The organism is Streptomyces sp. NPDC059092 (assembly GCF_042756365.1).
GTDB lineage: Bacteria > Actinomycetota > Actinomycetes > Streptomycetales > Streptomycetaceae > Streptomyces.
Map to the genome: position 1 here is coordinate 57,672 of NZ_JBHZEJ010000014.1, position 57,671 is coordinate 115,342.

The 57,671-nt window shown below is 71.3% G+C and carries 43 protein-coding genes and 7 pseudogenes (1 of these 50 only partly in view); 15 read left to right on the forward strand and 35 right to left on the reverse strand.

Annotated elements, in window-relative coordinates; translation table 11 throughout:
* Both ACFXPL_RS11465 and ACFXPL_RS11470 read right to left on the reverse strand, forming a co-directional pair.
* Nucleotides 1–189, reverse strand: partial view of a hypothetical protein gene (locus ACFXPL_RS11465; protein WP_384916213.1) — the 5' portion only. The gene continues 15 nt to the left of window position 1, outside the view; 189 of the gene's 204 nt are visible here — the first part of the coding sequence; it begins with the start codon at nucleotides 187–189; the stop codon falls past the left edge of the window.
* 244 nt (nucleotides 190–433) lie between these two features.
* Complete coding sequence (locus tag ACFXPL_RS11470) at nucleotides 434–3,145, reverse strand: AAA family ATPase (protein ID WP_384916216.1); 2,712 nt, start codon at nucleotides 3,143–3,145, stop codon at nucleotides 434–436.
* 329 nt (nucleotides 3,146–3,474) lie between these two features.
* Between ACFXPL_RS11470 and ACFXPL_RS11475 the strand changes: the two are divergent.
* Nucleotides 3,475–3,786: pseudogene (locus ACFXPL_RS11475) on the forward strand (ABC transporter ATP-binding protein); the annotation flags it as partial.
* A 254-nt stretch (nucleotides 3,787–4,040) separates the two neighbouring features.
* Here ACFXPL_RS11475 and ACFXPL_RS11480 read toward each other — a convergent pair.
* A complete protein-coding gene (locus ACFXPL_RS11480) occupies nucleotides 4,041–4,913 on the reverse strand; it encodes a helix-turn-helix transcriptional regulator (protein ID WP_384916220.1) in 873 nt (290 codons plus the stop codon).
* Nucleotides 4,914–5,014: 101 nt separating this feature from the next.
* On the opposite strand from ACFXPL_RS11480, the gene ACFXPL_RS11485 reads away from it, so the two are divergent.
* Entirely contained in the window at nucleotides 5,015–5,824 is an 810-nt protein-coding gene (locus ACFXPL_RS11485; RefSeq protein ID WP_384916223.1) for an SDR family oxidoreductase, read from the forward strand.
* 694 nt (nucleotides 5,825–6,518) lie between these two features.
* Here ACFXPL_RS11485 and ACFXPL_RS11490 read toward each other — a convergent pair.
* On the reverse strand, nucleotides 6,519–6,893 hold the full coding sequence (locus ACFXPL_RS11490; protein WP_384916226.1) for a peptidase inhibitor family I36 protein: 375 nt from the start codon (nucleotides 6,891–6,893) through the stop codon (nucleotides 6,519–6,521).
* A 473-nt stretch (nucleotides 6,894–7,366) separates the two neighbouring features.
* Here ACFXPL_RS11490 and ACFXPL_RS11495 point away from each other — a divergent pair, with 473 nt between their 5' ends.
* Entirely contained in the window at nucleotides 7,367–8,176 is an 810-nt protein-coding gene (locus tag ACFXPL_RS11495; RefSeq protein WP_384916228.1) for an aminoglycoside phosphotransferase, read from the forward strand.
* A gap of 191 nt (nucleotides 8,177–8,367) precedes the next feature.
* On the opposite strand, the gene ACFXPL_RS11500 is transcribed toward ACFXPL_RS11495, so the two are convergent.
* From ACFXPL_RS11500 to ACFXPL_RS11530, 7 genes and pseudogenes are all read right to left on the reverse strand, one after another.
* Nucleotides 8,368–9,294 (reverse strand): hypothetical protein, encoded by a 927-nt coding sequence (locus ACFXPL_RS11500; RefSeq protein ID WP_384916231.1) that lies wholly within the window; start codon nucleotides 9,292–9,294, stop codon nucleotides 8,368–8,370.
* 1,130 nt (nucleotides 9,295–10,424) lie between these two features.
* Nucleotides 10,425–11,002: pseudogene (locus ACFXPL_RS11505) on the reverse strand (transposase family protein); the annotation flags it as partial.
* Nucleotides 10,905–11,492 (reverse strand): hypothetical protein, encoded by a 588-nt coding sequence (locus tag ACFXPL_RS11510; RefSeq protein WP_384916234.1) that lies wholly within the window; start codon nucleotides 11,490–11,492, stop codon nucleotides 10,905–10,907. The gene ACFXPL_RS11510 and the pseudogene ACFXPL_RS11505, both read right to left, overlap by 98 nt.
* A gap of 344 nt (nucleotides 11,493–11,836) precedes the next feature.
* A pseudogene (locus ACFXPL_RS11515) lies at nucleotides 11,837–12,460 on the reverse strand (ADP-ribosyltransferase); the annotation flags it as partial.
* A gap of 296 nt (nucleotides 12,461–12,756) precedes the next feature.
* Entirely contained in the window at nucleotides 12,757–12,984 is a 228-nt protein-coding gene (locus tag ACFXPL_RS11520) for a hypothetical protein (protein ID WP_384916236.1), read from the reverse strand.
* Nucleotides 12,985–13,658: 674 nt separating this feature from the next.
* Complete coding sequence (locus tag ACFXPL_RS11525) at nucleotides 13,659–14,624, reverse strand: glycoside hydrolase family 6 protein (protein WP_384916239.1); 966 nt, start codon at nucleotides 14,622–14,624, stop codon at nucleotides 13,659–13,661.
* Nucleotides 14,625–14,722: 98 nt separating this feature from the next.
* A pseudogene (locus ACFXPL_RS11530) lies at nucleotides 14,723–14,984 on the reverse strand (non-reducing end alpha-L-arabinofuranosidase family hydrolase); the annotation flags it as partial.
* A 930-nt stretch (nucleotides 14,985–15,914) separates the two neighbouring features.
* Between ACFXPL_RS11530 and ACFXPL_RS11535 the strand changes: the two are divergent.
* Together ACFXPL_RS11535 and ACFXPL_RS11540 are read left to right on the forward strand one after the other, a co-directional pair.
* Nucleotides 15,915–15,992, forward strand: coding sequence for a hypothetical protein (locus ACFXPL_RS11535; RefSeq protein WP_384916384.1), 78 nt, complete (start codon nucleotides 15,915–15,917; stop codon nucleotides 15,990–15,992).
* 67 nt (nucleotides 15,993–16,059) lie between these two features.
* On the forward strand, nucleotides 16,060–16,506 hold the full coding sequence (locus tag ACFXPL_RS11540) for a hypothetical protein (protein WP_384916242.1): 447 nt from the start codon (nucleotides 16,060–16,062) through the stop codon (nucleotides 16,504–16,506).
* 260 nt (nucleotides 16,507–16,766) lie between these two features.
* Here ACFXPL_RS11540 and ACFXPL_RS11545 read toward each other — a convergent pair whose 3' ends face one another.
* Together ACFXPL_RS11545 and ACFXPL_RS11550 are read right to left on the reverse strand one after the other, a co-directional pair.
* The gene (locus tag ACFXPL_RS11545) at nucleotides 16,767–17,420 is read right to left on the reverse strand and encodes a hypothetical protein (protein ID WP_384916245.1); all 654 of its coding nucleotides are present in this window, start codon (nucleotides 17,418–17,420) and stop codon (nucleotides 16,767–16,769) included.
* 9 nt (nucleotides 17,421–17,429) lie between these two features.
* The gene (locus ACFXPL_RS11550; protein ID WP_384916248.1) at nucleotides 17,430–18,029 is read right to left on the reverse strand and encodes a hypothetical protein; all 600 of its coding nucleotides are present in this window, start codon (nucleotides 18,027–18,029) and stop codon (nucleotides 17,430–17,432) included.
* Nucleotides 18,030–18,428: 399 nt separating this feature from the next.
* Here ACFXPL_RS11550 and ACFXPL_RS11555 point away from each other — a divergent pair, with 399 nt between their 5' ends.
* The gene (locus ACFXPL_RS11555; protein WP_384916251.1) at nucleotides 18,429–19,130 is read left to right on the forward strand and encodes a hypothetical protein; all 702 of its coding nucleotides are present in this window, start codon (nucleotides 18,429–18,431) and stop codon (nucleotides 19,128–19,130) included.
* 287 nt (nucleotides 19,131–19,417) lie between these two features.
* Here the strand turns inward: ACFXPL_RS11555 and ACFXPL_RS11560 are convergent, their stop codons facing one another.
* Nucleotides 19,418–20,434, reverse strand: a complete 1,017-nt coding sequence (locus ACFXPL_RS11560) for a LuxR C-terminal-related transcriptional regulator (protein ID WP_384916254.1) — start codon at nucleotides 20,432–20,434, stop codon at nucleotides 19,418–19,420.
* 80 nt (nucleotides 20,435–20,514) lie between these two features.
* Nucleotides 20,515–24,192, reverse strand: coding sequence for a S8 family serine peptidase (locus ACFXPL_RS11565; protein ID WP_384916257.1), 3,678 nt, complete (start codon nucleotides 24,190–24,192; stop codon nucleotides 20,515–20,517).
* A 164-nt stretch (nucleotides 24,193–24,356) separates the two neighbouring features.
* Between ACFXPL_RS11565 and ACFXPL_RS11570 the strand changes: the two genes are divergently transcribed.
* The 3 genes and pseudogenes from ACFXPL_RS11570 to ACFXPL_RS11580 all read left to right on the forward strand — a co-directional run.
* Nucleotides 24,357–24,536 (forward strand): hypothetical protein, encoded by a 180-nt coding sequence (locus ACFXPL_RS11570; protein ID WP_384916260.1) that lies wholly within the window; start codon nucleotides 24,357–24,359, stop codon nucleotides 24,534–24,536.
* Nucleotides 24,537–24,851: 315 nt separating this feature from the next.
* On the forward strand, nucleotides 24,852–25,721 hold the full coding sequence (locus ACFXPL_RS11575) for an LLM class F420-dependent oxidoreductase (RefSeq protein ID WP_384916262.1): 870 nt from the start codon (nucleotides 24,852–24,854) through the stop codon (nucleotides 25,719–25,721).
* A 1,054-nt stretch (nucleotides 25,722–26,775) separates the two neighbouring features.
* A pseudogene (locus ACFXPL_RS11580) lies at nucleotides 26,776–27,101 on the forward strand (transposase); the annotation flags it as partial.
* 247 nt (nucleotides 27,102–27,348) lie between these two features.
* On the opposite strand, the gene ACFXPL_RS11585 reads toward ACFXPL_RS11580, so the two are convergent.
* The 10 genes and pseudogenes from ACFXPL_RS11585 to ACFXPL_RS11630 form a co-directional block, all read right to left on the reverse strand.
* Nucleotides 27,349–28,134, reverse strand: a complete 786-nt coding sequence (locus ACFXPL_RS11585; protein WP_384916265.1) for a putative adhesin — start codon at nucleotides 28,132–28,134, stop codon at nucleotides 27,349–27,351.
* A 399-nt stretch (nucleotides 28,135–28,533) separates the two neighbouring features.
* Nucleotides 28,534–29,222: pseudogene (locus tag ACFXPL_RS11590) on the reverse strand (transposase); the annotation flags it as partial.
* 51 nt (nucleotides 29,223–29,273) lie between these two features.
* Nucleotides 29,274–29,378: pseudogene (locus ACFXPL_RS11595) on the reverse strand (transposase); the annotation flags it as partial.
* A gap of 322 nt (nucleotides 29,379–29,700) precedes the next feature.
* Nucleotides 29,701–31,224 carry an aldehyde dehydrogenase family protein gene (locus ACFXPL_RS11600; protein ID WP_384916269.1) on the reverse strand — a complete coding sequence of 508 codons (1,524 nt, stop codon included), beginning with the start codon at nucleotides 31,222–31,224 and terminating at the stop codon, nucleotides 29,701–29,703.
* 100 nt (nucleotides 31,225–31,324) lie between these two features.
* The gene (locus ACFXPL_RS11605) at nucleotides 31,325–32,902 is read right to left on the reverse strand and encodes a GMC family oxidoreductase (protein ID WP_384916272.1); all 1,578 of its coding nucleotides are present in this window, start codon (nucleotides 32,900–32,902) and stop codon (nucleotides 31,325–31,327) included.
* 34 nt (nucleotides 32,903–32,936) lie between these two features.
* Nucleotides 32,937–34,508 carry an APC family permease gene (locus ACFXPL_RS11610; protein WP_384916275.1) on the reverse strand — a complete coding sequence of 524 codons (1,572 nt, stop codon included), beginning with the start codon at nucleotides 34,506–34,508 and terminating at the stop codon, nucleotides 32,937–32,939.
* A complete protein-coding gene (locus tag ACFXPL_RS11615) occupies nucleotides 34,505–35,974 on the reverse strand; it encodes an aldehyde dehydrogenase family protein (RefSeq protein WP_384916278.1) in 1,470 nt (489 codons plus the stop codon). The genes ACFXPL_RS11610 and ACFXPL_RS11615 overlap by 4 nt, the downstream gene beginning before the upstream one ends.
* Nucleotides 35,975–36,119: 145 nt before the next feature.
* Nucleotides 36,120–37,373, reverse strand: coding sequence for a GAF domain-containing protein (locus ACFXPL_RS11620; RefSeq protein ID WP_384916281.1), 1,254 nt, complete (start codon nucleotides 37,371–37,373; stop codon nucleotides 36,120–36,122).
* A gap of 83 nt (nucleotides 37,374–37,456) precedes the next feature.
* On the reverse strand, nucleotides 37,457–38,833 hold the full coding sequence (locus ACFXPL_RS11625; protein WP_384916284.1) for an SWF or SNF family helicase: 1,377 nt from the start codon (nucleotides 38,831–38,833) through the stop codon (nucleotides 37,457–37,459).
* Nucleotides 38,830–41,802, reverse strand: coding sequence for a DEAD/DEAH box helicase (locus ACFXPL_RS11630; RefSeq protein WP_384916287.1), 2,973 nt, complete (start codon nucleotides 41,800–41,802; stop codon nucleotides 38,830–38,832). Before ACFXPL_RS11630 ends, ACFXPL_RS11625 begins: the two co-directional genes overlap by 4 nt.
* Before the next feature lie 341 nt (nucleotides 41,803–42,143).
* Between ACFXPL_RS11630 and ACFXPL_RS11635 the strand changes: the two genes are divergently transcribed.
* The 3 genes from ACFXPL_RS11635 (at nucleotide 42,144) to ACFXPL_RS11645 (ending at nucleotide 44,087) form a co-directional block, all read left to right on the forward strand.
* Entirely contained in the window at nucleotides 42,144–43,220 is a 1,077-nt protein-coding gene (locus tag ACFXPL_RS11635) for an acyl-CoA desaturase (RefSeq protein ID WP_384916290.1), read from the forward strand.
* Nucleotides 43,221–43,288: 68 nt separating this feature from the next.
* Nucleotides 43,289–43,471, forward strand: coding sequence for a hypothetical protein (locus tag ACFXPL_RS11640; protein WP_329822718.1), 183 nt, complete (start codon nucleotides 43,289–43,291; stop codon nucleotides 43,469–43,471).
* Between the two features lie 145 nt (nucleotides 43,472–43,616).
* Entirely contained in the window at nucleotides 43,617–44,087 is a 471-nt protein-coding gene (locus ACFXPL_RS11645) for a GNAT family N-acetyltransferase (protein ID WP_384916294.1), read from the forward strand.
* 49 nt (nucleotides 44,088–44,136) lie between these two features.
* On the opposite strand, the gene ACFXPL_RS11650 is transcribed toward ACFXPL_RS11645, so the two are convergent.
* The 4 genes from ACFXPL_RS11650 to ACFXPL_RS11665 form a co-directional block, all read right to left on the reverse strand.
* Entirely contained in the window at nucleotides 44,137–45,027 is an 891-nt protein-coding gene (locus ACFXPL_RS11650; RefSeq protein WP_384916297.1) for a hypothetical protein, read from the reverse strand.
* 83 nt (nucleotides 45,028–45,110) lie between these two features.
* Nucleotides 45,111–45,401, reverse strand: coding sequence for a hypothetical protein (locus ACFXPL_RS11655; RefSeq protein ID WP_384916300.1), 291 nt, complete (start codon nucleotides 45,399–45,401; stop codon nucleotides 45,111–45,113).
* A gap of 169 nt (nucleotides 45,402–45,570) precedes the next feature.
* Nucleotides 45,571–46,170 (reverse strand): class I SAM-dependent methyltransferase, encoded by a 600-nt coding sequence (locus ACFXPL_RS11660; protein ID WP_384916303.1) that lies wholly within the window; start codon nucleotides 46,168–46,170, stop codon nucleotides 45,571–45,573.
* Nucleotides 46,171–46,225: 55 nt separating this feature from the next.
* A complete protein-coding gene (locus ACFXPL_RS11665) occupies nucleotides 46,226–46,654 on the reverse strand; it encodes a PPOX class F420-dependent oxidoreductase (RefSeq protein ID WP_384916306.1) in 429 nt (142 codons plus the stop codon).
* Between the two features lie 147 nt (nucleotides 46,655–46,801).
* Between ACFXPL_RS11665 and ACFXPL_RS11670 the strand changes: the two genes are divergently transcribed.
* Nucleotides 46,802–47,215: a roadblock/LC7 domain-containing protein gene (locus ACFXPL_RS11670; RefSeq protein ID WP_329822723.1), complete on the forward strand. Its 414-nt coding sequence runs from the start codon at nucleotides 46,802–46,804 to the stop codon at nucleotides 47,213–47,215.
* Between the two features lie 109 nt (nucleotides 47,216–47,324).
* Nucleotides 47,325–48,371, forward strand: a complete 1,047-nt coding sequence (locus ACFXPL_RS11675; RefSeq protein WP_384916310.1) for a DUF6397 family protein — start codon at nucleotides 47,325–47,327, stop codon at nucleotides 48,369–48,371.
* On the opposite strand, the gene ACFXPL_RS11680 is transcribed toward ACFXPL_RS11675, so the two are convergent.
* Nucleotides 48,362–49,363: a fibronectin type III domain-containing protein gene (locus ACFXPL_RS11680; RefSeq protein WP_384916313.1), complete on the reverse strand. Its 1,002-nt coding sequence runs from the start codon at nucleotides 49,361–49,363 to the stop codon at nucleotides 48,362–48,364. The genes ACFXPL_RS11675 and ACFXPL_RS11680 overlap by 10 nt on opposite strands.
* A 236-nt stretch (nucleotides 49,364–49,599) precedes the next feature.
* Nucleotides 49,600–50,346, reverse strand: coding sequence for a carbonic anhydrase (locus tag ACFXPL_RS11685; RefSeq protein ID WP_384916316.1), 747 nt, complete (start codon nucleotides 50,344–50,346; stop codon nucleotides 49,600–49,602).
* 261 nt (nucleotides 50,347–50,607) lie between these two features.
* Between ACFXPL_RS11685 and ACFXPL_RS11690 the strand changes: the two genes are divergently transcribed.
* Entirely contained in the window at nucleotides 50,608–51,099 is a 492-nt protein-coding gene (locus tag ACFXPL_RS11690) for a GNAT family N-acetyltransferase (RefSeq protein ID WP_384916320.1), read from the forward strand.
* A 165-nt stretch (nucleotides 51,100–51,264) separates the two neighbouring features.
* On the opposite strand, the gene ACFXPL_RS11695 is transcribed toward ACFXPL_RS11690, so the two are convergent.
* The 4 genes from ACFXPL_RS11695 to rhaI form a co-directional block, all read right to left on the reverse strand.
* Nucleotides 51,265–52,293, reverse strand: coding sequence for a LacI family DNA-binding transcriptional regulator (locus ACFXPL_RS11695; RefSeq protein ID WP_384916323.1), 1,029 nt, complete (start codon nucleotides 52,291–52,293; stop codon nucleotides 51,265–51,267).
* Nucleotides 52,294–52,434: 141 nt separating this feature from the next.
* The gene (locus ACFXPL_RS11700; RefSeq protein ID WP_384916326.1) at nucleotides 52,435–53,952 is read right to left on the reverse strand and encodes a rhamnulokinase family protein; all 1,518 of its coding nucleotides are present in this window, start codon (nucleotides 53,950–53,952) and stop codon (nucleotides 52,435–52,437) included.
* Nucleotides 53,953–54,275: 323 nt separating this feature from the next.
* Nucleotides 54,276–56,327 carry a bifunctional aldolase/short-chain dehydrogenase gene (locus tag ACFXPL_RS11705; RefSeq protein ID WP_384916329.1) on the reverse strand — a complete coding sequence of 684 codons (2,052 nt, stop codon included), beginning with the start codon at nucleotides 56,325–56,327 and terminating at the stop codon, nucleotides 54,276–54,278.
* Nucleotides 56,328–56,446: 119 nt separating this feature from the next.
* Nucleotides 56,447–57,616 (reverse strand): L-rhamnose isomerase, encoded by a 1,170-nt coding sequence (gene rhaI / locus ACFXPL_RS11710; RefSeq protein ID WP_384916332.1) that lies wholly within the window; start codon nucleotides 57,614–57,616, stop codon nucleotides 56,447–56,449.
* Nucleotides 57,617–57,671 lie beyond the last annotated feature (55 nt).

The following is a 57,671-nucleotide window of genomic DNA, read 5'->3' on the forward strand; positions in this document are numbered from 1 at the left end:
CGGCCGTACGGTGCTGAGCACCGACGGACCGGCCTGGACGAATTCGCCGGCCGGATCGTCACCCGCCTGCCGGCCCCGGTGGGGATCTCGGCCGATGACGGTGATGGCATCGCCGGCGTCGGCCAGGCCATGGGCTGTTTCCAGGGCCACACCTTCCGACGGTGACGACCATGTGTCCTTCGAGGTCATGAGCCGACTATGAACTGGCCTGGTGTCTCGTCACATCAGCATGAGTTGCCTATCCGACGGCGACGGCGCATAGGCACACACCCGCCGGCGAAGGCGCGGACCCTGGACATCCACGACGGCCATGTCCGACTCGCCCGCGTCCTGGTCCGTGGGCGCCGACATCAACCGGACCGCGAGGAGACCGCGCAGTCAGGCCGGGTTCGGGGATGGTCTGTTCCCGCTCATGAACGCTGAGGGAGCCCTCTCACCGGCTGTCGAGCCTGTCCCGGACAGCGAGGTCGGGATGATCTTTGAGCTGCCTGCGTGAGTTGATGCCGAGCTTGCGGAAGATGTTGCGCAGGTGAGCGTCAACGGTGCGTTTGCTGATGTAGAGCTGGACGCCGACCTCGTTCGAGGTGGCGCCCGAGGCCACCAGGTGGGCGACGGCGATCTCCTGCATGGTCAGCTTCTCGTACCTTTGCCCGGACCGGGCCTGGACCTTCTCGCCGGTGGCGCGCAGCTCGCGGGCGGCCCGCCGGGCAAAGGCATCCGCCCCGGCCCTGGACAGCAGCTCGTGGGCGGTGCGCAGGTGCTCGCGGCAGTCACGCCGACGGCCTTCGCGCCGCAGCCATTCGCCGTACAAGAGGTGCGCCCGGGCCAGGTAGGGGAGCAGCGGGCTCTCGGCGAGCAGGTCGATGGCTTCCCGGTAGTGATCCTCGATGCCGGTCACAAGTCCTCGTGAGTAGGCCGCGACTCCCAGGCCGGCGACAGTTCCGCCGGCCTGTGTGCGCTCGGTGAGGGAGTCCACTGCCCGCGCTGCGGTGATGTGGTCGTCACAACGGACCGCGGCTTCGACCAGTTCCGGCAGGGCCGCCCCGGTGAGGAACAGATCACCGTGCTCGACGGCCTTGCGAGCCGCGGCCAGCGCGGCCGGGTAGTCGGCCAGCCCGTTGTTGAGCATGGCTGTTGTCCAGTGCAGGTTCGTGACCTGTCCCGGACCTCCGGCGGCCGGTGCCGCGGTGGCTGCCTCGCACAAGTGGAGAACCTCTTCGCGGCGGCCGCGCAGCGCGGCGAGATGCAGCCGGTGATGGAGCAGCGGGGACGCGCCGGTTGCGTCGGCGATCGCTGCCTCCTCCGCGCTGTTGGCGATCGCCTGCCCGATGTCACCGATCATGGTCGCGTCGACCGTCTTCTGCGCGAGGCCGAGTCTGAGCAGCAGCGGCGAGCCCGAAGCACGGCCCGCCTTCACCAGCCATGCGGCGATGGCGGCATGGGTGTCCAGGTCCCACAGCTCGACGGCGATCATCGTGGCGAGCGCCGGACGCCGCGTCCAGAACGGGTTGCCGATGTCGTAGAGGGCGTGGCGAAGCAGCGGAACGGCGGCTTCGTACCCGTCAGTGGCCAGCACCGTCAAGGCGTCAAGGGCGTCCGGCGAGCTCGGTGCAGGAGCCGTGGACCGGGCTGCGGCGAGAACCCGATCGATGACGACACCGCCGCGGCCGACAAACAGGCTCATCTCGACGGCATCGAGGAAACAGTCACGTGCCCGGTCCGGATCCAGACTCGCCAGCCGTTGGGCGGCGCGCACCATCAGCATCGGACCGGAGCCGTCGCCCTGCAGGGTAAAGGCGATGCGGCCCTGCAACAGGTCGACATCAGCGTGCTGGAACTCGTCCAGCGTGGTGGTCTCCAAGGTCGCGAGCAGGTTGGCCGCCTTGCCCGACGACCCCGCGTCGAAGCCGGCCCTGGCGGCGTGCAGAGTTCGTTCGATCCGGCGTGCGGGATCCAGCGACAGCGCCACCGAGCGCTCAAGGAAGGCTGCCGCGGCTGCCACGCCCCCGCGTGCCTGGGCACGCGTCGCGCAGCGCTCCAACTCGTCGGCGATGTCGTCGTCGGGGCCAGGGCTGGCTTGGGCGCGGTGCCAGGCCCGGCGGTCCGGCGCCATGACCGGGTCGGTAACGGCCGCCAGAGCCGCGTGCGCCGCGCGGCGTTGTCCGGCGTCGGCGGCTCGGTAGACCGCCGAACGTGCCAACGGGTGGCAGAAACGGATGCGGGTACCGAACTCGACCAGTCCCGTCGCGTCCGCCTCCGCACCGGCCGGTGTCACATCGAGGTCCAGTTGACGCGCGGCCGGCCAGAGCAGGCCGGGGTCGCCGGTCGGGTCGGCGCTCGCCACGATCAGCAGAAGCCTGGCCTCGGCGGACAGACCGGCCAGCCTGGCTCGGAAGCCGTGCTCGATCCGGGTCGGCACCGAGGTCATGTCAGGCGGGACGAAGCCACCTGCACGGGGAAGTTCCAGCAGCGCCAACGGGTTCCCCTGGGCCTCGGCGACGAGACGCTCCCGGACCTGGTCATCAAGGGGGAACGGGCTTCGCCTCGTCAGCAGAATCTTGGCGTCCTCGTCGCTCAGACCGCGGACGGCCAGCTTCGGCAGCTCGCCGAGTCCGGTCGCCGTGCACGTCGACCGCGCTGCGAAGACCATCGCTATCGGGTCGGCGGCGACCCGGCGAGCCAGGAAGGCCATCGCCCTCGCGGACGCGGTATCAACCCACTGTGCGTCATCGATCAAGCACAGCAGGGGCCGCTCCCTGGCCGCTGCCGTCAGCAGTCCCAGCGCCGCCAGACCGATGAGAAACGGGTCGGGTGTGCCCTCGGCCAATCCGAAGGCCACCTGCAGGGCGTCACGATGCCGGCCCGGCAGCTCGGTGAGGTGCTCCAGCATCGGCACACACAGTTGGTGCAGCGCGGAGTACGGCAGTTCCTGCTCGAACTCCGACCCGGACGCCCGGACCGCCCGGAACCCGGGCGCCGCGTCGAGGGCGTGGTCCAGCAGGGCACTCTTGCCGATGCCCGCCTCGCCTTCCAGCACCAGCGCACCGCCCTGTCCCGTAAGCGCAGCGCCGGTCAGCTCGTCGACGCCTCGCTGTAACTCGCGTCTGCCAACGAGCAGATCGGTCAGGGGCAAAGAAGTCCGCATGACACAAACGGTAAGTGCTCGCCGCCTACCGGACACAGGCCCCCCTCAGGAATGCAACCAACGTCTCGCCGCGTCGAACGGCATAGGCACACCGGACCGGGTTGGGCAAGCCGGGCAAGAGCCCGCCCCAGCCCACCTGTTCCAGCCGCTTCGCGCGCTTGTGGCCGGCGCAACAAGCCCCGCCCGACAAGCCGGTCCAGCACGGTCTGGCGAAGGCCGGTGCCGATCTCCTCGACCAGCACCGCGCCGCCCAGGACGCAGTTCAGGGTGCCGGTCGCCACGATCGCCCCCGACGAGTCGTCGGACATCAGCAGCATCCGAGCTTCGGCGACCTGGTGGATGCCGGGCGGATCGCCGACCGGATCGCCATGGTGGCCGGCGGCCGGATCCGGGCCTGCGGCACGCCCGCGGAACTGGCCCGGCGGGCCGAGGTCCGCTGGACAGCCGGCGACGGGACGTCCAGCCGCGACCGCACCGAGGACCCTTCACGGCTGGTCCGGGAACTCCACCGGCACGCGGACGGTCCGATCGCCGGCCTGGAAGTCCGCCGTCCGACGCGGGAGGACACCTACCCGCACACGGTGCACCGGCAGACTGACAGCACGGACGGGAACGCGAACGAGGAGACACAGGCCGCATGAAGGGGACACCCACGACGAACGGCCGGCGTGCCGGGCTCCAGCGCGGCGGCATCGAACCGCGGCACACGCTGCGCGATCCCGAGGAGAGGCCCGGCCCTCTGACCAATGTGGTCGTCGCGCTGCTCATCGTCGCCGCCCGCGGCGGCCGCCGGCAGCTGCCACCTCCTGGCTTCGGCCGGCCTGTCCGTGCGCCCTCGAACGGGCGCTCCCCTCTCTGTGCTTCTCGTGGCGATGCCGCACCCCCAGCAGTGACCTCAACGGTCCTCAATACGGTCACTGAGTGTCACGGTTGGCAGGGCGGGCAGGTCGGCGGCCATCGTGCCGAGTAGTGCGAGGGCCTGCTGGGAAGCGCTGCCGGGCTCGGCCTGGTACACGATGAGCTGCTGGTGCGTCGCGCTGTCGACGGTGAACGAGTCGTAGGTCAGGGTCAGCTCGCCGACCTGGTGGTGGTTGAAGGACTTGGCCTCATGAGACTTGCCCCGAACATCATGCCGAGCCCACAGACTGCGGAACTCCGCGCTCCGCAGGGACAGTTCGCCGACCAGTTCGGTGAGCCGGGGATCGTTCATCAGGTCGCCGCTGCCCACGCGCAGGGCCGCGAGCCCGGACCTGGCGACCCGCTCCCAGTCGGGATAGAAGTCCCGGGCGTCCGGGTTCAGGAAGGTGAACCGGACCAGGTTGGTCTCGCCCTGTTCCAGCATTCCGGCGAAGAGGGCGACTCCGAGGCGGTTGCCGGCCAGCACATCCAGCCGTCGGTCGAGGACCAGCGCGGGTGTGTGCAGCCAGCCGTCCATCAAGCGCAGCAGCCTCGGCCCGACGGGAGCACCGCCACCTCGCCGGACGGGGCCACGGGCGGTTCGTGCCAGTTGGTGCAGGTGCGCCGTTTCCTCAGGACCCAGTCCGAGGGCGCGGGCCAGGGCGTGCACCACCTGTGCGGAAGGGTGCTTCTCTCGTCCCTGTTCCAGCCGGGCGTAGTAGTCGGTGCTGACTCCGGACGACTGGGCGACCTCCTCCCGGCGCAGGCCCGGTGTCCTGCGCCGGCCCGACCAGGGCTGCCCGGCCTGGGACGGGCTGGTCATCTCTCGCCGGGCGCGGAGGAACTCCCCCAGTGGGTTGCCACTGTCCATGCCGCAACGATAGGCGCGCACGCGATCGGCTGCCTGGGTGTGGCGCACCCTGGACAAGACCGCCCTGGCTGACCTCCGGCCCGCCGCACATGATCGGCCTCATGACAGAGAACGCTTCAAACAACTTCTCCCTGCCCGTTGCCGGTGTGCCCGCGGGTCTGCTTGCCGGCCGGGTCGCGGTGATCACCGGGGCCGGCGCCGGGATCGGCGCCGCGACCGCACACCGTTTTGCCGCTGCCGGAGCGAAGGTGGCTCTGCTCGGCCGGCGACCCAAGCTGCTGGACGACCTCGCCGCGACGCTGCGGGAGGAACACTCCGCCGAAGTCCTGCCGATCGCGGTCGATGTCACCGACCCCGCCGCGTTGACCGCCGCCGCGTCGACGATCCGCGCCACCCTGGGCCGGCCCGACCTGGTCGTCGCCAATGCGGGGGTGATGCTCGGAGCGCCGTTCGACGAGGCGGACACGGCCGAGTGGGACCGGATGATCGACGTGAACCTGCGAGGTCTGCTGGCGACAGGCCGGGCGTTCATCGTGGACCTGCTCGACGCGGCCGAAGCCGGACGGGCCGCGGACCTGGTGAACCTCGGCTCCACCGCGGCGGAGGTGATCTTCGTCGACTACCCCGTCTACGGCGCGACCAAGGCGGCGGTCACCCAGCTGACCCGCAACCTGCGCGCCTCTCTCGGGCCGCGCGGCGTACGGGTGCGGTCCGTCGACCCGGCCTTCGCCGTCACCGACCTCGGCGCCGACATGAGACACGAGGCCACTCGGGCCGGGCTGGACGAGATGCGCGCGGCCATCACGACCATCACCGCGGAAGACGTGGCCGACGCCATCACGTACTCGGTGGCGGTGCCGGCCCGGGTCAACATCGCCGAGCTGACAGTAGTTCCCACCGAACTCGGCTGAGAACGGTGTGCGAGCGCCCACCGCGGTGGGGGCGGTAGGCGCTCGTCCCGATTTGGAGGTCGCGCGGACAGGCGGGGCGGCGGAGCGGGGCGATGGGCGGCGCCGCGATGACGACGGCTGGGGCCCCTGACGAGCGTCGGACACATCATCACCGAGCAGCGCTCCGACTTCGACTCCCGCACCTACGGCTGCACCAAGCTCGGTGACCTTCTCGCCGCCACCGCTCCACCGAGGTCCGTGCGCCGTCGGCCGCGTACTCGGCGAGGGCTCCACCGAGGGTTCCGCCGAGGAGGAGGGATTCGTCGTCGGGATGTGCGAACACACCGAGCAGGGACGGCGGGGGAGGGGGTGTCGTCACGAGAAGTGGACCTCCTTCTCCTGTTGGACCGGTCGGACAGGCGGGCGGGCCGAGCTCCGGGGGCGGGCCGGTTCTCCCCTTCAACTGGGCCACCTGGACCGTGACCGGACCTCCACTCCAGCCAGCCGCCGTCATCGGCCCGTTTCCGGGTGACACATCGTCCATGGCCCCGTCGACGCTCAGGGCGCGGGCCGCGCCTGCGCCCTGAGCGTGGATGCCCGGTCTCTCATCGCCTGACCCTGACCCTGACCCTGACCCTGACGCGCCGTCCGGAACGGCGAACGGCCCGCCGGATGGGAGCAGCGGGCCGTCGTGCGAGGTGGAGCTGTGTGCGGGTCAGACCTTGAAGGAGCGGATCGAATAGTTCCCCTGGAGATTGCCGCGTGTTCCGGCCTTGGAGGAGCCGATCTTGTTCTTGTAGTTCGTGTTCTTGTAGAATTTGATTGTTTTGCCAGTTTCGTTCGCGACTGATTTGACCACCGCGCCCCGCTGGATGAAGGGACAGCCGCTGGCCGTGTTCGGCTGGTCGGGTACCCACTGACAGCTGCTTCCGCCGCCGTCCCAGCCGCTGTAGATGCAGAACTTCCCGTGTACGCAGGTCGTCCAGGCAGCGGCGGACGGGGCGTTGCCGGCGGCTGTCGCGGTGGAGCTGATGCCGAGGGCGCCTGTCAGGAGGATCGTGGCGGCGGCGAACGCGGTGATGCGTTTCATCTGAGAATTCCCTTTGCCGTTGTAGTGGGGGGAAGCCTGGCCGCGAGCTGAATCCCGGCGGCCGACTCATTGATCGTCAGCCTGCCAGGACGACAGCACGCATGGGCAGAGGTGCAAGAGGGGCGCGCGAGGCTCGTCCGCGCCCGCTCAACGCCCGTCCGCCCCCGGGGTGATCCGCAGTCCCCCGGGCACGAGCCTGGTGGTAGCGGCCCGGCTTCACGAGCTCGCCGCGCAGCACTGAGACCGTCTCTCTTGGGTGCCGACGCGGCCGTCACCTTCGGGATTGCGAGTTCGGGCCCTTTTGGCGAGGGGCGGCCGATACGGTCCCGTTCATGAGTGTCGAAGCGCGGAGGCCTCCTGCCCGTCCGCCGAGCGGCCCGCCGCCGGGGCGCCCGCCGAGCAGCCCGGGGCCGGACAAGAACCCGCCCTTTCCGCCGGACCCTCCCCGGCCGAAGCCGGGGAGCTGAGAGAGCGTGCGCGTCAGCCGGCTCCCGTACGAGCAGCTCCCCGAAGCCACACGCCGGGCCCTGGCCGACCGGATCGGGGAAGGCTGTGCGAGGGTCGACATGGCCACCGGGGACTCTTCCGCGCTGGCCTCGCTGTTCACGCTCCGGGACGGCGGGAAGGTCTTCGTCAAGGGGCTGCCCGCCGACCATGAGCGGGTCGGGGAGCTGGCGGTCGAGGCGAAGATCAATCCGTTCCTGCCCGCCTTCGCCCCGAAGCTGCTGTGGCGGGAGTCGGCGGGCGGGTGGACGCTCCTCGGGTTCGAGGGGCTCACCGTGCCCCCCTGGGCCGACTTCACGGCCGGCAGCGGACACCTGGAACCGGCGGCGGCCGTGGTGCGGGAGTTGAGCACCCGGCCGTGCCCGGACATCGGGCTGATGACCGTGTGGGACCGGTGGGGCTCCTACTGCGCCCCCGATGATGAACCGCTCCTGACGGGCGACGCGCTTGTGCACGCGGACCCGGCGGCGACGAACTTCCTGATCGGGGAGGGCCGGGCGTGGCTGGTCGACTGGGCGTGGGCAGCCCGAGGACCGGCATGGGCCGATGCGGTCCTGTGGGGGTTCCGGCTGGTCCTGGACGGCAGGCAGACCCCGGAACAGGCCGCCGGGTGGGCAGCGACCGTTCCCGCGTTCGCACACGCGCCCCGCCGCGGTGTGCGGGTCCTCTCCGAGGCCGAGGCACGGTCGTGGGAGGACTGGAAGGAGTACGGGACGGCCGGGCTGGAAGGCGCGGTGACAGCGGCCCGTGCGTGGGCGGACTTCTGGGCGGCCCGCTGACCGGTGACCTGGCCGGGCCGGGCCCGTGGTGGGGGTGCACGGTGTACGGGCCAGGACGGGTGAAGAGGAAAGGGGGTGGCGGCGTCCACGCGCACGACGCCGATGCGGTGGGCGAAGGACCGTACGCAGGGCAGGGCCTGGCTGTGGCGGAGCAGGCCGGCCGTCATGGCTGACGGATCCGGCCAGGCGTGTTACAGCAGCCCTCCCAGCGGCAGGACGCGTTCGGCGAGCTGTCCGCGGAGCTTTCCTCCGGCGGTGTCGGCTTCCGCGAGCCAGTTGGCGGTGATCAGCAGTTCGGCGTGTTCGGCGATTTCCTCGGGTGGCAGGTTGCAGAACGCGGCCGTCTTGTCGAGGTGGAGTCCGCCGTCCTCGGCGCGTCCGAGGCGGCCGTCGTGGCGGGTGTGGGCGGCGGTGTACAGGGCCAGAAGCCGGGTGCTTGCGCCCAGCTTCTTCTTGCGGATCTTCCGGTCGCCCACGGCGTTCTGGGCCCAGCCGGAGAGCCGAGAGCGGTTGGCCTTGCCGAGAGTGAACGGCCGGACTTGGGGGAGCAGTGTGGGAACAGTGAACGCGGTGTGGTCCTCGGGCGGGGCGTCCATCACTTCGGCGACGGTGCCGGGCAGGTGCAGCCAGCCGGCCGTGACCAGATGCTGAAGCACCTGCCCGGCGTGGTCCTGGAGCCAGCCGGAGACGTCCTGGCCGGTGATGTTCCCCGTGCCGGCGCGCGCGGCCCGCAGGGTGAGCATGAGCACCGCGAGGCGCACCTCGGCCTCCGGAGCGGGGGCGTGGGCGGCGACGTAGTCCAGCATGGCGCGGGCGTGGACGGCCTGGGGCCGGGTCAGTAGCCGTTCCACCTCCGGCCCGTCGCCGTCGGGCCGGCCGCCGCGGTTCTCGTGCATCTCAAGGGCGGTCTGCGCCGCCTTCTCAGCGCGTTCCGCCTCGTGGCGCAGGGCCCCGTTGCCGCTCACGTCGGCCCACAGCCGGAAGGCGCGGGACTTGCGCTCGTGGAGCTCGGCGAGGAGGACGAGGTGGGGCTCGGTACGCCGCGAGTAGACGCGGAACGCGTCCCCGAGCTCGATGAGCTCCACCCGCAGGTCCTCGGGTTCAAGGTCGTACGGCACGATCCACCGCGCGATCTTCCCCCACTGCTTCGCCCGACGGGACCCTGTACCCGGTGCGGCGGAGCGGGCTGAGGGGACCGAGGCTGGTGCGGCGGCCGGAAAGGACGAAGAAACGGCCGCGGGGGCGGGGCTGTTGTCGGAGAAAAGCGCCGTCACACCAGTGCCCGTCGTGACGCTCGTGGGATCCCGCTCCACGGTCGGTTCCCTCTCCGGCTGGTCGGCTGCGGACGGGGCTGTACGAGGCGGCGGTGCGGCGGTGGCCAGGACACGGCAGTCGGGTGTGGCGGCCGAGCACCGCGCGCACATCTCCGCGATCCGCCACAGCCTTCCAGCACGGTCCGCATACACCGTCAGGAGCACCGGACCGCCGCACATTCGCGGCACCGCGACCGGTCGTCCTCCGTCGCGCCGTGCGGTGGGGTCGGGGTTGTGCCACGCGCAGTCGGCGGCGCGGCAGGCGCACCACGCCCCGGCGCGAGGACCGCCTCCCGCGCGGATGCCGGCCAGGTGCTGGTTGACGTGGTCGACAGCGGCCTTGCGTCCTGTGGCAGTACCGCTGGGAAAGTGCTGATCGGCGCAGACCGGGCGGGAGCAGGAGAGCTTCACCGCCCCGGCGGATGGGCGGCCGTAGGGGTCCAGGCGCACCGTCCACGTCCGTCCCGCGACGCGCTCCGCGCCGGCCTCCACCGTCATGTTCGTACTCCAAGGGGTTGCTTGATCCGTTGACCGAGTGGTCCCATCATCCGGGATACCGGCCGGTCTGCCCCGGGAACCGAAGATTCAGCCCACGAGACCGTGTTGACCGCGCGCGGAAGGCGGCGCGCACGGTGCCCGCTCCGTCCGGAGGCGGACAGGGCCGTGGTGTCACGGGGGGCCTCCGGTATGGGCGGAGGCGGGGCGCGCGTTGCGGGAACCGGTGCGTCCGCCCGGGTAGTGAGCCGCTACCGGGTGTCCTGGGCGATGAAAGTGTTCTGGTGCAGGCGGCTTCGGAGGGGGACATCAGTTCGTGGTGTGTCTTCTGCGGTCGCCTTGCCTCGACCGAGGACGTAGACGCGTTCCATCTCGGTGCATCGGGTGTCCCAACATTCTTTGAGCCTTTTCCAACCTCACGCTGACGTGTGGTGAAGGATGAGGGCGGCCCTGGTCTGCTCGCCGAGGCAGCGGATCTTGGCGTGGGTGGTGTGGTGGGGGCGCTTCCATCTCCTGAGGCGTCGGCCCCGGAACGGGACCCGGACGGTTCCGCCGGTGCCTTGATACGCCTTGTCCGCCCAGCACCGGGGTCCGGCATCGGCGAGGGCTTCGATGCTGGCGTGCTGGCGTGCGGCGGTCAGGTCGTGAGGCGGGCCGGGCAGAGCCGGTGAGGCCCAGAGCAGTCGTCCGAACGGATCGGTGAGGACCTGGACGTTCATCCCGTGGCGTTTGTGCTTCCCGGAGTGGTACGGGGTGTCGGCTGCGATGCGGTCGACCGGCGGCAGGGTGCCGTCGAGGTTGACGAACGCCTTCGTGCGGATCGTCCTCATCGCCTCGGCCAGGGCCTCGACTGCTTCACTTGTGCAGCGGTGGACGATCGCGATCCCGATGCCGACCCGGCGGCGAGCTGGGTGCAGGTATCACCGCATCGCAGGTGGGCCAGAACGAGCGGGGCTTGACGTGCCGCGGGAAGGCGCCGCCGGCGTGTCCCGATCTCCCTCCGCCTGGCGGTGAGCTGGTCGGTGCGTGCCGGACAGGGTGCCGCTGTTGTGGAGACAGAAGTCCAGCGGGTCCCGGTCGTTTCGTCTTTCCTCGTGTTCTTTGCCGGCCCAGATGGCGTTGCCGTCCGTCACGATGGGCGCCGGGACCAGATCCCGCTCGATACGGACGATGAGCACGACCTTGTCGCTGTCGCGCAGCGGGACTTCGATGACCACCGGCGTCCACAGCGGGTCGTAGCCGGTGGCCATCTGGTTGACGAGGCGTTCCTTCTCCTTGCGGCTGACGCCGACGACGCGGGTCGGGACACCGCGGGCCCCGGAGCCCTCGGCCATACCGATGTGGTCGACGTCGAGCTGCGAGGCAGCGGTGAGCCTTCTGTTGTCGTAGGGGCTCAGCCAGGTTCCCGTGACGGCGCGACTCCGCGTCCCGTACGACGTTCTCGCCGTCGCGGGCCAGGACGATCTCGCGGGTGTCGCGGCGCTCGCCCTGTTGGGCCCAGTGCGCACTGACGCGCGGTCAACCTTCTCTATCTCGCGCGGGAGCTGGTGAAGAGGAGCGGGAGCCGTACGACGCGGAGCTCGCGGACGGTCGGGGCGGACCAGGCGTGGCCAGCCGTCGGGGCGGCGGGCCAGGGGGCGAGAAGCCCCTCGGTGGTGGCCGGCCCCGGGTGTGCCGTGACGACCGCGGCAGCCGCTCTTCTCAGCTACCTGGAACCCGTGAGAGCCGGTACGGCGACGGGTCGTTGGGCCGGTGCGGCAAGGGGGACCGGGGCCGCCTCGGGCACGGACTTGGACGCGGCGGTCAACGGCTGTCGGGGCTGCTCCACGCTCGCGGCCGGGTACCCGGCGCGCCACGGCACGTAGTGCGGGTTGTCCCGGCAGTCATTCATGATCTCGATCTTCTGCTCCTTGTCCACCGGGCAGACGCCGACGATGAACTGCCGGGCGACCCCGCCGGGGAAAGCGACCTCGACCTGGTCGGCGTACTTGTGGGTGTCGCCGATGGTCTTGTTCACGTCTACCCCGCCGGGTGCGTCGATGTAGTAGTTCCAGCCGTTCTTCCACGACTTGTACAGATCGTGGTTGTAGCTGGTGGAGACGTAGGGGGAGGCCTGGTTGACCAGGACGTACTTTTCGATGTCGTACTGGCCGTTGAGGGGGGCCTTGGGGTGGAAGCCCTCCTCGAAGACGATCTCGGGGCCGCGGCCGTCGGTGCGGTAGAGCTGGGAGCAGTTGGCGCGCCATGAGGGGGCGGGAGTGATCCGGTTGATGTCGACGCGCCGGTCAGGAGCGGCGTAGAGGCGGTCCTCGACGATGGGACATGAGCGGGGCGCTGAGGCCCGGGCGGCCGTGGTGGCCTGGAGCGTCGCCGCGGAGGCGTTGGCGGAGGTTGTGCTGGCGGCGCTGGGAAGGAGAACGGCAGAGACGGCAAGGGCAAATACGGCGCTCCGGCGCCACAGGCGAGTGGTCATCATGATGACCACCATCGCGGCCCGGTGACGCTCGGCGGGACAACGTCACCCTTGAGTGGGCGAGTTGACTCAAGCCCTTGACCCGGGAGCCGTGTGCCCCCACTGCGCGTGCCGCACGGACCGACCTATCCGAGCCCGAATGACGCCGCCCGTATGCGCTGAATCACCTCTGTGCGCACCCTGCTCGGGCCCGGTCACGCACCAGCAAACGAGGTCGACGGCGGCCAGGAGCTGGTCATCGAGGGCCCGCCCCGGTGGAGAGGCCTTGATCTGGCCGCGCGGCAGAGCCGGAGGGCGTGTCAGGCCAGGCGGTTGACGGCGTCGGTGTCGTCGTCGGCGGTGGGCAGTGCGCGGTGGCCTTCGGAGTGGTGGTTGACCCAGCCGCACACGCCGCAGCTGTAGTGTCCGTCGAGCCCGGCGATCTGCGTACCGCACCGCCGGCATTCGGCATAGGTGATCTGTGGCCCGTCATCGGCCGGGTGGCCGGGCACCGGTTCTCCCCGGGAAGGAGTGCTCTGCGCGGTCATGGGTGGACGCTACCGCCGGGCGCAAGGCGGCACGCCCGGTCTTCCAGCCGCATCGCGCGGAGCAGTACCAGGACCCGTCGGCCGCCTGGTTCGCGGACGCGCCGCACACGGGACAGTTCACTCGCAGGCCACCCTCGCGTCCGTCGGGCCACGGCTCGGGGATGAGGCGTACGACCGTGACGGTCAGGATCCCGGCGGAGATGACGTGGCGGACGATCACCCCCGCCGCGATGGCTTCGCGGCGGTCCTGGCCGCCGGCCACGGGGGCGGAGCCGTGGCCGTAGGTGATCGGTGCCGAGGGTGCGGGCGAGGGCAGCTTGCCGAGACTTCTCCGGCCACGGGGGCGAACGCGACGCGGTAGCTCACGCAGCGGCCGTCCCGAGCACATACGCCTGCCGCTCGGCACTCAGCAGGACGTCGACGCGGTCGATGGGTCGCCCGGGATGACCTCAGCGCCCACGTGCGGATGAGTCGGCCGATCATGTTCGGCGGCGCCGAGTCGATCTCGCCGTCGAACACTGAACGCGGTTCGTCCGGCAGCGCGGCCCACGAGCGGCACGACGAACCGCTCCCCCGTGCACCACCACCGGAGCCGGCCCCGGGACCACATGCGTGCGAGGCGTACGATCCAGCTCGCCCGACCCGGTGCCGGACTGCGACGGAGCGGTCCCGGGTCAGTAGCCGTAGATCATCTTATAGGCGACCTCGGGCAGGAACTGTCCGGCCGAGGAGCCCTGGCCGGAGCCGCAGTTGCCGTCGGACTCACCGGGCACCTTGATCCACAGGAGCATCTCGGCGCCTCCGCCCAGCCGGCTGGGGGTGCCGATCCGGCGGCCCGAGGGATTGCACCACTGGCCGTTGGAGCCGTTGCCGTTGCGGCTGGTGTCCACGACGAACGGCTTGCTGTAGCCGTACTGAGCGTTGAGCGCACTGTTGACGGCGTTGCCGTACGCGGTGTTCTCGGCCGTGGTCAGGTAGTTGGAGACGTTGAGCGAGAAGCCGTGGGCCTGTCGCAGGCCGGCTTCGTGGAGGCGCTGGGCCATGGTTGCCGCGCTCGTCCAGGCAGGGTTGCCGGCGTCGAGGTAGACCCAGGTGTTGGGAGCCTGGCGATTGAACTCGGAGAGCGCGCCGGTGAGCATCGCCTCGCGTTCGTCGATCTGGGCCTGGCTCATGCAGCCGTAGTCTCCGAGGGAGTCGGGTTCGAGGACGACGACGGCCGGGCGGCTGGCGATCCCTCCCGCGAACTGGGCGATCCAGTTCGTGTAGGCGGCCGGCGAGGAGGCTCCGCCCGCGGAGTGCCCGCCGCAGTAGTCGCGGTTGTAGATGTTGTAGGCGACGAGGACGGGCAGCTTGTCCTGGGCGTCGGCGGCACCCACGTACGCGCCGGTGGCGGTGCCGATGGTGCCGCTCCAGGAACCGAACCAGCGGGCCGTGGGAGTGTTGGCGACGGAGGCGTTGATCGCGGGCGCTCGGCCGTCGCCGGGGTTGTCGGCGATCCACCGCTTCGCGCTGGAGTCGGGGTCCGCGTAGAACCCGTTGGTCATGGTCGTCGGGTCGGCCGCGTGGGCGGACGGTGCGGCGACGAGCGTCAGCGGCAGCGAGGAGAGCGCTGCCATCAGGGCGAGCAGTCTGCGGCGCATGACGGTACCTCGGCTTTCTCACAGGGATGTGCTCGATGGTCGGCGGTGGATGTGGGAAGCGCTCCCATCAGGAGCAGTCCCCATTGCACGGTCGGTCGGCAGGTCGAGTCGGTCTGGGTCAGGAGGCCGAGCCGCCACGGGAAGGAGGCTGTAGTCGCCGCCCGCGTTGGGACCCATGTCCTGGTAGAGGTACTGGAGCCGGCAGGAGGGCACGGTGAGTGTCTGGTCATGGCCCGCGCGGATCATCTCGCCGTAGCTGATGCCCCGGGTTCAGGCGCCCGCGGGGAAGCTGACGTTGTTGGCCCGTGCGAAGGGATTGCTCTCGGATGCGGCGAGTTGCGTCCAGGAACCGGCGAGGCTGGTGGCTTGGTGCTGATCGTCGTGGGTCCGCTCCACGGCCCCTCGGTGGCGGTGGCGGTGGCGGTGTGGGCGTACGGTCCGGGCGAGGTCGGTCCGGCCACGACAGCGGAAGGCCCGGTTGCTCGGCCGGTAGGCCGGCGACGATGTCCAGATGCCCCGGACGTGGCCACGGGCGCTGTTCAGGTCGTACTTGGCGCCGAAGCCGAGGAGAGGCGCTGAGCTACGCCACAGAGCATGATGAGTCCATGACATTTGCACGAGCGGCGTTCTCCTTCCGCGGCCCAGCCGTTGATGGCCGGAGTTGTCCGGAGGTGCCCTGCTGATTCGCGCGGAGAGACTGCTCTGCATGCGAGATTTCGAACGTGGAACGGTATGTCGAGCATTTTGGATGATAGAGGGGCGGTGAATCCCGTCAATACCTGTCGCACGAATCGTTGGAAGCTTCGAAAGGTTCGGCGGCGCCGATCCCATGTTGTCCCAGGACAGTTGCCCGACGACCCCCAGCCCGTCACCGGCACCCAGCCCGGCGACCAGCGCCGCGAGCACCCCGCCGGCGGTCGCCGCTCCCCGTTCCAGACCCCGCGTCGTCAGCGCCGCCCCCGCCGCCGCCGGGCCCAGCAAGTCTTCCGTCGAGGGGTCCCTTGGGCGTGACCGGTGTAGTACGAAGACAGGTGAGAGCTGCCTCCCTTGATCACCGCGGCCCGCATTCTCACCTTCTGGCCTTCCGGAAGATTCCCGGTTCTCCTGGGACTGAAGTACGTGGCGTTGTGGCCCGATGTGGTGGCGACGCGATAGGGGCTCTCCAGGGTTGCTTCGATGCCCCCCGCGTGAGGTCAGCGTGGTGCGACTCGTGGCCCGTGGACTGGCCGACGCCGAGATCGCGCGGCCCTCACCATCACTTCAGGCACCGTCAAGACTCACCTGAGCGACATCCAGGGGAAACTGGCGGCACGTAACCGGGTCGGGATCGCCGCTTGGGCGTGGCAGACCGGCCTGGTCACTGCGTGAGACGAACGCGCCGTGGTCGGCGCACGGCGCCGGGGGTACGACCTTCGTCGGTCGAGGGGACGACTTTGTGGGGCAGATGAGGAGGGGCGCCCTGGGCGACGGTGGAGCGGTCGTCAACCGGACCGAACCATCAGTGGAGTTCACCACCATGGGCAAGAAGAACATCGTCATCGGCTGCGCCGTCACCGCCGCTGTCCTGGTCGGGGGCCTCGCCGCCCTGGGGGTGTGGGGGGTGAAAAGCATGGAGAAGGAGGTGAAGAAGGCTGATATCTCACCGAGTGTGTACGAGTCGGTGAATGTGGGCGACTCCGAGGCGGACGTGCTCGGCAAACTGCCCGCCCGGGACTCGTGGGTGACCTTGGGGCTGGAGGACCAGGGACCGAAGCCGCCGGAGGGCGCGACCTGCCGCTACTTCACTTCTGACGAGGGCGACGACTCCGACACCTTCACCGTCTTCCGGTTCTGCTTCCGCGAGGGGAAGCTGGTCGCGAAGGACACGTTCGAAGGCAGATGACCCGGTGCGGCCCGGCGCCGCCGCCACCTGCTCGCTCACCCCGGACGAAGCAGCCGATCGGAGACAAGGTCTCCTACCGCCCTCTCGGAGTCCGCTCGCCGGGGGACGGTGGCGACGCACTCGCCGACCTGGGAGCCGTGCACCTCGACGTGAGCACCGGGCGGGCACGGCTCGACGACGTCCGGGCCTGCCTCCCGTAGCACCTGGCGAGCGGGTGACCGGACGCCGACGCGGCCTGGCCGTGGACGTCCTCTGCCCGGTCAGCCGTCGAGTGCGGCGGAGGGCGCGTCCCCGTTCTGGGTCTGCCGGGCCCGCTCGGCGAGCACCGTGGCCAGGTCCCGGACTCCGTCCTCGTCGAGGCCGCCCTTGTCCGCGGAAGCCGCGACGGTCCACAGCAGCACCGTGCCGACCCGGGTCTGGGTCACGGCGCCGGGCTCGCCGCGGAAGCCGGAGGTACCGAATCGAGCGTCGCGCTCGTCACCGATCGGGCCGATCTCGAACGTCTTGGCCTTCTGCCCCGCCCTCTTGCCGTAGTAGCCGTCCCAGAGCACGTCGTACGCCGCCCGGGCGGCCTGTTCGCTGTCGTAGGCGACGAGCAGGAAGCTGGCGGTGGCGGCGTTGTCGTCCTGCCGGAAGGTCGAGGCGCCGTAGAAGCGGGAGTTCTCACAGCCCGCGTTGTCCTTGACGGGGCAGGCCTGCGAGCGGAAGAGCTCGTCCATCTCAACGGCCTTGGGCCGGTCGGACTCCTTCCACCCCGTCATGGCCTCGCCGTCCGGCAACGTCTCCTGTGCCTGCTCCTTCGTGAGCGCCACCGCCTTGCCGTTCCCGCTGTCGCTCTCCGCGCCACCGCCACAGCCGGCCAGCAGCAGTGCCGCCGCGATCGCCCCGCACCACCGGTAGTTCCTCATGGTCATGCCACCCCCTCAGGCGGTGATCTTATGCGGACCGTCTTCGCACGGACGGCGTCGGCCCACGAACCGAGACCGTCGGCCGTGCAGGATCCGCCTGTACTCCGCGCGCAGGGCGTTCACCCGCGAGCTGGCTGCGCGGAGTTGATGGTGGAGTGCGCTGAGCGTCTCAAGCGGAGACGGTCGATGAACATCCGGAAGCGACGCGGACGGGGTGAGCGTGGTCTCTTGGCCGCAGCGAGCGACTAGCGATCGCACGCGGGCGGCCTCCTGCACTGCGGCGATGGCCTCCGCTACTTCTCCTTGCAGGGCGTGGGCGAGCGTGCGAGCGGCATCTACGGCGACCTTGTTGATGTGCCGCGCAGCCCGATGCGGCACCGAACCGGAGTGCGTGCGAACCCGCTGCTCCGCGTCGTGTTTCATGGCGGTGATGTCATCGCGGTGCGCCGTCAGCCGGTCGCGGATGCCCGCGGCGATGTCCCACTCACAGGCGCGGAGGAACGCTGTGTGCAGCTCGCTTTCGCTCGCCGCGGCTACGGCGCGAGCAAGGACCGTAGCGCGACCGTCGTCGCTGAGCAGGGCCTGCACGGCATGCATCGGTAATTTACTGGTCACGGTGGGACTCCACTGAGCGGCACTGACAACGCCGATGTCCCGTGACCACTTCCTGTGCGGGCGTGTATCCCCTCGGTACGTCCGGCGGCTGCGTCGGGGTGTCAACGCTCGTTGTGCCGGCGGGCTCCTGCCGTGCCCGTGACGCGCGAGCCGTCTGGCATACCGCGCGACGCGGGGGCTATGCCTCGTCGTCCGGAGCAGCGGCCATCCGGATCAGGCCGATTGCTGCTACTGCGTCCAGGCTGTTCCGGGTGTGTTGCTGTCTGGGTGAACTCACCTTGGTGTGGCTGAAGTTATTTTTGCGGCGGGTGAGTGGGATGGATGAATCCCTCGTATGTGACGGCACACGGATACCCAGCCGGCCCCGTTCCTTCGCGGCCGGGGACAGGAGCCCCACACGTGTCCCGTAAGAAGACCCTGAGCCGTAAGAAGGCGATTTCCCTGCTGGTCGGCGCGGCAGCGCTGGTGGGCGGTACGGCGGTGGCGATGACCGGTACGAGTCAGGCGTCGGTGGTCTGCGACGGGCTGGCCACCGCCCTGGGCAACAACGAGAGCTTCATCGCCGCGCAGCGCGCCGCCCCGGACGCGCTGTCCGAGGCGCGGATCGCGAACCGCGTCGCCGTCATCGAGGAGATCGAGCGGAAACAGGCGGCGTCCAACTGCGAGGTCGGCGAGGGCGGTAGCGGTGCCGATGCCGGCGATGAGGCGAGTTCTGGGGCATCGCCGGGAGGAGGGGCGCAACCGGGCGGCGAGGCGGACGCGGGCAGCGGAGCGGACGCGGGCAGCGCCGCAGGTGCCGGGAACACCGGGGATGCTGGGAACGCCGGCGGAAGCGCTGAAGGCGATGTCGTGTGCGCCGGATCTACTGTCACCCTTTCCGGCGAGGCGGGTGCCCCGGCTGCCTCCAGCAATCAGTTCCCCGTCGGTACCACGCTCCGCGTCACCAACCTCGACAACGACAAGTCCACTACGGTGCAGGTCTCTTCGGTGTCGGGCAGCTGCGCACTGCTGAACAACGAGGCGTTCGAGCAGGTCCGCGAACCGGGTAAATTCTTGATCCGTAACGCCAGGATCGAACAGATCCAGAGCGCCGGCCAGTAGGGCTTTGCCGGGTGGTGCCTGGTGGGGAGTGTCGAGGACGAGGAACGCGGAGGTCCGGGTGAGCGGGCTCCATCGCCGCATCACCCGATCGTCGCCCACCCAGCCGGCCGAGGTCATCGCTGGGGCCGGTCAGCCCGTAGCGGAGAAGGCCACGGACGCGGCCGACGTCCCGCAGATGCCTGAGCCGACCCGGGTTTCGTGGAGCCCGCATGCCATGGTGGGGCAGTGCTTCCGGCAGGCAGGTGGGGGCCGCATCCACAGTGACGGGGGTGCGGCCCCTCCGCGTGTTACACCCAGTCCCGCTGAGCGGCCCGCACCCCCAACTGGAACCGGCTCGCCGCGCCCAGTCTCTCCTGCAGCTCGCTCACCCGCCGCCGCAGCGTCCTGAGGCTCACTCCCAGATGGCGGGCCACCGCCTCGTCCTTCATCCCGGCCGCCAGCAGCCGGATCAACGTCCTTTCCGCATCGGAGAGTTCACCGTCACCGGCTGCCCGGCCGAGCTGTGTCGCCTGCTGCCACGCCAGCTCGAATAGCTTCTGCAGGGCCTCGGTCACCGCCGAGTGCCACACCACGACGGCGCAGTAGCCGCCCGCCGCGGAAGTGGTCAGCGGGAGCATCGCCCGACACCCGTCGACCACCAGCAGCTTGAGGGGTACGGACGGCAACACCCGTGCCTGCTCGCCGAGTTCCACCATCTTCCAGGTGCGGGACAGGACGTTCGGATCTTCCAGGGCGGTCGCCGAGTAGATTCCGCGGGAGACGATCCCGCGCCTGAGCAGATCGGCCTGGAGATCCGCCTGCGGGGCGGGCGGGGCGAGATACGGCGGTGTGTCGAACAGGCACACCTCGTGCTCGGCGCGCGCGTACAGCTCTTCGAGGCGTGCCGCGATGGCACCTTCGCCGGAGGCGACCTCGACCAGCCGCGCCGGCTCCTCGCGCAGTAGCCCGGCCTCGTACGCGGTGGCGATCTCCTCGGCGGTGGAGGCGAGGAGATCGGACTCCGTCTCGCGCCGCCGGATCAGCGCGCGGACCGCCACCCGGGGGTCGATTGCGCGTAACCCGCCCATGGAGTCCGGCGGCTGGACCAGCCCCAGCGCGAGCAGTCGGTCGCAGGCCTCGCGCACTCGCGCCGGGGAGGCACCCGTGAGCAGCGCCCAGCCGGCCGCTCCGGCGTCGGGCTGATGGAGGACTGCCCGGTACACCTGCTCATCGAGGGCGGAGACCCCTACCGCGGCCCAGGGGCTCGCGGCAGGGGTCGGTCCCGCCGTGTGCTGCAGGTCTGTGTCGTATGCCGTGTTCACCATGGCCCGGCACGGTAGAGGATCTATATTAAGGGGCTTCGCACCGCCCCGGGCCGTCGTTCAGTTCAAGCCGAACGCCGTGTCTACTTCAGGCCGAACGCCCGCAGCACGGTCTGGTCGACCTTGTTGCCCTCCCGGTCGGTGGCCCCTACGCGCAGCGACACGAACTCGGCGCCCTTCGGGTGCTTGAGCTCCGCCTTGCCGTGCCTCACCTTCACCTTCTTCCAGGACGTGCCGTCGTCGTAGGAGACCCAGGCCTTCAGGTCACCGGCCGTGACGCCTGCCGTCTGATTCCGGACGGAGAGCCCGAGCTCCGACGTGTGCCCCGCTTCGGCGCGGTTGAGGAGGTCGAGCCCCTCCAGGTCGTAGTCGACGGAGAGCAGCGGCAGCGCTGTCTGCTGGTCAGTGTGCGCCGAGGCGAAGGACCATTCGGTGTGGGTGCTGGTGGAGTACGCGGCCCAGTCGGCCGTGCGCCGAGCGTCGAGCACGAGGCGGTACGGCACCTTCGCCGCCGGGACGTCGAAGGTGCCGGATCCGCCGAGTGTGGTGTCGCCGACCAGCTGTCCGTCCGCGTACAGCTTGCCCTTCGCGGTGTCCTGTACGTTCTCCACGGACCCGTAGTGCCCCGGTGTGGCGTCGCTCAACTCCGGTATCCTGAAGGTGAGTTTGTCGCCGGTGCGCTGGGAGATGCCGTACTGCTCACTGGTCGCCGGGCGGACGACCTGGCGCAGCCAGTCCTCGGTGGGCAGCTTGCCCGCCTTGTCATGGGTCTCCAGGGAGTCCCACTGGGGACGGTTCGCCTGCGAGTCCGGGTAGACGGCGTGCCAGATCCGGGTGTCGGAGACGTTGTAGTACTCGGTGCGTTCCGTGCCGAGCTGCACATCGTTGGTGGTCCCGATGTCGATCCCCTGCCAGGGACGGTACCGGTACACGGCGTCCTTGCCGATCCGGCCGGCCTGGGCTCCGTGGTAGCGAACCTTCTGCTTCACCGTGTTGGAGCTGTTGAGGTGGTACGTCTGGTTGGCCGAGACGGCGCCCGTCTGCGGGAACATCACGCTGTACGCGTACGGGCTGACCGGAGTGGAGTCCAGCTTCAGCTTGACCTTTTTCCCGCTCTTCAGCAGGGCGCCGAGCCTCGCGCCGTTCTCGCCGGTGGCGATCATCAGCGGGATGGTCGTGCTGTTCACGGCGGCGATCCAGTACCCGGGCGTGTCCTGGTAGGCGATGACGTAACCGGCCCCGGCCGCAGTCGCGTTGGCCAGCGCCTCGTCCGCCCTCTTCCCGGTGGCCACGCGGACCACCGCCACCTTGCCCTTGACGTCGAGTCCCTCGAAGTCGGCCGCGGTTCCGCTGCCCGCGTCCACCGCCCGTACGGTGTGCTCACCTCCGAATTTCGCCGGGAAGCCGGTGTACGTCTGCGTGTAGTCGAGGGGCAGCGGGTACTTCTCGGGGCTGGCGACGCTCGCCGTCAGCTCCTTCGCGTACAGACGGAACTTGGCGGAGAACTCGAACATGCCCTCGGTGACCTTCTGGGTCGGTGCGACGTAGATGTGGTCGGTCCAGAAGCCCTGGCTGTAGGTCAGCCCCCAGGCGCTGCCAGGCCCCTCCCGGTGCCAGTTGGTGCTGAAGCCCTGGAACTCCGAGTCCTCCTTGGTCTTCGGCTTGATCTCCACCGCCGTGCGGGCGTCGAGGACGACCTCCGTGTCTCCGTCCACCTTGATCTCGGGATCGCCGACGACCGATGTGCCGACGGCCAGCCCGGCCGCGTCGACATCCGGAATCCACGACGCCATCGAGTACGTACCGGCCGGGACCTGGAAGGTCGTCCCCTTGCCGAGGAATCCGTGCGTGTCCGGATACGCCCCGTTCAGCTCCTGCAGCATGAAGAGCGACGCGGCGGTGGACGGGTTTCCGCCGCGGTTCAGCAGCGAGACCTTCAGGTCGTAGGTCTTCGGCAGCTTCTCGAAGCCGATGGCGGTGGTGACCTGGATGTTGTCGGCGCTCGCCGTGATGTGGCCCGTGTACCGGCCCGTCGCCCCGGCGGCCGGGTCTACCGTCACCCCGATCGTGGCGGTGCCCTTCGCCGGGACGGTCACGGTGTCCGCGCTCAGGGCGGCATCGGCGAGGGTCGAGGAGACCTTCAACTTCGCCGCGTTACCCGTGGAGTTGGTGAACACGATGTCCTTGGTGGCGAACTCGTCGTCGCCGTCCTCGAATGTTCCGAAACTCAGCGTGGGCGTCGCGAAGACGCCCTGCTTCACCGCGCGTTGGGCATCGACCCGGCCGTCGCCCTGCTCGAAGACGGTGGCGTCCGGCATGGTCGTGGCGGTGCTCGCCAGATCCGCCTTGATCTGCTCGCCCGTCCAGTCCGGATGTGCCTGTGCGACCAGTGCGGCGGCGCCCGCGACATGCGGGGTCGCCATGGAGGTCCCGTTCGCCGTCGTGTAGTTGTCGTCGACGGGGGTGCCCATCGTGGTGCCGGAGGCGCGCGCCGCTGTGATACTCGCGCCCGGTGCGGTGATCTCCGGCTTCACCGCGGAGTCGCCGAGGCGCGGTCCGCGGCTGGAGAACGAGGCCAGCTTGTCGGACTTGTCGACCGCGCCCACCGTCAGCGCCGCGTTGGCGATACCCGGGGTCCCCACGGTCTGCTCGCCCGGTCCCGCGTTGCCCGCCGCGACCACGAAGAGGGCGCCCGTGGACGCGGACAGCGCGTCGACGGTCTCACTCAGCACGTCCGAGGGGCCCGAGGCCGTGCCGCCCAGAGACATGGAGACGATCTTCGCGCCGGATTTCGCCGCCCACTCCATGCCTTCGAGGATCCAGGAGGTCTGGCCGCGGCCGTCGTTGCCCAGCACCTTCCCGACCAGCAGCTCCGCACCTGACGCCACCCCCTTGCGCCTGCCGTCCGAGGCCGCGCCCGAGCCGACGATGGTGGAGGCTACGTGGGTGCCGTGCCCGTGGCCGTCCTGCACCCTCTCGGCGGGCACGAAACTCGTCGACCCGGCGATCCTCCCCGCGAGGTCCGGGTGGCCGGCGTCCACGCCGGTGTCCAGGACGGCGACCTTGACGCCCTTGCCGTCGTAGCCGGACCGCCACACCTCGGGCGCCCCGATCTGCGGGACACTGACGTCGAGGGACGCCTCCACCTTGGCGTCCAGCCAGATCTTCTCGATGCCGCCGCCGAGCTGTTTCGCGGCCTTCGCGGTGCCCTCGGTGCCGAGGGCCGGGGCGACGTCCGCCCAGAAGGAGGCCGACTTCTTCACGCTGAGCGCGGCGCCGCCGATGCCGGGCAGCGCGAGGGTCCGGCGCGCCCCGTCGGGGGTCGCGGCGCCCTTCGCGTACGTCACGATCACCGGGTTGGCGCCGGTCTTCGCGTCCGCGTAGCCCTGTTTCACCAACTGGCTGACATTGAACAGGGCAGGGTCGAGACGGCCCGCCTGTACCAGCGGGATCGCGTCCGCCGGGAGGACGCTGATCTCGCCGTTCCGCTCGCTGGACAGGAAGGTGGCGGCCTCGCGGCCCTTACCGCGCCGGACGTCGACGGCGTACCTGCCCTGCGGCCCGGCGGTGAACGACACGGTGTCGCCGGTGATGAGGGTGACGGTCTGGGTGCGGGGGGCACCCTCTCCGGTGAGGCTTGGCGTACTCGTGGCCCGCGACGTGGTGACCGGGGACTCGGGGCCGGCCATCGCGGGGGTGACGGTCACCGCGAGCAGTCCGGCCGTTCCGGCCGCGGCCCAGAAGACTTGGAGTCTTCGCATGTGTGGACTTCCTCCCCTGAACGCTGAACGCTCCCGTGTGTTGGTGAACGGGAGTCAGTGACCAGGGTGAGCGCCGCGCGGAATGCGACTCAAGGGAGAGTTGTGGCCGAGGCGTGCCAATACCTTCTTCGGCCACCTCCGCGAGTGCCCCTCAGTACGCCGCCTTGCAGGAAATACGCGACCGGCACGGCTACACCACCCAGCTGACCCGGCTCAGCGGCAAGAAGGGCGAGATCACTCGCATCACCGGTCCCTCCGGCCGCTGGATCTCCCTCTCCTGCGATGCCGACCACCGCGTCTCCCCGGCCAAGGACAACACCGGCCGCACCACCCGCTACGAGTAGGACGGCACCTCCAACCGGGTCAAGGACCGGCCCCTCACCGAGGGCGCCACGTACGCCTTCGAGTACACACAGGCCGGCGCGGGAATGCTGGCCACCTGTAACTCCTGACGGACACACCGCGCTCCTGCTTCCCGACGCGGCGGCGGGGACCAGCCTTCGCCGGCCTTGAGGAACGCCGGCACCGGCTCCGGAGGTGATCGCGGCGCGGGCCGGGGCGGGTGGTTTCGCTCGTCCGGACGGAATGCCCGCGCGCGGCGGGCCACGTCTCCCGAGCCGTCCGCGCTTCGTGCTTAAGGTGACGCTCGGAGGTGGAGGATGCGAGTGGGACTGCACGCGCTCGGTATCGGTGACGGTGCCCGCCCCGAGGTGATCCGTGCGGTGGCCACAGCCGCGGAGACCCACGGCTTCGCGAGGCTCTGGTGCGGCGAGCACGTGGTGCTCGTGGACGCGCCCGCCTCTCGCTATCCCTACTCCGCAGACGGCCGGATCGCCGTGCCCGCGGACGCGGACTGGCTGGACCCGCTGCTTGCCCTGACCTTCGCGGCGGCGGTCACCAGCCGGATCGAACTCGCCACCGGCGTACTCCTGCTGCCTGAGCACAACCCGGTCCTGGTCGCCAAACAGGCCGCCACACTCGATGTGCTCTCCGCCGGGCGGTTCAGCCTCGGGGTTGGGGTCGGCTGGTCGGCCGAGGAATTCGCAGCGCTCGGAGTCCCCTTCGCCGGGCGCGGGCGGCGCACCGAGGAGTACCTTGCCGCGATGCGCACCCTCTGGGCCGAGGACCCGGCCTCCTACACAGGGGAGTTCGCCCGCTTCGACGCGATCCGGGTCAACCCGAAGCCGCTGCGCGGCGGGCGGCTCCCGGTCGTGGTCGGCGGCAACAGCGACGCCGCCTTGCGCCGGGCGGTCATGCTCGCCGACGGCTGGTACGGATTCAACATCCCGGCGGCCGACGTTCCGGCGCGTATCGCCGTTCTCGCCGACGAGTGCGCCCGCCGCGGTCGCGCTTTCGACGAGCTCACGGTCGCCGTAGCGCTGAGCGACGGCACCCCGGACCATCTCCCCGCACTCGACGCGGCGGGCGTCACCGAACTCGTTGTCGTCGGCGCTCCTCCGCCCGTTCCCGACGCGGCGGCCACCTGGGTCGCGGAACTCGCCCAGACCTGGATTCACCCGGAGGAATAGCCAGGACTGGCCGGGACACCACGCACGGGGTTCTCCGTACGGTTCTGAGGTCGGCCGCGGACCGTACTCCGGGAGCACAACCTCGGTGAACAGGAAAAATGGAAACGATCTTGATCCAGGCCCAAGGCGGTCGTGTGGTCGGTGTGCAGGTCCTGACGGCGCCAGGCTCTGCGAGCGGCGGGGCCGTCCTGCTCAGGCCGGGCGGTTGGTGATGCGGGGCAGCGCTGGGCGGTCGCGGCGGCCGTTGACCTGGAGTGCGAGGTGACAGCTGCCCGGGTGTGAGGGCGGCGGTGCCGGTGAACTTCAGGGGGTGGTCTTGGCTAGGTGCAATGGTGCGCCCGCTTTGACGGTGGTCCGGGTGAGGTGGGCGACTTTCTCCCCGGGCCCCGGTGCCGGGGTCGGTGCGGGGCAGGACGTACATGACGTGTACCGGGGTGTCGGTGGGGGCGGTGAGGCCAGCTTCGAAGGTGAGGCCGTCGCCGAGCTGGTACTCGGTGCGGGGCAGGCGGAGGGGGGCTGACGCTGGCAGCAGCTTGGGGGGCGTAGCCGAGGAGGGTGTAGGTGGGTGCCCAGCCGGCCTTGAGGCGGGCCTTGAGCGGCTCGCGGGTGATGAAGGCGAGTTCGGCGGTTGTGGTGCGCCCCTTCGGTGTGCCACCTAGTCAGGGTGGCGAGGACGAGGTCCGGGCGGGTGCGGGTGATGTCGCGCGCTGCACGGCAGCGGCTGCCGTGTTTGGACCGCGGCGCCGACTGGACGGCGAGTTCGCGCGAGGCACGCGGCTACCGGCGCCGTGCACACCGCCGAGCCAGCCCCGCTGCCCCACTGTGCTGCGCGCCACCAGGGCAGCGCGCATCAGAATGACCGCACCGCCCGGGCACCGGCCGCGCTCGCCACGCACCAGAAGACAGTCCAGCCCTGCCGGGCGGACCCCGCTACCGCGAACGCGGGGAAGTCACAGTCCGCTCGTGCTGCACGCGCAGCACGAGCAGGCTGCCCACCAACCTGTTCGCCACGACCGATGCTCCCGGCAATCCATCACCGCGTGAACCGGGGCCCCTCCTGGCCCAGCTCGTCGCCGCCTGCCCCGAAATGACCCAACTGGTCGCCCACATCCGGGCCTTCGCCCAACTCCTGCTGCCCGCCCAAGAAAACGCCGACGCGTTTGAGCCCTGGATCGCCCAGGTTCGCACGGCCGATCTGCCCATCTGCACGCTTTCACTCAGGGTTTGGAGCGAGACCACGACGCCGTCATCGCCGGTCTCACCTTCCCGTACGGCAGCGGACCCACCGAAGGCGTCAACACGAAGACCAAGCTGATCGCGCGGCAGATGTACGGCGGAGCAGGCTTCACCCTCCTCCGCCACCGCATCCTCCTCGGATAGCGTCACCCTCCGCCACCACCGAATGTGAGACAGGGGCCAGTAGACGACTGATCCGGCTTTTTGTGAGGGGCAGTTGGCGGCCGGGGCGCCGTAGTGTCAGTCGGAGTGGTCTCCGGGGCGGAAGGATGTGACGGCCCCTCGTTCGGCCTCTGCGGAAGCCGTGTTCTCTTACGCGACAAGCCCGCCGTACGCCACGACGGCCAACGAGACCTCTGCGGCACGAGCGGGCCGGCGCGGCGAAGGCCGATCAGATCGCGGTACGGCAGGCAGCGAAGTGCACTGCCCCCATGCCGGGCTGGAGGAGTTTCGACAGCCGGACCGATTCCTCGACCGTCACGGTCCTGCTGGGTGCGACGATGCCCAGCTCCTGGAGCTCGCTGATGATCGCAGGGCCCTGATTGCGGAGTCCGACGACGTACGTGCCGCGAAAGTCATAGGGGCCCTTGCGGCGACGCAACTGGACCGGATTCCCGTGGATTTGCAGACCCTTCGGGTGATAAAGGGTGTAGTCGGGCATCGTGTCGCCGGGGCCGTAGGTCCGCTTGGCGCTCTCGGGCGGAATCGTGGGCTCTCGGCTGTTGGTCTCCTCCTCCAGCGTGACGTCCCGATCGTTGCCCTGGCCCCGGCCCGAGCCCGGGGTTGTGGACGGGCCTACCTCGCCTCGCTCGACCTGCCCGCCCAGCTCGTCGCTGAGGGGAAGGTAATGTGGGGTGTAGAAGTGCACGGTCGTTCCGTCGGGAACGGTGATGGTGCCGGCGCCTTCGGATTCTTCGTACTTTCCATGGCCACTCAGGACCGTACTTCCATCGGCTCGCCCAGGGGTCTGATGTGCATGCCATTTCCCTGCCGGGTCGTCGATCCTGGCCCGCTGTACCACCGGGTGGGATTGCTCGATCATGCTGCCGACTGCGGCATTCCCGATGGTGCTCTGCAGGAACTGCAGCCGCTGTTGCGCTGAATCGGGCTGACGCGGCTGACTTGGCCGGCTCTCTGGAGTAGTGGGTTCACCTTGCCGTTTGCCGTACTGGAACATGCCCACTCCGTAAGTCGCTCTCAGCCCGTCAGGCTTGAACCGCCAAATGATCGGGACCCGGCGGAAACACTGTTCCGGGTTGCGTGCACGTCCCGGAGGTAAAGACGCATACCCCTCTGAAAACGTCTTCATGGTCGGCTCAGCCGCCGCCAGAAGTTCACGCTACCGTCTCCGGCCCGTCAAGACCGATGTTCACCTCCGCGTCCGGGACGACGGCGGCATCAACACCAGCGACGCAGCCAAGCGCCAAGCTCTCGAAGACCTCGCCGCCGACATGGCCGCCCCCTCGGCAACACCGCATCCTCCTCGACGACATCACGTACAACTTGCGGATGCTCTCCGAGCCGGCACCGGAAGGCACCGGCTCTGTCTCACATTCGGTGGTGGCGGAGGGTGACGCTATCCGAGGAGGATGCGGTGGCGGAGGAGGGTGAAGCCTGCTCCGCCGTACATCTGCCGCGCGATCAGCTTGGTCTTCGTGTTGACGCCTTCGGTGGGTCCGCTGCCGTACGGGAAGGTGAGACCGGCGATGACGGCGTCGTGGTCTCGCTCCAAACCCTGAGTGAAAGCGTGCAGATGGGCAGATCGGCCGTGCGAACCTGGGCGATCCAGGGCTCAAACGCGTCGGCGTTTTCTTGGGCGGACAGCAGGAGTTGGGCGAAGGCCCGGATGTGGGCGACCAGTTGGGTCATTTCGGGGCAGGCGGCGACGAGCTGGGCCAGGAGGTCGTGATGTTCGGCTTTGAGGTTTTCTGGCCTGCTGAGCGGCATCCGGGTCAGTCGGCGCGGGGAGATGTGGCTGCGGTCGGCGTCCGCGCGGCCTTGGTGCAGGAGATTGAGACAGCCCGTGAACCCGAGGGCCTTGATCTCTTCGAAGAGGTGCAGGACGGGGGCGCCGGTGTCTTCGGCCCGGCGTTTTGCGCAGGTGTTCGCCGTAGGGGTCGACGAGGCCGGCCCGGTATCTGGGGACGCGGAGCATCCGTTCGGGCTGGTCGGCCCGGGCATAGCGCTTGACGGTGTTCAGCGCCAGCTGGAGGCGGCGGCCCATTCGAGCAGGCCCGCCCTCTGGTCGAGCAGGTCGTGGACCTGGCAGGACCAGCCGTTTCGCACCAGCAGCTTGCGCACGCCCTGGACCGTGCAGGTCAGGTGGAAGCGCCGACCGATCACCGTCTTCACACGGCTCAGGGTCCAGCGCTGGTCTTCCCAGCCGTGCGCTGCCGGCCCCTTGGCCAGCTCTGCCTCCACTGAGGCCGCCCCCTTGTGGATACCGAATGCCCCGGTAATACCGCAGCGGACGGCCAATCGTCAGCCCCTACGACTCCACGAGTTCAACCTCAGTGACAACCTCATTGAGGGAGTCGATGCGGCGGTGGGAGGAGCCGACGGGCGGTGCCGAGGGAGCGTGAGCGGGACCTTGGCCCGGAAATGCCCCGGAACAGCTGGTCAGAGGTGGGATACCGGTGGGAGATATCGGGAGCAGGGTCGCATTTCGGCTCGCTTCTCAACTGCGGGCCATGAAGGGCGCCTGACGGGCAACTGCCCTGTTCAGGCGCCCTTTTCCACACCCCTAGAAGAGGCCCAGCTTCTTCGGCGAGTACGAGACCAAGAGGTTCTTCGTCTGCTGGTAGTGGTCCAGCATCATCCGGTGGTTCTCCCGGCCGATGCCGGACTGCTTGTAGCCGCCGAACGCGGCGTGTGCCGGGTAGGCGTGGTAGCAGTTCGTCCAGACGCGGCCCGCCTGGATCGAGCGGCCCGCGCGGTACGCCGTGTTCATGTCCCGGGTCCAGACGCCCGCGCCGAGGCCGTACAGGGTGTCGTTGGCCGTTTTGATCGCGTCGTCGAAGTCGCTGAACGAGGTCACCGCGAGGACGGGGCCGAAGATCTCCTCCTGGAAGATCCGCATGCGGTTGTGGCCCTCGAAGATCGTGGGCTGGACGTAGTAGCCGCCGGCCAGTTCGCCGTCGTAGTCGATCCGCTCACCGCCCGTCAGGACCTTTGCGCCCTCCTGCCGGCCGATGTCCAGGTACGAGAGGATCTTCTCCAGTTGATCGTTGGACGCCTGGGCGCCGATCATCGTGTCCGTGTCCAGCGGGTGGCCCGGCACGATCGCCTCCGTGCGGGCGATCCCCGCCGCCAGGAACTCGCTGTAGTGCCCGTCCTGGATCAGGGCCCGTGACGGGCAGGTGCACACCTCGCCCTGGTTGAGGGCGAACATCGTGAAGCCTTCGAGCGCCTTGTCGCGGAAGTCGTCGTCGGCGGCCCAGACGTCGTCGAAGAAGAGGTTCGGGCTCTTGCCGCCGAGTTCCAGGGTGACCGGCTTGATGTTCTCCGAGGCGTACTGCATGATCAGCCGCCCGGTCGTGGTCTCCCCGGTGAACGCGACCTTCGCCACGCGCGGACTGGACGCCAGCGGCTTGCCCGCCTCGACCCCGAAGCCGTTGACGATGTTGACGACACCCGGCGGCAGCAGGTCGGCGACCAGGCTCATCCAGAGGTGGATCGAGGCCGGGGTCTGCTCGGCGGGTTTGATCACCACGGCGTTTCCGGCGGCCAGGGCAGGCGCCAGCTTCCATGTCGCCATCAGGATGGGGAAGTTCCACGGGATGATCTGTGCCACGACACCGAGCGGTTCATGGAAGTGGTACGCGACGGTGTCGTCGTCGAGCTCGCTGAGTGTGCCCTCCTGGCCGCGCAGCGCCCCCGCGAAGTAGCGGAAGTGGTCGATGGCGAGCGGGATGTCGGCGGCGAGGGTCTCCCGTACCGGCTTGCCGTTCTCCCAGCTCTCCGCGACGGCCAGCTCCTCCAGGTGCGCCTCCATCCGGTCGGCGATCCGGTTCAGCACGCCGGCCCGGTCCGCCGCGGAGGTCCTGGCCCAGCCGGGGGCCGCGCCGTGCGCCGCGTCCAGTGCGCGTTCGACGTCGTCTGCGGTGCCCCGGGCGATCTCGGTGAACGGCCGCCCGTTCACCGGGCTGGGGTTCTCGAAGTACTGGCCCCGGGCCGGCGGGACGTACTCGCCGCCGATCCAGTGGTCGTAGCGGGACTCGTACGAGACGATGGCGCCCTCGCTGCCGGGCGCTGCGTAACGGGTCATCTCTGTGGCCTCCCGGATGTCCGGCGCCGCCCGCCGTTGGACGACGCCACTGGTGCACGCTAGGGACTCGTACGTTGCAAGCAGGTTGCCGCAGCCGTGGTCACCGGGAGACGGTTTGGTCGCTCTTGATCAGGTCTGCGCATTTCTCGCCGATCATCATCGTGGTGATACACGGATTGACGGCCGGCAGGAACGGCATCACGGACGCGTCCGCCACCCGCAGCCCGCTCACCCCCTTGACCCGCAGAGCCGGATCCAACGGCGAGTCCGGGTCGCCGGGCGGGCCCATCCGTACCGTGCCCGCCGGGTGGTAGACGGTGTTGTGGGTGTCGCGGATGTACGCGAACAGCTCCTCGTCGGTGCGCGCGCCAGGACCCGGCGCCAGCTCGGCGCCGGTCCAGTCGGACATCGGCGGCTGGGCGGTGATCTCCCGGGCGAGACGGAGCCCGTGTGTCATCACCCGGATGTCGTGCTCGTGGGTGAAGTAGCGCGGGTCGACCTCGGGCTTGTCCCGGAAGTCGCGGGTACGGAGACGGACCGTGCCCCGGGAGCGCGCCCGTGTCACGTTCGGTGTGAGGCAGAAGGCGTTGTCCGAGGTCGGATAGCCGCGCCGGAAGGTGTTCATGTCGAACGGCACGGAGCCGTAGTGGAACATCAGATCCGGCCGGTCGAGTCCCGGTTCGGTGTCCGCGAAGATGCCGATCTCCCACCACTGGGTGGACGAGGTGACCATGGGCTGCTTCGCCTCCCACATGATCACGCCCTCCGGATGGTCCTGGAGGTGCGAACCGACGCCCGGGGAGTCCACCCGTACGTCCACGCCGGTGTCGCGCAGATGCCCGGCCGGGCCGATGCCCGACAGCATCAGCAGCTTCGGCGAGTCGATCGCCCCGCAGCACACGATCACCTCGCGCCGCGCGGTCACCGCTCCGGTGTGGACGGTGTCGGGCTCCAGGTACTCGACGCCCGTGCAGCGCCGGGTCTCGTCGAACGTCAGCCGTCCGGCCGTGAGTCCGGTCCTGATCTCCAGATTCGGCCGTCGGCCGATCAGGGGGTGCAAATACGAGACCGACGCGGAGGAGCGCGTACCGTCCTCCCGCGCGTTGATCTGGAACCAGTGCGCGCCGCGCACCACCGTGGCGCCGGTGTTGAACGGGGTGACGGGGATGCCCGCCGCCGCGCACGCCTCCAGCAGCGCGCTGCCGCACGGGTCGTTCGGCGGGACGGTGCGGATGGTGACCGGGCCCGAGCGGCCGTGGTGGTCGCCGGGCGCGTCGTTGGTCTCCAGCCGCCGGTAGAGGGGGAAGCACTCCGCCGCGCTCCATCCCGTACAGCCCAGGGCGCCCCACTCGTCGAGGTCCTCGGCGGGCGCCCAGAAGGCGATGCACGAGTTGTGCGAGGAGCAGCCACCGAGCACCTTGGCGCGGGCGTGCCGCAGGAAACTGTTGCCGTTCTCCTGTGGTTCCACCGGATAGTCCCAGTCGTAGCCGGACTCCAGCAGTGCCATCCACCGGTCGAGCCGCAGGACGCTGTCGTCGCCGACGTCCGAGGGGCCCGCCTCCACGACGCAGACGGTGACGTCCGGGTCCTCGGTCAGCCGGGCGGCGACGACGGCTCCCGCCGTACCGCCGCCGACCACCACATAGTCGAACGTGTGCGCAGGGTTCTCCGGGGACATCGCCGCTCCAGGCTCGGACGGGGGACGGGTGTGGTCAGGCGGACCGGTGTGCTTCGAGTACGCCGGTGTGCTTGCGCAGGAAGAACCAGTAGGTGGCGAAGCCGCCGATCGCGACGATGCCGACGAAGAGGAACGCGCCCCATTGCAGGTACCAGTGGTGCGGACCGGTCGCGTTGTAGACCTCGGGCCGCGGCCAGGCCAGGTTGAGCGACATGGCCGTGCCCCACAGCACGGCGAGGACATTGACCGGCAGTCCGAGCCTGCCGAGCGAGAAGTGGCCCTCGGACGCCTGCCACGTACCGCGCAGCCGCCGGATCAGCATGGGGACGGTGACCATCAGATAGGCCACGTAGATCATGATGATCGCGATGCTGGTGATCACCGAGAAGATCTGCGGCTGATTGATGTTGATCACCAGGATGATGATGGCGACGATCCCGATGAAGACCGCGGGCACCACCGGCGTCCCGAACCGCGGGCTGACCCGGGCGATCCACGAGGACGCGGGCAGACCGTTGTCCCGGGCCATCGCGAACGCGAGCCGGATGCCGGCGGCGTGCACCGCCAGCGCGCACACAGTGATGGCGACGACCACGCACCACAGCACGATCTGTCCGACGGTGGGGCCGAGTGTGGAGAGCACCACGTACTGGAGCCCGTCCACGGACAGGCTCGGGGAGTGCAGATCCGGCACGGCGAGCAGGGCGAACAGCAGGATCAGCCCGCCGATGAGGAACGACGCGATCAGGGCCCGCAGGATCGCCCGTGGCGCGTTGCGGCTGGGGTTGAGCGACTCCTCGCCCAGCGACGACGCCGTGTCGAATCCGTACATCACGTACGCGGAGGCGAGCGAGGCCGTCAGGAAGGCGCCCAAGTAGCCGAGCGAGTCGCCGGCGCCGTAGCCGTTGGTCTGGACGATCGCGCTGGGGCCGCGGGTGATGTGGGCCGCCAGCAGTCCGATCAGCACGATGGCGGCGATCAGCTCGATCATCACCCCGGCGGAGTTGATCTGGGCCATCAGCTTGACGCCGAAAGCGTTGACGAGCGTGGTGAAGACGATCAGGACCGTGCCGAGCAGTACGGCGTTCGCCGCCGCGTCGGTCGGCCCGGTGCCGTTCCCGACGACCTGGAACACGCTGGAGATCTGCGGCAGCGTGATCTGGTACGCGAGGGCCACCGCGGCGAGCGAGACCATGGTGGCCGTCGTCATCATCCACCCGCCCAGCCAGCCGAGATGCGGCCCGCCCAGTTTCTTCGACCAGTTGTAGATCGAACCGGCCACCGGGTAGCGCGCGGCCAGCTCGCAGAAGCACAGGGCCACCATGAGCTGGCCGAGGAAGACCATCGGCCACGACCACCAGTAGGCGGGGCCGGCGAACTTGACCCCGAAGTAGAAGAGCTGGAACGTCCCCGTCAGGATCGAGATGTAGCTGATCCCGGCCGCGAAGGTGTGGAAGTTGCCCAGCGTGCGCTTCAGCTCCGGCTTGTACCCGAACGCCTTGAGCGAGTCGTCGTCGTCCTGGCTCTGGGTCCGGTCGGCCGCAGGGTTCTCGCCGGGCGCAGGTTCCGCGGGCTCCGGCGGATCCTGCCCCGGCCCGGTGCTCATTCGAACCACCCCAGCGGCTTCGGGGAGAGATTGCGCCACACGTGCTTGGCCTCCTGGTACTCGGCCAGCCCCGCGGGGCCCAGCTCACGGCCGAAGCCGGACTGCTTCATCCCGCCCCACTCCGCCTGCGGGACGTACGGCTGGAAGTCGTTGATCCATACGGTGCCGGCGCGCAGCCGCGCCGCGACCCGGTGCGTCCGGCCCACGTCCTGCGACCAGACGGCCCCGGCCAGCCCGTAGACGGTGTCGTTGGCGAGGGCGACCGCCTCCTCCTCGTCGCGGAACCGCTCGACGGTGAGGACCGGGCCGAACGACTCGTCGCGTACGACCGACATCCCCGGCGCGCACTCGTCGAGCACGGTCGGCAGGTAGTAGAAGCCGTCGCGCAGCGCCGGGTCGTCGGGGCGCGCGCCGCCGCAGCGCAGCACCGCGCCCTCCGCGAGCCCGGCCGCCACATACGCCTCGACCTTGGCGCGGTGCCCTGCGGAGATCAGCGGTCCGGTACGGGCGTGCTCGTCGAAGGGGCCGCCGAGCGGGATCGCCCGCGCCCGCTCCACCATGTCCGTCACGAACGCGTCGTGCAGCTCGTCCTGGACCAGCAGCCGCGCCCCGGCCGAGCAGACCTGGCCCGAATGGAGGAAGATCGCCGTCAGCGCGTAGTCGACGGCGGCCTCGTAGTCGGCGTCGGCGAAGACGATGTTCGGGTTCTTGCCGCCCAGCTCCAGGGCGATCTTCTTCACGGTCGGCGCCGCGGCGGCCATGATGTGCCGTCCGGTCACCAGACCGCCGGTGAAGGACACCATGTCGACCCGCGGGTCGGTGCTGAGCGGCCCGCCCGCGGCCGGCCCGGCGCCCAGGACCAGATTGGCGACCCCGGCGGGCAGCCCGGCCTCGGCCAGCAGCCGCATCAGCAGGATGGCGGTGTGCGGGGTCAGTTCGCTGGGCTTGAGAACAAAGGTGTTGCCGGCGCCGAGCGCGGGGGCGACCTTCCAGGAGGTCTGGAGCAGCGGATAGTTCCACGGTGTGATCAGCGCGCACACCCCGACCGGTTCGTGCACCACCCGGCTGTCCACGGCCGGATCCCCGGTGTCGACGATCCGGCCCGTGCCGCCCGCGGCCGTCAGATGGCCGAAGTAGCGGAAGCAGTTGGCGATGTCGTCCATGTCGTACTCGCTCTCCACCAGCCGCTTCCCCGTGTCCAGGGACTCGGCTCGGGCGAGCACCGACTTGTCGCGTTCCAGCAGGTCGGCGACGCGCAGCAGCAGTCTGCCCCGTTCGGCGGCCGGGGTCGTGGGCCAGGGGCCGCTGTCGAAGGCCTCGCGGGCCGCCGCGATGGCCGCGGTGGTGTCCGGCGGGCCGGCCTCGTCGACCGTGCCGACCAGGGTGCCGTCCGCGGGGCAGCGGATCTCGCGCACCTGCCCGCCGACGGCAGCGGTCCAGGTGCCGCCGATGAACAGCTCCGGCATGCGGGCTCCTCCGGTCGCGATGAGGCGCCCGGGGCGGTCCGGCGGGTCCGGCCGACCGCGCACCGGGGCGCTTTCTCCACCGACAGTAAGGAGATATGCCCGGTTTCGCCTGCGGGGATGGGCTACAGGGCGGCCCGACGTCCCGTCAGGCCCGCTGCCACGCGTCGAGTTCCCGGACACGCGCCAGCGCGGCGGGACGCTGCGGTACGGGGAGCACGGCGGCCAGCGCCCGCCACACGGCCAGGTCGTCCTCGCCCCAGGGGCTGTACGCCCAGTCCGCCAGCAGCCCCGGGTCACCGCGGGCGATCAGCGCCGCGCGCACCTGGGCGGCCAGCCGCTCCCGCAGCCGTACGACCGCGGGCGCCCGCGAGGCGGGCAGCAGCGGCCCGGCGTACGCGCTCATCGCCGCGGTCACGGCGCCCGAGGCGGTCCGCCGGGCCACCGTGTCGAAGTCCGCGTCGACCCGCGCCGCCAGCCGGTACGGGCGGGAGCGCAGCAGCCCGGGGCCGAGCAGCGCGCGCAGCCGGGAGAGTTCGGCGCGCAGCGTGACCGGGGTGACCGACTCGTCCTCGTACAGCTCCACCAGCATCTCGTCCCCGGCGACGCCTTCCTGGCGGTGTGCGAGGAGCGTCAGGATCTCGCTGTGCCGCCTGCTGAGCCGGAGCTTGTGGCCGCCCGCCACGAGCAGCGCCTCGTCCCGGCCCAGTGAGGAGAGCCGTACGGAGTCGGCGGCGGGCGGCGGCGCGACCAGCGCGAGATGCGACTCTGCGGCCCGCGCGACCGCGCCGACGAACGCCAGGCTGTGCGGGTGGGCCAGCCGGTCGCCGCCGGTGATGTCGACCGCGCCCAGCAGCCGCCCGCTGTGCGGATCGTGGACGGGCGCCGCCGCGCAGGTCCACGGATGCACGGGCCGCTGGAAGTGCTCGGCCGAGAAGACCTGCACGGGGCGGTCGACGGCGAGCGCCGTGCCCGGCGCGTTCGTACCGGTCACCCCCTCCGCCCAGCGCGCCCCGGGGACGAAGTTCATCCGGCCCGCGAGCCGCCGCGCCGCCGGGTGGCCCTCGACCCAGAGCAGCCGGCCGTGCGTGTCGCACACCGCCATCAGGTGCTCGCCGTCCACGGCGTACGCGTCCGTCAACTCGCGGATGAGCGGCATCACCCGGGCCAGCGGGTGCCCGTCCCGGTGCGCGGCCAGTTCGTCGTCCGACAGTTCGACGGCCGCGGTGCCCTCCGGGCTGACCCGGGCCCGCGCCGACCGCCGCCAGGAAGCCGCCACCACGGACCGCACGGGCCGGTCCACCCGGCCGGCGGTCGCGAACGACTCGTACGCCCTGCCCAGCGCGCCACGGCGCTCGGCAGGGTCGGCGCCCGCTTCGAGAGCCACCCAGGTGTCGGTCAACGCGCCCTCCCCGGTCGGATCACACCGGACCCGACCATCGTCGCCCGGCCGCCCCGGCGCGGCAAGCCTCCTGCGCGGGTCCCTCAGCGGGCGCCGAGCGCCCCGGACGTGGGCGGCGGGGTCTCCCGTGATCCGAGGAGGCCGGCGAGCGCCGCCGCCGGGTCGTGGTCCGCCGGTCCCGCCGGGGCCCAGCGGGACCCCTCCTTGCGGTACGGCCACCAGTGGCCGTCCCGCCCGTACCGGAGCTGGACCCCCGCGCCCGGCACGGTCCAGCGGCCCCGGCCGGCGGCGCGCAGCCCCGGCCGGTCCCCGCCCTCCCACGCCGCGCCGAGCGCGGCCCCGGCGCGGGCGAGCGCCTCGGGCTCCGGGACCCACTCCTCCTCCAGTACGGCGAGAGCCGCGGCGCCGCCGTACCGCCAGGCCCGCACCGCGAGATCCAGCTCCGCCCGCCGCCGGCCGGTGCCGGAGGCCAGCCGCGCCGCGAACCGCTCGCCCCCGTGCGCGGCGGCGAGCCGTACCCCGTCCTGGCCCGGTGTCAGCTCCTCCTCCGGCTGCGACTCGTGGTGGTCCGGCGCCAGCGCCTCGCCGAGCAGCCGCAGCGCGCGGGCCGCCGCGTCGGCGGCCAGGAACTCCAGTGCGTCGGCGTCGATCCCCTCGGGCGGTGCGGCCTCCGTGTCGAGGGACGGCGGCTGCCCCGGCTCGGGCGGCGGCGCCGGGGGAGCGGGCGGCGGCGGTACGAGGCCGCCCGCCGCGAAGGCCGCCACGGCGGACACCCCGTCGGGCCCGCCGGACTCCGACTCCGCTCCGCCGCCCGCCTCCCCGTCCTGCCGGGTCCGGGCGGCCCGCGCGACACTCCGTACCTGAAGCTCGTCGAGCAGCCCGCGCTCGCTCCTGCCGCGCATCAGCAGCAGCACGAACGGGTCCTGGTCCAGCAGCCTGGCCACCTGGTGGCAGAGCGCCACGGAGTGCGGACAGTGGTCCCACGCCTCGCAGCCGCACTCCGGCTCCAGATCGCCGATGCCGGGCAGCAGCTCGATGCCGACGTCCGCCGCGTCCTCCAGCAGGTGCGGCGGCATCTCCCGGTCCAGCAGCGCCGCGATGTGGCCGGCCCGGTCGACCGCCATGTCCAGGAAGCGGTCCCACTCCTCCTCGCCCAGCCGCTGCAACAGGACATCGCTGCGCTGCGCGGTGCCGTCCCGGTCCCTGACGACCGCGGTGATCCGGCCCGGCCGTACGGAGACCGCTCCGACGGCGCCCTCGCGGGCCATCTTCCGCCCCTTCCTCAGCTGTTCGCCGTCGAGGGCGGTGTCCTCCAGCGCCTTCAGCCAGGCCCTGCCCCACCAGGTCCCGGCGAAGCCGCGGCCATGGGCCGGGGGCAGCGCGGCGAACGTCCGTCCGGTGTCGTGCTCGCTCCCGCGCCCGTGATCGTCCATGCCGCCGTTCTCCGTACCGTTCGTCATCGGGCGCCCCCTCGCAGCTCCACCAGGTCCGCCAGCTCGGCGTCGGTCAGTTCGGTCAGCGCGGCCTCACCGGAGCCCAGTACCGCGTCCGCCAGCCGCTGCTTGCGGGCGAGCATGTCCGCGATGCGGTCCTCGATCGTGCCCTCGGCGATCATCCGGTGGACCTGTACGGGCCGGTGCTGGCCGATGCGGTACGCACGGTCCGTCGCCTGCGCCTCGACGGCCGGGTTCCACCAGCGGTCGAAGTGCACCACATGTTCGGCGCGGGTCAGATTGAGCCCCGTGCCCGCCGCCTTCAGAGAGAGCAGGAACACCGGGACCTCGCCGTTCTGGAAGCGGTCCACCATCGCCTCGCGCTCCGGGACCGGAGTACCGCCGTGTAGGAACTGGGTCGGCACGCCGCGCGCCGCGAGATGGGACTCCAGCAGCCGCGCCATCCGCACGTACTGGGTGAAGACCAGGACGCTCGCGCCCTCCGCGAGGATCGTGTCGAGCAGTTCGTCCAGCAGCTCCAGCTTTCCCGAGCGGTCCGCGAGGCGCGGCCGTTCCTCCTTCAGATACTGCGCCGGGTGGTTGCAGATCTGTTTGAGCGAGGTCAGCAGGGCGACGATCAGACCGCGCCGCTCCATGCCGTCCGCCGCCGAGATCGCCGCGAGCGTCTCCCGTACGACCGCCTCGTACAGTCCGGTCTGCTCCGCGGTCAGAGAGACCGCCCGGTCGGTCTCGGTCTTGGGCGGCAGCTCGGGCGCGATGCCCGGGTCGGACTTGCGGCGGCGCAGCAGGAACGGGCGGACCAGCGCCGCCAGCCGCTCGGCCGCCGCCGGATCGTCGCCGCTCTCGACGGAGCGTGCGTAACGGGTACGGAAGGTGCCGAGGCGGCCGAGCAGCCCCGGCGTCGTCCAGTCGAGGATCGCCCACAGCTCGGAGAGGTTGTTCTCCACGGGGGTGCCCGAGAGCGCGACCCTGGCCCGGCCGCCGAGGACGCGGAGCTGCTTGGCCGTCGCCGAGTACGGGTTCTTGACGTGCTGCGCCTCGTCCGCGACGACCAGACCCCAGTCCGTCCCGGCGAGCCGCTCCGCGTCCAGCCGCATCGTGCCGTACGTCGTGAGGACGAACTCCCCGTCGGCCGGAGCGTCCAGGGAGCGGGTGGCGCCGTGGAAGCGGCGTACGGGCGTGCCGGGCGCGAACCGTTCGATCTCGCGCTGCCAGTTGCCCATCAGCGAGGCCGGACAGACGACCAGGGTGGGCCCGGCGGCCGACGGGTCGGTCTGCCGGTGCAGATGGAGGGCGATGAGGGTGATGGTCTTGCCGAGGCCCATGTCGTCGGCGAGACAGCCGCCGAGACCGAGTGAGGTCATGCGGTGCAGCCAGTCGAGCCCGCGCACCTGGTAGTCGCGCAGGGTCGCGGCGAGCGCCGCCGGCTGCCCGATCGCGGGCTCCACGCCGGCGGGATCGGCGATCCGGTCGCGGAGCGCCGCGAGCCATCCCGCCGCCTGCACCTCGACGCGGCGGCCCGCGACCTCAGTGGAGCCGGTCAGTACGGCTTCGAGCGCGTCGACCGGGGTGAGTTTGCGGTCCTGGCTCTCCCGGGCCCGCCGGATCTCCGCCGGGTCGATGAGCACCCACTGGTCGCGCAGCCGTACGAGGGGGCGGCTCGCCTCGGCGAGCCGGTCCAGCTCGGCCCGGCCGATCCGCTGATCGCCCAGCGCGAAGTGCCAGTCGAAGGCGAGCAGCGCGTCGGCGGAGAGAAAGGAGGACAGCTCGTTGTCCCCTCTCTCGTATCCCTCCTTCGGGTTCGGCCCGTCGGCGGGCCCGGTGGCGTCGTCGTACGGGCCGATCACGGCGCGCGCGGTGAGGCTGCGGGCCAGTTCCTTGGGCCAGTGCACCTGGACGCCGGTCGCGGCGAGCGCCCCGGACGCCTCGCCCAGCAGCTCGGTGACCTCCTCGTCGGCGAGGTCGACGGCGTCGGGCGCGGCCCCGGAGAGCAGCGGGGTGAGCGACGGCCAGGCGCGGGCGGCGCGGCGCAGGGCGAGCAGGGCGTCCATCCGGGCGCGCGGGGCGAAGCCCGTACCCGCGGCGCCGGACCACACGTCGGCGGCGTCGGCGACGACCGCGGGGTCGCTGACGCTGTGCATCTGGAGCACGGCACGGAAGACGGCCCCGGCGGCCAGGTCACTTGCGGCGGTCGGCGCTCCGGCGGAGCCGGCGGGAGCGGGGAGCTCGGCGGGAGCGGGCAGGCCGGACAGCTCGACGCGGAGCGAGAGCCGTACACCCGCGTCGTGCCCGGCGGCCACATCGGCGGCCCAGCCGCGCAGTTCGGGAAAGCGGCCCGGCGGCGTCGCGGCGGTGGCGGCGAAGGCGGGACCCCCGGCGAGGACCGACGCGGCGGGGGTCCGCGGCAGCGTGTCGGCGACCGCGTCGAGGAAGTCCCTCAACAGCCCCTCCCGCGCGGGAAGAAGAAGCGCCTCGGGAGCCGGCGCGGTAGTACGGGCGGCGGCGACGGCCGGGGTGAGGAGGGGGACGGCATGCGCGGTCGGCGGCATCGACGCCGCGAGCGCCTGTACGTGCTCCCTGTCCCGCGCGGTGAGCGGACCGGCCCGCCAGCCGTCGTGATCCGTACCGGTGAGACCGGGCAACAGCAGTCCGCGGGCGACGAGTCGCAGGGCGAACAGGGCGGCCGTGCCCCAGAACGCCGCCGACGGCGAGGCCTCGGGTGCGGCGCGGCCACGGGTCAGTGAGGGGAGCGCGTCGGCGACCGGCACCAGCAGCGCCCTGACCGTGAGGAGGCGGCCCTCGGTGTCGACGACGGTCAGTTCCTCCAGGGAGCCCGGCGCGGACGGCGGCGCCGCGCCGTCGGCGTGCCAGTAGGCGATCCGGCCGGCGCGGGCCGGATCCGAGGGGAGGAAGACGGCGGAACAGCGGGCGAGTTCGGTGGTCCGGGAGAGCGTTGCCGCGGGAAGCCTGTGCACAGCGAAGACGCATTCCTCAAGTTTGACTACTGCGGGTCGGAGCCGCTGAGGGTACCCCACACGCGCCATGACGTGGAGCCGCTCCTGTTATGACGTGGACCACTCCGCCGGTCGGGCGGGTGTAGCTGACAACACCCTCACCTCCCGCCAGCCCCCTACCCCTTCCGGGGGGTGGCGCCATGGTCCTTACAGGTCGCGGCACTGTACGTTTCAGGAGGTCAAGCGGGGTGCGCGCGAAGTCCTGCGCCGCTCGGTCACGTCCTCGCCGCCCCAACCCTCCCCTTTCGCGCCCCCTCCCGTGCCCTCCCGTACCCATCTCGGCCGACAGACCGGAGACCGACATGCCCCGAACCGCCGCAGCCCCCGTCGCGCAGCCGCTACCCGCCCCCGCGCCCCGCGCGGCCGGCAGTGACTTCGCCCCCCTCCTGCGGACGGTGAGGGAACAGGGGCTCCTGGAACGTCGCGCCGGCTGGTACGCCCGGGGCATCACCGTCAATCTCCTCCTCCTGGCCGTGATCGTCGCCGCGCTGGTCCTCGTCGGCCCCTCCTGGTGGGCGCTGCTCCTGGCGCCGCCGCTGGCCCTCCTCTCCGGGCGGTTGGCGTTCGTCGCCCACGACGCCGGGCACTCCCAGATCACCGCCCGCCGGGCGAGAAGCCGGCTGATCCAGCTCGTGCACGCCAACCTGCTCCTCGGCATGAGCCAGGAATGGTGGAACGAAAAGCACAACCGGCACCACGCCAATCCCAACCACATCGACAAGGACCCCGACGTCGCCGCCGACATCCTCGTCTTCACCCAGCACCAGACCGAGGGACGCTCGGGGCTGCGTGCCCGGCTCACCCGCCACCAGGCCTGGCTCTTCTTCCCGCTGACCACGCTGGAGGGCATAGCCCTCAAGGTCTACGGCTTCCAGGCGGTCCTCGCACGAGGCGAGGACCGCATGCCGGCCCGGCGCCGGGCGACGGAGGGCCTGCTGCTCCTGGCCCATGTCGTCGGCTACCTCACGCTGCTGCTGACCACGCTCACCGTCGGACAGGCCGTCGCCTTCGCCGTGATCCACCAGATGCTGCACGGACTGCATCTCGGCATGTCCTTCGCGCCCAACCACAAGGGCATGGAGATGCCCGACCCGGAGAACCGCGCGGACCGGGGCCACCTGCGCCGTCAGGTCCTCACCTCGCGCAACGTCCGAGGAGGCCCGGTCACCGACTGGTTCCTCGGCGGGCTGAACTACCAGATCGAGCACCACCTCTTCCCCAGCATGCCCCGCCCCCACCTGCGGCTCGCGCAGCCGCTGGTCCGCGCGCACTGCCGGGCGCTGGGGATCCCGTACACCGAGACCGGACTGATCGAGTCGTACCGCCAGGCGCTCAACCACCTGCACGAGGTCGGCGAACCGCTGCGCGCGGGCGCATAGTGGAACTGGCGGACGACCGCGTGCGTTCAGTGAGCAGGAAGCGGCCACGCCGCGAAGGAGGCGTCGAGATGTCGACAAGCGCGAAGATCGCCATTGGGGGAGTGGCCGTTGGCCTTCTGCTGATGCCGTTGATCGGATTCTGGTTCTCGCTGCTGGTGGTGATAGGTGTGCCGACAGCCGCCTATCTGATGCTGGACCCGTCGCAGCGCCGCAGGCTGCGCAGGATCAGCCGCAAGGAGCTGGGCCGCTGAGCGGCGGACCGTGGCGCGTACGCCGGGACCCGGGACCGGAGCGAGTGGTCCGGGGCCCCGGATACGCGCTCTCGGGTCCCGCGCGTGCGCGTCACCCCGCAGACGGTTTCCGGTTCCTGCCGCACAGCCCTTAGGGTCCTCGATTGTGCAGATCACCCCCATAGCCTTCGACCACCCCGACGCCGTCAAGCTCAGCGACGAGGCGCAGGCGGAGTACCGGAAACGCTTCGGCCACGACGACCTGACGCTGCTGCGCCCGTCGTACTTCGACCCGCCGCTGGGGCTGTTTCTCCTCGTCCACCAGGACGGGGCGCCGGTCGCCTCCGGTGGCTGGCGCGCCCAGGACGCGGTGGCCGAGGGGTACGAGGGCGGGGACGCGGAGCTGAAGCGGATGTTCGTCGTGCCCGAGGCGCGTGGGCGCGGGCTGGCCCGCCGGATGCTGACCGAGCTGGAGGAGAGCGCGCGACGCGCGGGCCGGGTGCGGATGGTCCTGGAGACCGGTGATCTGCTGGCCGAGGCGGTCGGGCTCTACCAGTCCAGCGGCTATGTGCCGACCACGGGCTTCGGCCTCTACCGCGACCATCCGGACAGCCGGTTCTTCCGCAAGCCCCTGTGACACGGCGGCCTGACACGGCTCCGTGGCACCGCGGGGCGCCGTGCCCGCCTCAGGCCGGGCGTACGGCGATCTCGTCGAGCGCCTTGAGCAGCCCGGGCAGTTCGGGGCCGCGCCCGACGGGCAGCACCTCGCCCGGCTCCTCGTCCAGCAGAACGAACGCCATGTCGTCGGTCCTGGCCACGAAGGACCAGCCGGGACCGTCTGCGCGCAGCGTCCGCGCCTCGTCCGGGGCGAAGTCGGACCGTACCCGGCCGAGCGGCGGCGCCGTACCGGCGGCCACGTAGGCGCGCAGTTCGGCCAGCGCGCGCACCACCCCCGGATGCGAGGGCGTCGGCGTACCGCTGCCCTCGGGGACATCGGAGGCGGCGGGGCCGTCAGCGGCGGGTGTCTCGGCGGCGGAATCCTCGGCGCCCTCGAACCGCTCACGCCACGCCGCCCATCTCAGCGCGACCTCGTCCGCCCCGAGGCGCCGCTGCGCCGGGCCCCACGCCGCGCTGTCGGGCGGGGAGAGAGGCAGCGGTACGGCGCTCTTCCCGGCTCCGGAGCCCTCCCCGGTCCCAGTGCTTTCGGCGTCCGCCGGTTCCGGGTCGTGCGGGGCGGCCACGCCCGGTGCCGCCACGGTCAGGGCCAGGGGCCAGCCGGGCAGCGCTCGGACGACGGAACGTTCGCCCGGCGACAGGTCGTACTCCATCCCGCAGTCCCAGGACGCGATCGCGACGGCGACCAGGGAGACGTCGTCGACCACGACCGTCCAGCGGGCGCCCTCGCCGTCCTGGCCCATCACCAGGCCGTATCCGCCCTGGTACGGCTCCAGCCCGAGGGCGGCGCACGCCTGCGTGTAGTCGTCGCCGAGCACGGCCGGGAACCGCGCGGGCGTGAGCAGCGCGGCGGTCAGCACGTACAGCGCGTCGTCGTCCACGGAGTCGTCCGTCGCGGCCACGGCACCTCCCCCATCCCATTGGCCTGTCGGCGCACCCTAGCCAGTCGGTGACCCGGGCGTCGAGAGCCGGGAGGGCGCGCTTCTCACGCGGCCGGCAGACCCAGGAGGCTGCGGGCCACGGTCCGCGGCGACTCGTCCCGCTCACGGGCCAGCGCGATCACCGCCCGGCAGGCCAGCTCGTTGACGCCGAAGGAGAGCGCCTCGGGCGAGACCCAGCCCTCCGCCTCGTCGATCCGCTGCTGATCGTCCTCCGCGCACGCGGACACATAGGTCGCGGCGGCCTCGAACAGATTGTGCTGCCGCGGTTGGTCACGGTTCACGGCCGGTGCGGCGGCACCGTCCGACACGAGGATCCTGCGCAGTCTGCTGAACACCGGGTCCGCCTTCCCTGCTGCCTGGCACGACGCGGACCGCACGAGGTGAACGGGCCGCCCCTCCAACGTACGGTCGGCGGGCCCCTGGCAGAAGAGGACCTTCGTCGTCTTCCGGGCCCGGACGTCGGTGTTCGAGGCCTGGTACGGGCCCACAGGGCGACCCGGGCCGTCAGCCGACCCGAACCGCCAGTGCCAGGAAGCGCGTGTCCTCGTCCGTGTACGACTCCATGCGCCAGCCGGCGCCGGCCAGCAGCGGGCGCAGCCGGGGCTCGGCGCGCAGATCGTCCTCGGTGATCCTGCGCCCCTGCCGGGCGGCGAGCGCGGCCCGGCCGATGGGGTGGAACAGCGCCAGCCGTCCGCCGGGCCGCACGACCCTGGCCAGCTCGCCCAGATTCTCCAGCGGCCGGGGCAGATGCGCGATCAGGCCCGCGCCGAACACCGCGTCCAGCGCCCCCGAGCGCACCGGCAGCCGGCTCACGTCGGCGAGCAGGAGCCGCCCCGTGCGGCTCCTCCCGGCCCGTACGGCCGCCGTCAGCATCTCCGGCGTCAGATCGGCGCCCAGCACCGTGCCCCGCCCGCCCACGGCGTCCCGCAGGGGCGGCAGTGCCCGCCCCGTACCGCATCCGGCGTCCAGGACCGCGTCGCCGGGGCGCAGCCCGAGTGCGGTGACGGCGGCGGCATAGGCGGGGCCGTCGTCCGGGAACCGGGTGTCCCAACCCGCCGCCCGCGCGCCGAAGAACTCCCGTACCTGTGTGTGGTCATGGGCCATGCCGCCATGATCCCCCAGGGCCGGGCCGCGCGGCGCGCGGGTGGCGGGTGGCGGCTCAGTCCGCCACGCCCGCGTAGGCCGAGACCTTCTCGATCCGTACGCGCACCAGCAGTTCGCCCGGAACGCCGTTGCGCCGGCCGAACTCCGCGGCGCGCTCCTCGCCCATGTACCGAGCGGCGATACGCGTCGCCCAGTGGAGCAGCCGCTCGGGGTCCTCATCGATCTCGGCACGGCCCTGGATCACCACGAAGCCGAACGGCGGCCGTTCGTCGTCCACGCAGAGCGCCAGCCGCCCGTCGCGCAGCAGATTGCGGCCCTTCACGGTCTCCTTGCCCGTGTTGAGGACCAGGTCGTCCCCGTCCAGAACGAACCAGATCGGTGCGATGTGCGGGGATCCGTCGGCCCGTACGGTGGACAGCTTGCCGGTGCGCGTCCCCTCGGAGACGAACGCGTGCCATTCGTCCTTGCTCATGTTTGTCGCCATGCCCGCATTTTCCCGTGTCGCGTGATGCGGCGCGATGTGACGCACCGACACCCCCAGGTCCTGGCTGTGGCTTGCCCGGAGGCGGCCGGTGCGGAAGGCTACGGGCGTCGTGGGACATGGGGAACACCAGAACGGGGAGGGACGGCAATGCCACTCGAAAAGGGACTTGACTGGTTGCTGGACGACCTGACCGAACGGGTCGAGCACATCAAGCACGCGCTGGTGCTCTCGAACGACGGTCTTGTCACGGGCGCCAGTACGGGACTGGCGCGCGAGGACGCGGAACACCTCGCGGCGGTCTCCTCGGGGCTGCACAGCCTCGCGCGCGGGTCGGGACGCCACTTCCGGGCGGGCAAGGCGCGGCAGACCATGGTCGAGTTCGACGAGGCGCTGCTCTTCGTCACCGCGGCCGGCGACGGCAGTTGCCTGTGCGTGCTGACAGCGGCCGAGGCCGATGTGGGCCAGGTCGCCTACGAGATGACTCTGCTCGTCAACCGGGTCGGCGAGCACTTGGGCGTCGCGGCGAGACAACCCGACCACACCACGCTGAGCGGCCTCTGACCAGGGTTTTCAGCTCGGCTGCCGGAGTTGTCCACAGGCCGGGCGGGGAGGACCGCGGACGCGCTACGGTCGTCACCGAGAGTAGTTGCCACTCACGGGGAGGACGACCATGTCCATCAGCGAGACACGCGCCGATCTACGGACGGGTGCGCGGGGCGGCGTACGGACGGATGCACGGGCCGGTGTGCGGACCGATGCGCGGACCTGCGTCAGGACCGGAATCGACGGCGGGGGAGCCGGGAGCGGGATCGGGGCCGGGGCCGAGGAGGACGCCTCGGGTGGGGTCGGTCCGATCCGGGCCGCGCGGGAACTGCAGCTGAAGCGCGGCGAGTTCGAGCTCGCGACGCAGCTCGGACACATCCGCACCGAGGCGGGGACGGCCGGCGGGCGACCGCAGGTGAGCCGGCGGGAGATCGAGCGGCTGCGGGCGGCGGAGGGGTTTCCGGACGCGCTGCGTGAGCGGGTGCGGACGGTGGGCACGGCGGAGGGGGCGGCGCTGATCTCCGTCAGTCCGGGCCGGTTCACCCGGCTCGCCAGGGCGGGTTTCATCGCGCCGGTGAGCTTCTATCTGAACCGTTACCGCACGGTGGTCTGGCTGTATCTGGCCGACGAGCTGCGGGCGTGCGCCGTGGGGGAGCCGAGGCTGCGCGCCGAGCGGCTGCCGCGAGGGCTCTGTGCCGGGGTCGACGAGAGCGACGACCGGCGTCCGCGCAACTGGAGGGGCCGGCGTATCGGCCATCTTCTGCACGAGAGCGGGGACCCCTGGCAGCGGGCGGCCATCGTGGGGTGTGTGCTCGACGCGGCCCATCTCGCCGAGCTGGTGGGTGACCCGTACGAACGCGCCTATCTGAACCGGCTGGCTCCGGCTCTCTTCCGCCCGTACCCGGAGTCCGATGCGGCGCGGTCGACGGTGGGGCGGCTGCTGCTGGCGGATCATCCGGACGAGATCGGCTGGCACCGCGCCAGTCTGGGGACGCTCCTGGCGGAGGCGCGGCTGGCGCGCCCGGCGCCGCGGGCCGAGGAGCCCACCACGTGTGCGGAGGGGGCAGGTCCGCCGCTCGGCGGGCCGCTCGTCGGCCTGCTCGCCCGGCTGCGGACCAGGCGGGAGCGGGGGACCGCTCCCGTGGGCGCCGCGCCGCCTCACGGTCAGGGGTGAGGGCTCGCGGTGGGTCGATCGTCCGGGGCGGTGACGACGGTACGTTCCGCGGAGAAGGCGCCCCAGGTGCCGTCGGGCAGTTTCGCGCGGAGCCTCACCCGGAAGGACTCGCCCGGCGTCCTCCCCACGTAGACGCTGTAGGTCGCCCGGCCTCGGGGTGCCTCGGCGCCCCAGACCAGGGTCGTCGCGAACTTTTCGTCCAGATGGATCTGATAGGCGGGCACCTCACCGCCGGTGCTCGGCGCGACCCAGGACAGGTCGGCGTAGTACGCGCCGTCGGCGGCACGTGCCGTGGCCCGCAGGCCGGTCGGCGCGGTGTCGGGATCGTCCCCCGGGCCGTGCGGGGTGGTGAGCTCGACGGTGCGGCTCGCGGGCGAGGTGTTGTCCGCCGCGTCCCGGGCGACCAGCGTGAAGCGGTAGTGGGTTCCGGGCCGCAGTCGGGTGACCTGGGCCGAGGTCGCGTCCGCGGCCACGCTGTGGATCCTGGATCCGCCCTGGTGGATGTCGTACGAGACGATGCCCTGCCCGCCCGGGGCCCGGTCCCAGGTGATCCGGGCCGCGCGTGCGCCGTCGCTGCGGCCCCGCACTCCGGTGGGCGTGGCGGGCGGATCCCTGTCCTCGGCGACGGTCGCGGGTGTGGCGACGGACACGGTGGCGCTGTGCGGCGAGACGGTGCCGCCGGCGCCTCTGGCGCGGACGGTGAAGGTGTAGCGGCTCGACGGGGTGAGCCCGGCGATGTCGGTCATGTTCGTGTCGCGGGGGACGTTCTTGACCTTCGTTCCGCTCCGGTAGACGTCGTACCCGCGGACGTCGTCCTCGGCCGGGGACGGATGCCACATGACATGGGCGGACGTGGCGCTGCCGGCCTGGGCGGTGACCCCCGCGGGGGCCGAAGGCGCCGCCGCGCGTCCGTCGTTCGCGCCGCACGCGGTCGTCGCGAGGAGGACCACGCAGAAGAAGCCGAGCGTGGTGCCGGCGCGGAACCTGGTCATGGCCGTGTCCTTCACCCGGGGGCAATGGTCTGGACATATATGACACAGGTGTCGGGTTCACATCAAGAGGGAGGTGTGCGTTGGAGAAGCCGAACGTGGCGAGGTGGGTCGGGAAGGTGCGCGTAAAGGGTGCGCGGAGGGAGGAAGGGGGCTTCAGGAGGAAAGGAGTTCCGGGGCGCCGCCCTTCCCCGGCGGGGACGGGGCGGGCGGCGGGTGCCGGTGCTGAGGGGGTGCGGTCAGCCGGTGCGGTGGACGAGCTGGGTGCCCAGTTCGTACCGCGCGCCGACGATGGCCAGCTTGCCTTCGGCCACCTTGGCCGCGAGGTCGGGCTCCGCGGCGAGGCGGGTGCGGACCATCTCCACGTTCGCGGTCACGGTGGAGTCGACGCGGGCGGTGCCGTGCTGGGTGTGGTCGATCGCGGGCCGGATCTGGTCGGCCAGGTACTGGATGTGGGCCGGGAGTTCGGCGCCCGTCTCCTCCGCCTCGACCGCCGCGGCGACGGCGCCGCAGGACTGGTGTCCGAGGACCAGGACCAGCGGGATGCCCAGTTCGAGCACGCCGTAGCTGATGCTGCCGAGAATCGCCTCGTCCAGCACCTCGCCGGCCGAGCGGACGGTCATCAGATCGCCGAGCCCCTGGTCGAAGACGAGCTCGGGCGGGACCCGGGAGTCGATGCATCCGAGGATGAGGGCGAAGGGGTGCTGGCCCGTGACGAGGGTTCTGCGTATGGCCTCCGTCTCGTCCGGGTGCCGCTGCCGGAAGGTCCGCCAGCGCCGGTTCCCCTCGGTGAGTTCGGCCAGTGCCTCGTCGGCGGTGGTGGGCCGCGGGCGGGTGGGCCGGGCGGACGGTGCGGCGGCGCCGGCGGGAGCGGTCAGTGCCACGGCGGTGGTGGCGGCCGTGCCCGCGAGGGCCGCGCGGAGCAGGGTGCGGCGCGGTGTGCCGGTGGTGGCGGACGGTCTCTGTGCGCGCTTGGTCAATATCACCGCCGGAGACTAACGGTGACATCCTTGGCCATTGCTTTTCACGGGCGAAGAGTTGACGCATTCTTGAATCAAGAGCCCGGCGTACGCAGGGGGTTGGGCCTACGGACCTTCTGTGTTCACCGCTCGGTCGGGTGGCCGCGGAGCGCTTGCGCGGCGGGCTGTGGTTGCATGGTCCGGGTGAATCGACAGACTATGCCAGCGGCCGATGACATTCCGATGTGCGATGTCCGGCGACGCGACGTGGGTGATCTCGACGATTGCGTGAGTGTGCTCGCGGAGGTGCACAAGGCCGACGCCTATCCGGTGAACTGGCCTGCGGAGCCCGCCGATTGGCTGGCGCCAACCGAGCAGCTCGCGGCCTGGGTGGCCGAACTCGACGGACGGATCGTCGGCCACCTCGCACTCTCCCCGCCGGTCGAGGGCGACGCGGCTCCCACGCTCTGGGGTGAGCGCACGGGCGCGGCCCTCGATGAAGTCGCCGTGGTGACCCGCCTGTTCGTCTCCCCGGACGCGCGTGGCCACGGCATCGGAGCCCTTCTGATGTCCCAGGCCTTACGGGAGGCCAGAACGCGAGGCCTGCACCTCGTCCTGGATGTCGTGGCCGCCGACACGGGCTCGGTGGCGTTCTACGAGCACCTGGGCTGGACCCTGTTGGACATCGCCGAGCAGCGCTGGAGCCAGGAGCAGACGGTCACGGTCCACTGCTACGCGGCCCCGGTCAGGCCCACGGGACAGGCCTCCCGTCATCCCTGATCCGCGCCCGCGGACGCGGGCCGTCCGGCCACGGGAGGCCGCGTCGTCCGGCACCGTACGCGCCGGTACGGTCTGCTCCGCCCGCGCGCCCTCGGAGCGAAACCGCGTCCGTGCTCCGGGGGCGCCGTTCCCTGCGAGCGGTGGGCCCCACCCGTCGGGGCCGGGCTACTCCCCGTCCTTCAGACGGCGCGTGGAGCTGCGGACCACCAGTTCGGGCTGGAGCACGACCGAGCGGTGCGTGTGATGCTGCGCGTCCGGCCCCGTCTCGTCCATCAGCATCTCCGCGGCCGTCCGCCCCATCGCGTCCGCGGGCTGCCGTACGGATGTCAGCGGGACGACCGCCGCGGCGGCGAACTCGATGTCGTCGTAGCCGACGATCGACACATCACCGGGCACGTCCACCCCGGCCCCGTACATCGCCTGGAGGACCCCCAGCGCCAGCAGGTCGTTGGCGCAGAACACGGCCGTCGGACGCTCGGCGAGACCGAGCAGCCGCGCCCCCGCGTCGATGCCCGAGGCGACGTCCAGCCGCGCCGACTCCACATGGCGCAGCGCCTCTTCCGGCAGCCCGGCCTCGCGCAGGGCCGCCAGCGCGCCCGTACGGCGGTCCCGGCACTGGGGGAGCGACATCGGGCCGCTGATGTACGTCACGGATCGGTGCCCGGCGGCCAGCAGATGCCCCACGGCGAGCGCGCCGCCCGCCACGTCGTCCACCGAGACGGAACAGCCCTCGGAGGCGGGCACGGCACGGTCGACATGGACGAACGGAATGTCCCGGCGCGCGAACTCCCGTACGTTGTGGCCCGTGGCGTCGGCCGGAGTGAGCAGCACCCCGCGCACCCGCTGCTCCGTGAAGAGCGACAGGTACTCCGCCTCCTCGGCCGGACTGCCCGCGCTGTTGCAGAGCATCACACCGAGTCCGGTCTCGCGGGCCGCGCGCTCGGCGCCCTTGGCCACGGCCACGAAGAACGGATTCGCCATGTCGAGCACGAGGATCGCCAGGATGCGGCTGGTGCCCACCCGGAGCTGGCGGGCCGTCTCGCTGCGGACGAATCCGAGCTGGTCTATGACGGCACGCACCCGTACCCGGGTCGGTTCGGACACCTTTTCGGGACGGTTGAGCACGTTCGAAACGGTGCCGACCGAGACACCGGCCAGCCGGGCCACGTCCTTGATGCCGACCGTCTGCGCCACGCGTCCTGCCCGTTCTGTCACATCTCGCTGGTACCCCTGACCGGGTGGACCATCATATCGGGGGATACGCACCTGGACACGTGCCGTGTACACCCGAATCGCCCGGCACCCGCTCGGGGTACGGTCGGCGCGGTCCGTACGTCAGCGTCGCGTCCCCGCCCCCGCGTCCGCGATCAGCGCCGCGGCCCGGTCCCACGCCGCCCGGCCGGCCCGGTCGGCGGCCGGTTCGTACCGGCACGGCTCCAGCGTGGCGCGCACCAGCGCGCGCAGATCGGCGAGACCGCCGTCGACAGCTCCCGCCGCGCGCGCCTGAACCAGTACGTTGCCGAGGGCCGCGGCCTCCGCGGGGCCCGCGACGACGGGCAGGCCACAGGCGTCCGCGGTGAGTTGGCACAGCAGCGCGTTGTGCGCGCCGCCGCCCACGATGTGCACCGTGTCCACGGAGCGGCCGGACAGCCGCTGCGCGTCCTCGATGGCGCGCCGGTGCGCCAGCGCCAGCGAGTCCAGGACGCACCGGGCCGTCTCGGCGGGCCCCTCGGGCGCCCGTGCGCCGATGTTCCGGCAGGCGTCCGCGATACGGCGCGGCATCTCCCCGGGAGCCAGGAACGCCGGGTCGTCCGCGTCGACGAACGACCGCAGCCCCGGCACGTCGGCGGCCTCGGCCAGCAGCCGGTCCAGTGACTGCGGGGCGGACTCGGCCTCCCAGGCGCGCAGGCACTCCTGGAGCAGCCAGAGCCCCATGATGTTGCGCAGATAGCGGACGGTGCCGTCCACGCCCAGCTCGTTGGTGAAGTTGGCCCGCCTGCTCTCCTCCGTCAGTACGGGGGCGTCCAGCTCCAGACCGGCCAGCGACCAGGTGCCGGTGGCGACATAGGCGAACCGGTCGCCGGACGCGGGCACGGCGGCGACGGCCGAGGCCGTGTCGTGCGAGCCGACGGCCGTCACCGGCACCGGACCGCGCAGCCCCGTCTCGGCCAGCACGTCGGGGAGCAGCGACCCGGCCGGCGAGCCCGGCGTCCGCAGCGCGGGGAAGAGGGAGAGGTCGATCCCGAGCGGTTCGGCGACGGACCGGGCCCAGTCACGCGTCCGCGGGTCGACGAGCTGCGTGGTGGAGGCGTTGGTCAGCTCCGTGCCGGCCTCGCCGGTGAGCCAGTACGCGATGAGGTCGGGGATCAGCAGCAGCCGGTCCGCGGCGGCGAGCGCCGCACTGCCCCGCGCGGCGGTGAGCTGGTACAGGGTGTTGAACGGCAGGTACTGCAGGCCCGTCGCCCCGTACAGCGCTGCGGGCGGCAGCACCGCGGCGACCTTCTCGGCCTCGCCGTCGGTACGGGTGTCGCGGTAGTGCACGGGGTTGCCGAGCAGTGCTCCGGACGCGTCGAGCAGCCCGTAGTCGACGGCCCAGGTGTCGATGCCGACACTCGCGGGGGCCCGCCCGGCCGCCGTGCCCGCGGCCCTCAGACCGTCCAGCACCCCGCCGTACAGGGACAGGATGTCCCAGTGCAGGGTGCCGGAGGTCCGCACCGGACGGTTGGGGAACCGGTGGACCTCCTCAAGACGCAGGGTGCCGGCGCCCCGGCCGGAGACATGGCCGACCATGACGCGGCCACTGGACGCGCCGAGGTCGACGGCGGCGAAGGGAAGCGGTTCGGTGGGTGACACGGCGGACCTCGGGGATGACGCGGCCGGCCCCGGCGGACGCCGGAGAACAGCGGACGGAAGAAGAGGCGAAGGGAAGGAAGAGCGAGGGGAATGGAGAGGCGGACGGACGGGACGGCGGTGCTCGGCGGGGGAGCCGGAGGCCGACGCCCGGTACCGGGGGCCAGGACCCGCGCTCGCTCCGGAGAGCCGGGGAGGCCCGCGCCCGGCAGCGGGGAACCGGCGGCGGGGAACGAACAGCGGGGAACCAACGGCCGACGACGGCGACGGCGACGGGGAGCGCGGGCCAGGGGCTGCCGTCAGGGACAGCCCCGGCCCGCGCGGCCTCAGCGCAGGAACGCCGCCGCGACGCCCGCGTCCACCGGGACGTGCAGGCCGGTGGTGTGGCTCAGCTCGCCGCCCGTCAGGACGAAGACCGCCGCCGCGACATGCTCCGGCAGCACCTCGCGCTTGAGGATGGTCCGCTGCGCGTAGAACTCCCCCAGCTTCTCCTCCTCCACGCCGTACACCGCCGCGCGCTCCGCGCCCCAGCCGCCCGCGAAGATCCCGGAGCCCCGGACCACCCCGTCGGGGTTGACGCCGTTGACCCGGATCCCGGCCCCGCCCAGTTCGGCGGCGAGCAGCCGTACCTGATGGGCCTGGTCGGCCTTGGTCGCCGAGTACGCGATGTTGTTCGGGCCCGCGAACACCGCGTTCTTCGACGCGATGTAGACGATGTCCCCGCCGAACCCCTGGTCGGTCATGACCCGGGCCGCCTCCCGCGAGACGAGGAACGAGCCGCGGGCCATGATGTCGTGCTGGAGGTCCCAGTCCCTGGCCGTCGTCTCCAGCAGCGGCTTGGAGATCGAGATGCCGGCGTTGTTGACGACCAGGTCCACCCCGCCGAAGGCGAGCGCCGCAGCGTCGAACGCCGCTCGGATCTGCTCCTCGTCCGTCACGTCGACGGTCACCGCGACGGCCCGGTCCGTGCCGCCCAGCTCCTCGGCGACGCTCGCCGCGCCCTCGGCGTTGAGGTCCGCGACCACGACACACGCGCCCTCGGCGGCCAGCCGGTGCGCGACGGCCCGGCCGATCCCCGAGCCCGCGCCCGTCACCAGCGCGACCCGGGTGGCCAGCGCCTTCTGGGCCGGCATCCGGCGCAGCTTGGCCTCTTCCAGCTCCCAGTACTCGATGCGGAACTTCTCGGACTCCTCGATGGGCGCGTACGTGGAGACGGCCTCGGCGCCGCGCATTACGTTGACGGCGTTCACATAGAACTCTCCGGCGACCCGGGCGGTCTGCTTGTCCTTGCCGAACGAGAACATCCCGACGCCGGGCACCAGTACGATCGCCGGGTCGGCGCCGCGCATCGCCGGCGAGTCCGGCGTGGCGTGCCGCTCGTAGTACGCCCGGTACTCCGCCCGGTACGCGGTGTGCAGCGCGGCCAGCCGCTCCCGCATCTCCTCCAGCGGCGCCCCGGCGGGCAGGTCCAGGACCAGCGGCCGGACCTTGGTGCGCAGGAAGTGGTCCGGGCAGGAGGTGCCCAGCGCCGCCAGCCGCGGATGTTCCTCGCGCGCCAGGAAGTCGAGGACCGGCTCCGCGTCCGTGTAGTGGCCGACCTGGGGCCGGTCCGTGGAGGCGAGCCCCCGGATCAGCGGGGCGAGCGCGGCGGCCTTCTTCCGCCGCTCGGCCTCGGGCAGCGGCGCGTACCCCTCCAGCACGGGACCGAAGGGCTCGGGCGCGCCACGCTCCGTCAGGAACGCCTCGGCCGTCCGGATGATGTGCAGCGAGTTGCGCTCGCACTCCTCCGAGGTGGCCCCCCACGCGGTGATGCCGTGCCCGCCCAGCACACAGCCGATCGCCGCCGGGTTGGCCTCCTTGACCGCGGCGATGTCCAGACCGAGCTGGAAGCCGGGACGCCGCCAGGGCACCCAGACCACGGTGTCGCCGAAGCACTCCGCCGTCAGCTTCTCGCCGTCGGCCGCGCACGCCAGCGCGATCCCCGAATCGGGGTGGAGATGGTCCACATGGGAGGCATCGACCAGCCCGTGCATCGCCGTGTCGATGGACGGCGCCGCCCCGCCCTTGCCGTGCAGGCAGTAGTCGAACGCGGCGACCATCTCGTCCTCGCGCTCCACCCCCGGGTACACCCCGGCCAGCGCGCGCAGCCGGTCCACCCGCAGCGCGGCGAGACCACCGGCGGTGAGGGTGCCCAGATCGCCGCCCGACCCCTTGACCCACATCAGCTCGACGTCGTCGCCGGTGACGGGGTCGGTGGCGGATCCCTTGGCGGAGGTGTTGCCACCGGCGTAGTTGGTGTTGCGAGGATCGGCGCCGAGCCGGTGCGAACGCTCCAGCAGTTCGGCTGCCGCCGGATGGATGGGAGGCTGGTCGGTCATCATGTCCCTCTGTGACGGGCGGCCTTCGGGGGCGGAAGGCGCGGACGGGCGGTGGTACGGGGGGTACGGGACGGACGGACGGCCGGGCAGGGTGTACGGCGCCGCTCGGCCGGCAAGCCTCAGGCGCCCCAGCCCGCCTGGGTCCCGCCGATCCGTTCGGCGACGATCTTCTCGCCGTAGCCGGAGGCGTGGTACGCGGCGACGGGGTCGGCGTCCGCGCCCAGTTCGGCGCGCGCCTCGGCCACCAGCGGGCGCACGTCCGTGTTGTAGGCGTCCATGATCACCGCGTTGGCCGCCAGCACGTCGCCCGAGCGCTGGGCGGCGTCCAGCGCCTCCGCGTCCACCAGCAGCGCCTTGGCCGTGGCCTCCTGGACGTTCATCACCGAGCGGATGATCGCGGGGATCTTCTCCTCGATGTTGTGGCACTGGTCGAGCATGAACGCGGTGTCCGCCGTGTACCCGCCGCCCCTGATCACCTCGTACATGATCCGGAAGAGCTGGAAGGGATCGGCGGCCCCGGCCATCAGGTCGTCGTCCGCGTAGAAGCGGGAGTTGAAGTCGAACCCGCCGAGCTTCTTCTCCCGCAGCAGCAGCGCCACGATGAACTCGATGTTGGTGCCCGGAGCGTGGTGCCCGGTGTCCACGACGACCTGGGCCTTCTCGCCCAGCTTGAGGCAGTGCGCGTACGCCGTGCCCCAGTCCGGTACGTCCGTGGCGTAGAAGGCGGGCTCGAACAGCTTGTACTCCAGCAGCATCCGCTGGCCTTCGCCGAGCCGCTCGTACACCGCGGACAGCGCCTCGGCGAGCCGGCCCTGCCGCGCGGAGATGTCGTCCTGGCCTGGGTAGTTGATGCCGTCGGAGAACCACAGCTTCAGATCGCGCGACCCGGTGGCGTCCATGACGTCCACGCACTCCAGCAGATGCCCCAGCGCCTTGCGGCGCACGGCGGCGTCCGGATGGGTGACCGAGCCGAGCTTGTAGTCGTCGTCCTGGAACACGTTCGAGTTGATCGCCCCGATACGCAGTCCCAGCTCGCGCGCGTGCGAGGCGAGCGCGCCGTAGTCGTCCACGCGGTCCCAGGGGATGTGCAGCGCCACCGACGGCGCGACCCCCGTGTGCGCGTGCACCCGCGCGGCGTCCGCCAGCTTCTCCTGCGGTGTGCGCGGCACGCCCTGCTGCGCGAAGACCTTGAACCGTGTACCGGAGTTCCCGAACGCCCACGACGGCGTCTCGACTGCCTGCGACTTCAGCGCCGCCTTCACAGCGGACACGGCGGATCGACCCGTCATCTCTCAGCGCTCCCGTGGTGCGGACTCGCCAGGCGAGTCAGTGTCACGATCCTTT

Coding starts and splice junctions, on each gene's coding strand:
- ACFXPL_RS11665 (WP_384916306.1), bottom strand. CDS start 46,654: ATGGCGACAAACATGAGCAAGGACGAATGGCACGCGTTCGTCTCCGAG.
- rhaI (WP_384916332.1), bottom strand. CDS start 57,616: ATGACGGGTCGATCCGCCGTGTCCGCTGTGAAGGCGGCGCTGAAGTCG.
- ACFXPL_RS11635 (WP_384916290.1), top strand. CDS start 42,144: ATGCCCCGAACCGCCGCAGCCCCCGTCGCGCAGCCGCTACCCGCCCCC.
- ACFXPL_RS11640 (WP_329822718.1), top strand. CDS start 43,289: ATGTCGACAAGCGCGAAGATCGCCATTGGGGGAGTGGCCGTTGGCCTT.
- ACFXPL_RS11480 (WP_384916220.1), bottom strand. CDS start 4,913: ATGGACAGTGGCAACCCACTGGGGGAGTTCCTCCGCGCCCGGCGAGAG.
- ACFXPL_RS11520 (WP_384916236.1), bottom strand. CDS start 12,984: ATGACCGCGCAGAGCACTCCTTCCCGGGGAGAACCGGTGCCCGGCCAC.
- ACFXPL_RS11705 (WP_384916329.1), bottom strand. CDS start 56,327: ATGACCGACCAGCCTCCCATCCATCCGGCGGCAGCCGAACTGCTGGAG.
- ACFXPL_RS11615 (WP_384916278.1), bottom strand. CDS start 35,974: ATGCCGGAGCTGTTCATCGGCGGCACCTGGACCGCTGCCGTCGGCGGG.
- ACFXPL_RS11545 (WP_384916245.1), bottom strand. CDS start 17,420: ATGACCATGAGGAACTACCGGTGGTGCGGGGCGATCGCGGCGGCACTG.
- ACFXPL_RS11660 (WP_384916303.1), bottom strand. CDS start 46,170: ATGGCCCATGACCACACACAGGTACGGGAGTTCTTCGGCGCGCGGGCG.
- ACFXPL_RS11680 (WP_384916313.1), bottom strand. CDS start 49,363: ATGACCAGGTTCCGCGCCGGCACCACGCTCGGCTTCTTCTGCGTGGTC.
- ACFXPL_RS11670 (WP_329822723.1), top strand. CDS start 46,802: ATGCCACTCGAAAAGGGACTTGACTGGTTGCTGGACGACCTGACCGAA.
- ACFXPL_RS11565 (WP_384916257.1), bottom strand. CDS start 24,192: ATGCGAAGACTCCAAGTCTTCTGGGCCGCGGCCGGAACGGCCGGACTG.
- ACFXPL_RS11610 (WP_384916275.1), bottom strand. CDS start 34,508: ATGAGCACCGGGCCGGGGCAGGATCCGCCGGAGCCCGCGGAACCTGCG.
- ACFXPL_RS11470 (WP_384916216.1), bottom strand. CDS start 3,145: ATGCGGACTTCTTTGCCCCTGACCGATCTGCTCGTTGGCAGACGCGAG.
- ACFXPL_RS11560 (WP_384916254.1), bottom strand. CDS start 20,434: ATGGTGAACACGGCATACGACACAGACCTGCAGCACACGGCGGGACCG.
- ACFXPL_RS11490 (WP_384916226.1), bottom strand. CDS start 6,893: ATGAAACGCATCACCGCGTTCGCCGCCGCCACGATCCTCCTGACAGGC.
- ACFXPL_RS11485 (WP_384916223.1), top strand. CDS start 5,015: ATGACAGAGAACGCTTCAAACAACTTCTCCCTGCCCGTTGCCGGTGTG.
- ACFXPL_RS11585 (WP_384916265.1), bottom strand. CDS start 28,134: ATGTTCCAGTACGGCAAACGGCAAGGTGAACCCACTACTCCAGAGAGC.
- ACFXPL_RS11575 (WP_384916262.1), top strand. CDS start 24,852: ATGCGAGTGGGACTGCACGCGCTCGGTATCGGTGACGGTGCCCGCCCC.
- ACFXPL_RS11625 (WP_384916284.1), bottom strand. CDS start 38,833: ATGACGAACGGTACGGAGAACGGCGGCATGGACGATCACGGGCGCGGG.
- ACFXPL_RS11525 (WP_384916239.1), bottom strand. CDS start 14,624: ATGCGCCGCAGACTGCTCGCCCTGATGGCAGCGCTCTCCTCGCTGCCG.
- ACFXPL_RS11600 (WP_384916269.1), bottom strand. CDS start 31,224: ATGACCCGTTACGCAGCGCCCGGCAGCGAGGGCGCCATCGTCTCGTAC.
- ACFXPL_RS11675 (WP_384916310.1), top strand. CDS start 47,325: ATGTCCATCAGCGAGACACGCGCCGATCTACGGACGGGTGCGCGGGGC.
- ACFXPL_RS11605 (WP_384916272.1), bottom strand. CDS start 32,902: ATGTCCCCGGAGAACCCTGCGCACACGTTCGACTATGTGGTGGTCGGC.